This is a genomic window from Paraburkholderia sediminicola, assembly GCF_046027825.1.
Lineage (GTDB): Bacteria > Pseudomonadota > Gammaproteobacteria > Burkholderiales > Burkholderiaceae > Paraburkholderia > Paraburkholderia sediminicola_D.
In genome coordinates this window covers 1-51623 of record NZ_JAQQDU010000064.1, presented here as the reverse complement: position 1 = coordinate 51623, position 51623 = coordinate 1, and the positions used below count along the sequence as shown (strand labels likewise).

At 62.1% G+C, this 51623-nt stretch carries 46 protein-coding genes and 1 other RNA gene; 13 read left to right on the top strand and 34 right to left on the bottom strand.

Annotated features, from left to right (window positions below):
- Positions 1-177: 177 nt before the first annotated feature.
- From ruvC to PQQ96_RS28845, 4 genes are all read left to right on the top strand, one after another.
- A complete protein-coding gene (gene ruvC / locus PQQ96_RS28860; protein WP_074282234.1) occupies positions 178-720 on the top strand; it encodes a crossover junction endodeoxyribonuclease RuvC in 543 nt (180 codons plus the stop codon).
- A gap of 116 nt (positions 721-836) precedes the next feature.
- On the top strand, positions 837-1418 hold the full coding sequence (ruvA, locus tag PQQ96_RS28855) for a Holliday junction branch migration protein RuvA (protein ID WP_408298953.1): 582 nt from the start codon (positions 837-839) through the stop codon (positions 1416-1418).
- Between the two features lie 146 nt (positions 1419-1564).
- A complete protein-coding gene (gene ruvB / locus PQQ96_RS28850) occupies positions 1565-2629 on the top strand; it encodes a Holliday junction branch migration DNA helicase RuvB (protein ID WP_408298951.1) in 1065 nt (354 codons plus the stop codon).
- 33 nt (positions 2630-2662) lie between these two features.
- Entirely contained in the window at positions 2663-3601 is a 939-nt protein-coding gene (locus PQQ96_RS28845) for an oxygenase MpaB family protein (RefSeq protein WP_408298949.1), read from the top strand.
- Positions 3602-3701: 100 nt separating this feature from the next.
- Here PQQ96_RS28845 and PQQ96_RS28840 read toward each other — a convergent pair whose 3' ends face one another.
- From PQQ96_RS28840 to tyrS, 3 genes are all read right to left on the bottom strand, one after another.
- Complete coding sequence (locus PQQ96_RS28840; RefSeq protein ID WP_408298947.1) at positions 3702-4382, bottom strand: histidine phosphatase family protein; 681 nt, start codon at positions 4380-4382, stop codon at positions 3702-3704.
- 111 nt (positions 4383-4493) lie between these two features.
- Entirely contained in the window at positions 4494-4952 is a 459-nt protein-coding gene (gene dtd, locus PQQ96_RS28835; RefSeq protein WP_201076572.1) for a D-aminoacyl-tRNA deacylase, read from the bottom strand.
- A 61-nt stretch (positions 4953-5013) separates the two neighbouring features.
- Entirely contained in the window at positions 5014-6258 is a 1245-nt protein-coding gene (gene tyrS / locus PQQ96_RS28830) for a tyrosine--tRNA ligase (protein ID WP_408298945.1), read from the bottom strand.
- A gap of 206 nt (positions 6259-6464) precedes the next feature.
- Here tyrS and PQQ96_RS28825 point away from each other — a divergent pair, with 206 nt between their 5' ends.
- On the top strand, positions 6465-7595 hold the full coding sequence (locus PQQ96_RS28825; protein WP_408298943.1) for an anhydro-N-acetylmuramic acid kinase: 1131 nt from the start codon (positions 6465-6467) through the stop codon (positions 7593-7595).
- Positions 7596-7683: 88 nt separating this feature from the next.
- Here PQQ96_RS28825 and erpA read toward each other — a convergent pair whose 3' ends face one another.
- From erpA to rplM, 3 genes are all read right to left on the bottom strand, one after another.
- Positions 7684-8049 (bottom strand): iron-sulfur cluster insertion protein ErpA, encoded by a 366-nt coding sequence (erpA, locus tag PQQ96_RS28820; protein WP_007180424.1) that lies wholly within the window; start codon positions 8047-8049, stop codon positions 7684-7686.
- Positions 8050-8318: 269 nt separating this feature from the next.
- The gene (gene rpsI / locus PQQ96_RS28815) at positions 8319-8711 is read right to left on the bottom strand and encodes a 30S ribosomal protein S9 (RefSeq protein ID WP_007180423.1); all 393 of its coding nucleotides are present in this window, start codon (positions 8709-8711) and stop codon (positions 8319-8321) included.
- 11 nt (positions 8712-8722) lie between these two features.
- Complete coding sequence (rplM, locus tag PQQ96_RS28810; RefSeq protein WP_007180422.1) at positions 8723-9151, bottom strand: 50S ribosomal protein L13; 429 nt, start codon at positions 9149-9151, stop codon at positions 8723-8725.
- A 682-nt stretch (positions 9152-9833) separates the two neighbouring features.
- On the opposite strand from rplM, the gene PQQ96_RS28805 reads away from it, so the two are divergent.
- Positions 9834-10256 (top strand): OsmC family protein, encoded by a 423-nt coding sequence (locus PQQ96_RS28805; protein ID WP_074282226.1) that lies wholly within the window; start codon positions 9834-9836, stop codon positions 10254-10256.
- Between the two features lie 88 nt (positions 10257-10344).
- Here PQQ96_RS28805 and rnpB read toward each other — a convergent pair.
- From rnpB to pyrC, 3 genes are all read right to left on the bottom strand, one after another.
- An RNA gene (rnpB, locus tag PQQ96_RS28800) (RNase P RNA component class A) lies at positions 10345-10758 on the bottom strand.
- A 41-nt stretch (positions 10759-10799) separates the two neighbouring features.
- Positions 10800-11633 (bottom strand): DUF3025 domain-containing protein, encoded by an 834-nt coding sequence (locus PQQ96_RS28795; RefSeq protein ID WP_408298941.1) that lies wholly within the window; start codon positions 11631-11633, stop codon positions 10800-10802.
- A gap of 11 nt (positions 11634-11644) precedes the next feature.
- Entirely contained in the window at positions 11645-12715 is a 1071-nt protein-coding gene (gene pyrC, locus PQQ96_RS28790; protein ID WP_408298939.1) for a dihydroorotase, read from the bottom strand.
- 189 nt (positions 12716-12904) lie between these two features.
- Between pyrC and PQQ96_RS28785 the strand changes: the two genes are divergently transcribed.
- Positions 12905-13831, top strand: a complete 927-nt coding sequence (locus PQQ96_RS28785; protein WP_408298937.1) for a class II glutamine amidotransferase — start codon at positions 12905-12907, stop codon at positions 13829-13831.
- A gap of 159 nt (positions 13832-13990) precedes the next feature.
- On the opposite strand, the gene PQQ96_RS28780 is transcribed toward PQQ96_RS28785, so the two are convergent.
- The 6 genes from PQQ96_RS28780 to PQQ96_RS28755 form a co-directional block, all read right to left on the bottom strand.
- A complete protein-coding gene (locus tag PQQ96_RS28780) occupies positions 13991-14716 on the bottom strand; it encodes an amino acid ABC transporter ATP-binding protein (protein WP_074282222.1) in 726 nt (241 codons plus the stop codon).
- Positions 14713-15390 (bottom strand): glutamate/aspartate ABC transporter permease GltK, encoded by a 678-nt coding sequence (gene gltK / locus PQQ96_RS28775; protein ID WP_408298935.1) that lies wholly within the window; start codon positions 15388-15390, stop codon positions 14713-14715. The genes PQQ96_RS28780 and gltK overlap by 4 nt, the downstream gene beginning before the upstream one ends.
- The gene (locus PQQ96_RS28770; protein ID WP_408298934.1) at positions 15390-16130 is read right to left on the bottom strand and encodes an amino acid ABC transporter permease; all 741 of its coding nucleotides are present in this window, start codon (positions 16128-16130) and stop codon (positions 15390-15392) included. The genes gltK and PQQ96_RS28770 overlap by 1 nt, the downstream gene beginning before the upstream one ends.
- Before the next feature lie 82 nt (positions 16131-16212).
- Complete coding sequence (locus tag PQQ96_RS28765) at positions 16213-17106, bottom strand: glutamate/aspartate ABC transporter substrate-binding protein (RefSeq protein WP_408298932.1); 894 nt, start codon at positions 17104-17106, stop codon at positions 16213-16215.
- A 319-nt stretch (positions 17107-17425) separates the two neighbouring features.
- Positions 17426-18739, bottom strand: a complete 1314-nt coding sequence (locus PQQ96_RS28760; RefSeq protein WP_408298930.1) for a Glu/Leu/Phe/Val family dehydrogenase — start codon at positions 18737-18739, stop codon at positions 17426-17428.
- Between the two features lie 138 nt (positions 18740-18877).
- On the bottom strand, positions 18878-19840 hold the full coding sequence (locus PQQ96_RS28755) for a LysR family transcriptional regulator (RefSeq protein WP_408298928.1): 963 nt from the start codon (positions 19838-19840) through the stop codon (positions 18878-18880).
- 296 nt (positions 19841-20136) lie between these two features.
- Between PQQ96_RS28755 and PQQ96_RS28750 the strand changes: the two genes are divergently transcribed.
- Both PQQ96_RS28750 and purB read left to right on the top strand, forming a co-directional pair.
- Positions 20137-20889, top strand: coding sequence for a glycosyltransferase family 2 protein (locus tag PQQ96_RS28750; RefSeq protein ID WP_408298926.1), 753 nt, complete (start codon positions 20137-20139; stop codon positions 20887-20889).
- Positions 20890-20996: 107 nt separating this feature from the next.
- Complete coding sequence (purB, locus tag PQQ96_RS28745) at positions 20997-22385, top strand: adenylosuccinate lyase (protein WP_054034504.1); 1389 nt, start codon at positions 20997-20999, stop codon at positions 22383-22385.
- 98 nt (positions 22386-22483) lie between these two features.
- Here the strand turns inward: purB and PQQ96_RS28740 are convergent, their stop codons facing one another.
- The 4 genes from PQQ96_RS28740 to edd all read right to left on the bottom strand — a co-directional run bounded on the left by PQQ96_RS28740 (position 22484) and on the right by edd (position 27185).
- On the bottom strand, positions 22484-22987 hold the full coding sequence (locus PQQ96_RS28740) for a gluconokinase (RefSeq protein ID WP_408298924.1): 504 nt from the start codon (positions 22985-22987) through the stop codon (positions 22484-22486).
- 10 nt (positions 22988-22997) lie between these two features.
- Positions 22998-24362 (bottom strand): GntP family permease, encoded by a 1365-nt coding sequence (locus PQQ96_RS28735; RefSeq protein WP_408298923.1) that lies wholly within the window; start codon positions 24360-24362, stop codon positions 22998-23000.
- A 250-nt stretch (positions 24363-24612) separates the two neighbouring features.
- On the bottom strand, positions 24613-25254 hold the full coding sequence (gene eda / locus PQQ96_RS28730) for a bifunctional 4-hydroxy-2-oxoglutarate aldolase/2-dehydro-3-deoxy-phosphogluconate aldolase (RefSeq protein ID WP_121108664.1): 642 nt from the start codon (positions 25252-25254) through the stop codon (positions 24613-24615).
- 26 nt (positions 25255-25280) lie between these two features.
- Complete coding sequence (gene edd / locus PQQ96_RS28725; RefSeq protein ID WP_408298921.1) at positions 25281-27185, bottom strand: phosphogluconate dehydratase; 1905 nt, start codon at positions 27183-27185, stop codon at positions 25281-25283.
- A gap of 290 nt (positions 27186-27475) precedes the next feature.
- Here edd and PQQ96_RS28720 point away from each other — a divergent pair, with 290 nt between their 5' ends.
- Positions 27476-28321, top strand: a complete 846-nt coding sequence (locus tag PQQ96_RS28720; protein WP_408298919.1) for a MurR/RpiR family transcriptional regulator — start codon at positions 27476-27478, stop codon at positions 28319-28321.
- A 194-nt stretch (positions 28322-28515) separates the two neighbouring features.
- Here PQQ96_RS28720 and PQQ96_RS28715 read toward each other — a convergent pair whose 3' ends face one another.
- The 10 genes from PQQ96_RS28715 to PQQ96_RS28670 all read right to left on the bottom strand — a co-directional run bounded on the left by PQQ96_RS28715 (position 28516) and on the right by PQQ96_RS28670 (position 42847).
- Positions 28516-32595, bottom strand: a complete 4080-nt coding sequence (locus tag PQQ96_RS28715) for a YadA-like family protein (RefSeq protein WP_408298917.1) — start codon at positions 32593-32595, stop codon at positions 28516-28518.
- Between the two features lie 548 nt (positions 32596-33143).
- Complete coding sequence (locus PQQ96_RS28710) at positions 33144-33560, bottom strand: CopD family protein (protein WP_408298915.1); 417 nt, start codon at positions 33558-33560, stop codon at positions 33144-33146.
- An 84-nt stretch (positions 33561-33644) separates the two neighbouring features.
- Positions 33645-34916, bottom strand: a complete 1272-nt coding sequence (locus PQQ96_RS28705; RefSeq protein WP_408298913.1) for a glutamate-5-semialdehyde dehydrogenase — start codon at positions 34914-34916, stop codon at positions 33645-33647.
- Between the two features lie 249 nt (positions 34917-35165).
- A complete protein-coding gene (gene holA / locus PQQ96_RS28700) occupies positions 35166-36284 on the bottom strand; it encodes a DNA polymerase III subunit delta (RefSeq protein ID WP_408298911.1) in 1119 nt (372 codons plus the stop codon).
- A gap of 66 nt (positions 36285-36350) precedes the next feature.
- The gene (locus tag PQQ96_RS28695) at positions 36351-36902 is read right to left on the bottom strand and encodes an LPS-assembly lipoprotein LptE (protein ID WP_408298909.1); all 552 of its coding nucleotides are present in this window, start codon (positions 36900-36902) and stop codon (positions 36351-36353) included.
- 91 nt (positions 36903-36993) lie between these two features.
- A complete protein-coding gene (gene leuS, locus PQQ96_RS28690; protein ID WP_408298907.1) occupies positions 36994-39585 on the bottom strand; it encodes a leucine--tRNA ligase in 2592 nt (863 codons plus the stop codon).
- 184 nt (positions 39586-39769) lie between these two features.
- Complete coding sequence (locus tag PQQ96_RS28685; RefSeq protein ID WP_408298905.1) at positions 39770-40201, bottom strand: ExbD/TolR family protein; 432 nt, start codon at positions 40199-40201, stop codon at positions 39770-39772.
- 30 nt (positions 40202-40231) lie between these two features.
- Complete coding sequence (locus tag PQQ96_RS28680) at positions 40232-40954, bottom strand: MotA/TolQ/ExbB proton channel family protein (RefSeq protein ID WP_408298903.1); 723 nt, start codon at positions 40952-40954, stop codon at positions 40232-40234.
- Between the two features lie 78 nt (positions 40955-41032).
- Entirely contained in the window at positions 41033-41830 is a 798-nt protein-coding gene (gene dapB, locus PQQ96_RS28675) for a 4-hydroxy-tetrahydrodipicolinate reductase (RefSeq protein ID WP_408298901.1), read from the bottom strand.
- Positions 41831-42013: 183 nt separating this feature from the next.
- Positions 42014-42847 (bottom strand): outer membrane protein assembly factor BamE, encoded by an 834-nt coding sequence (locus PQQ96_RS28670; RefSeq protein WP_408298955.1) that lies wholly within the window; start codon positions 42845-42847, stop codon positions 42014-42016.
- 158 nt (positions 42848-43005) lie between these two features.
- Between PQQ96_RS28670 and fur the strand changes: the two genes are divergently transcribed.
- The gene (fur, locus tag PQQ96_RS28665) at positions 43006-43434 is read left to right on the top strand and encodes a ferric iron uptake transcriptional regulator (RefSeq protein WP_012434340.1); all 429 of its coding nucleotides are present in this window, start codon (positions 43006-43008) and stop codon (positions 43432-43434) included.
- A gap of 184 nt (positions 43435-43618) precedes the next feature.
- On the opposite strand, the gene PQQ96_RS28660 is transcribed toward fur, so the two are convergent.
- The 3 genes from PQQ96_RS28660 to PQQ96_RS28650 all read right to left on the bottom strand — a co-directional run bounded on the left by PQQ96_RS28660 (position 43619) and on the right by PQQ96_RS28650 (position 46616).
- Positions 43619-44131 carry an ureidoglycolate lyase gene (locus PQQ96_RS28660; protein WP_408298899.1) on the bottom strand — a complete coding sequence of 171 codons (513 nt, stop codon included), beginning with the start codon at positions 44129-44131 and terminating at the stop codon, positions 43619-43621.
- 13 nt (positions 44132-44144) lie between these two features.
- Positions 44145-45155, bottom strand: a complete 1011-nt coding sequence (gene alc / locus PQQ96_RS28655) for an allantoicase (protein ID WP_408298897.1) — start codon at positions 45153-45155, stop codon at positions 44145-44147.
- A gap of 132 nt (positions 45156-45287) precedes the next feature.
- Positions 45288-46616, bottom strand: coding sequence for a C4-dicarboxylate transporter DctA (locus tag PQQ96_RS28650; RefSeq protein WP_408298895.1), 1329 nt, complete (start codon positions 46614-46616; stop codon positions 45288-45290).
- Between the two features lie 227 nt (positions 46617-46843).
- Here PQQ96_RS28650 and PQQ96_RS28645 point away from each other — a divergent pair, with 227 nt between their 5' ends.
- Entirely contained in the window at positions 46844-47536 is a 693-nt protein-coding gene (locus PQQ96_RS28645; protein WP_408298893.1) for a FadR/GntR family transcriptional regulator, read from the top strand.
- 93 nt (positions 47537-47629) lie between these two features.
- Here the strand turns inward: PQQ96_RS28645 and gap are convergent, their stop codons facing one another.
- Positions 47630-48640, bottom strand: coding sequence for a type I glyceraldehyde-3-phosphate dehydrogenase (gap, locus tag PQQ96_RS28640; RefSeq protein ID WP_408298891.1), 1011 nt, complete (start codon positions 48638-48640; stop codon positions 47630-47632).
- Between the two features lie 94 nt (positions 48641-48734).
- Complete coding sequence (tkt, locus tag PQQ96_RS28635; RefSeq protein WP_408298889.1) at positions 48735-50756, bottom strand: transketolase; 2022 nt, start codon at positions 50754-50756, stop codon at positions 48735-48737.
- A 302-nt stretch (positions 50757-51058) separates the two neighbouring features.
- Between tkt and PQQ96_RS28630 the strand changes: the two genes are divergently transcribed.
- Positions 51059-51623 (top strand): spermine/spermidine synthase domain-containing protein (locus tag PQQ96_RS28630; protein ID WP_459252143.1); only part of this gene is annotated, 565 nt, incomplete at its 3' end.

Below are 51623 nucleotides of genomic sequence, written 5' to 3'. Positions count from 1 at the left end.
TTAAGTGAGCGGCTGGGGAGATTTCCGCCGGGCCGTTTTCTTTTGCGTGTGTGCGCGATCTCTTTTCAACGCATGCGCCAGTTTTTATTCCGCCGGTATCGCCGCACACCGACCGCCACCCCGCGCGTTCGTTGTAGTATCGCAAGCACTTAGTTTTCACCGCACATGCGGCACCTCATGAGAATTCTCGGCATCGACCCCGGCTTGCGTGTGACCGGTTTTGGCGTAATCGATCAGACCGGACACACGCTCAGCTACGTCGCAAGCGGCGTGATCAAAACCGCCGACGCCGATCTGCCGTCGCGTCTCGGCACCATTTTCGAAGGCATTTCGACGCTGGTCCGTCAGCATTCGCCGGATCAGTCGGCGATCGAAAAGGTGTTCGTCAACGTCAACCCGCAATCCACGCTGCTGCTCGGCCAGGCCCGCGGCGCGGCGATCTGTGGCCTGGTGGCGGGCGGCGTGCCGGTCGCCGAATATACGGCGCTGCAGTTGAAGCAAGCTGTGGTCGGCTACGGCCGCGCGACCAAGGAGCAGATGCAGCAGATGGTGGTGCGGCTACTCAACCTCTCCGGCGTGCCCAGCACCGACGCCGCCGACGCCCTCGGCATGGCGATTTGCCACGCACACGGCGGCACGACCCTGAGCACGCTGGGCGGCATCGCGCCTTCGTTGGCGAAGAAGGGTTTGCGGGTGCGGCGCGGGCGGCTGGTCGGATAGGCGAAAGCGGCGCTCCAGCCACCTTCGCGTTACGCGCGCACGGATCGTGATGCGCGCCACGCCCGACGCGCACTCGCTGCGCTACACTCGCCCTTTCTCTCAAGATTGAATCCGCCATGATCGGTCGCATTGCCGGCGTTCTGCTGGAAAAAAACCCGCCGCATCTGCTCGTCGACTGCAACGGCGTCGGTTACGAAGTCGATGTGCCGATGAGCACGTTCTACAACCTGCCGTCGACCGGCGAACGCGTCGTGCTGCTCACGCAAATGATCGTGCGTGAAGACGCGCATCTGCTCTATGGCTTCGGCACAGCCGAAGAGCGGTCGACCTTCCGTGAATTGCTGAAGATCACCGGTATCGGCGCGCGTATGGCGCTCGCCGTGCTCTCCGGCATGAGCGTGCACGAACTGGCGCAGACCGTCACGATGCAGGACGCAGCGCGCCTGACTCGCGTGCCGGGCATCGGCAAGAAGACGGCGGAGCGACTGCTCCTCGAACTGAAGGGCAAGATCGGCGCCGATCTGGGCGCGATGGCCGGTGCGGCGTCGGCATCCGACCACGCCTCCGATATCCTGAACGCATTGCTCGCATTGGGTTACTCCGAAAAAGAAGCGTTGACGGCCGTCAAGAACGTGCCGGCGGGCACCGGCGTTTCCGAGGGCATCAAGCTCGCGTTGAAGGCGTTGTCCAAGGGTTAAGGCACGAGCCCGTGGGGTCGCGCCGCGTGTGATGGGTAAAGCATCCCATACGGCAGCACGGCGCGCACCCTGGCCGTTCGGCCAAGTCTCGCAATGGGCGGCCCCCGAGGGGGTTTCCTGCGGGGCGCGCGCGGTACAATGACCGCATGATCGAAACCGACAAACTCGCCGCCGAGCGCATCATCGCGGCCACGCCCGTCTCGCCGAACGAAGAAGCGTTCGAGCGCGCGTTGCGCCCGCGCCAGCTCGAAGAATATGTCGGGCAGGAAAAGGTGCGCGGTCAGCTGGAAATCTTCATCGAGGCAGCCAAGCGCCGGTCGGAATCGCTCGACCACGTGCTGCTGTTCGGGCCGCCGGGTCTCGGCAAGACCACCCTCGCGCACATCATCGCGCGGGAAATGGGTGTCAATCTGCGGCAAACCTCCGGCCCGGTGCTCGAACGCGCCGGCGACCTCGCCGCACTGCTCACTAATCTCGAAGCCAACGACGTCCTGTTCATCGACGAAATCCACCGGCTCTCGCCGGTCGTCGAAGAAATTCTGTATCCGGCGTTGGAGGACTATCAGATCGACATCATGATCGGCGAAGGACCCGCCGCGCGCAGCGTGAAGCTGGATCTGCAGCCGTTCACGCTGGTCGGCGCAACCACCCGCGCGGGCATGCTGACCAATCCGCTGCGCGATCGCTTCGGGATCGTCGCGCGGCTCGAGTTTTATAACGCCGAAGAACTGGCGCGCATCGTCACGCGTTCGGCGTCGTTGCTGCATGCGCAGATCCATCCGGACGGCGCCTTCGAAATCGCCAAGCGCGCACGTGGCACGCCGCGTATCGCGAACCGGCTTCTGCGCCGTGTGCGCGATTTCGCCGAAGTGAAAGCGGACGGCAACATCACCGCGCAAGTGGCCGACGCCGCGCTCAAAATGCTCGACGTGGACGCGGTCGGCTTCGACCTGATGGACCGCAAACTGCTCGAAGCGATTCTGCACAAGTTCGACGGCGGCCCGGTCGGCGTCGACAATCTGGCGGCGGCAATCGGCGAAGAGCGCGACACGATCGAAGACGTGCTCGAACCGTATCTGATCCAGCAAGGCTTCCTGCAACGCACGCCGCGCGGTCGCGTCGCCACGCTGCTCACGTACCGGCATTTCGGTCTCGCCGCGCCGGACACTTCGAGTCCCATATCCGGCCTGTGGGATGCGGCCGCGACCTGAACCGGATACACGCCGCGTGAGACCGATTTAAGGATGTCCGATCAAGTCAAGCAGCCCACTTCACGCGGCGGCCTCGCGCAGTTACTCGCGGGCAGAATCCGCTCGAAACTGGCGGCCGGCGTCACACATCTGACAACCGGCAGCGGCCCAACACTCGACTACTCATCGCCGCCGGGAGACCCCGGCCTCTTCGGTCCCGACTCCGTATGCTGGAAAGTCCACGCCGACTTCACGTCGATGATGACGGGCGGCATCAGCGCACTACTGCTCCAGGCTCTGCATCCGCTGGCACTCGCTGGCGTATGGGACCATTCGACGTTTCGCACCGATATTCTGGGACGCCTGCGCCGAACCGCAACGTTCATCTCTGGCACGACTTACGGCAGCCAGCACGACGCTTTAGCGCTAATTGAGCGCGTGAAGCGCATTCACCTCGGCGTCACCGGCGTTGGGCCCGATGGCCAGCCGTATCGCGCGAGCGACCCTGCCCTGCTGACGTGGGTGCACGTGGCCGAAGTGTCGAGTTTCATGGCTGCGCACCTGCGGTACGTGGACCCGTTGCTGCCCGTCGCCGCGCAGGATCAATACTTCGCGGAAACCGCGCGCATCGCCGAGATGCTCGGCGCGTCGAACATTCCGCGCTCACGCGCCGAGATTGACGCTTACCTGCTCGCCATGCAGCCTGAGTTGGTGGCCAGCGAGCGCACAAGCGAAGTCGTGAGAGTTCTGATGAACGCGCCCGCACCTAGCCCTGCAATGCGGCCCGCGGGAGCATTGATGTTGAATGCAGGTGTCGATCTGCTGCCCGATTGGGCGCAAACGATGCTGGGGTTCGAACGATTTTCCGGCATTCGTCGTGCGGTCACGAGGCCCGGCGTGAGGCTGGTCGCACCGGTAATCCGCTGGGCACTGGTGAACGGTGTATCGAAACGGGCGCGCCGACGTGTGGCGGCTACGCGCGAGTCGAAGTAGTCCGCGTATGCGAGAGCGCCTTCTGTGAGACGGCACCCTGCGGGATAGCTCCCACCGCGAAACAGTCCCCCTGCGCGATCGACTCGTGTCGCCTTACCACTTAACGCGTCGGTTCCGGCACCCGCTTCTTGAAGCTATCGTCGTCGCTCGGCGCATCGAGATGCGACACGTCCGCCCACGACACGATCGTCGCCTTGCTGGCGTCGTCGGTGTAATCCACCACGTTGACACTCGTGTTCAGCAACGCGTAATCACGCGGCGCATCGAGTGACAAGCCGCATGCGAACCGGCGCACGCAGTCCAGCACGCCACCGTGCGCGACACAGGCGATTCGTCCGCCCGGATGCGCGGCGACCAGAGGCTCGATCGCGTGCAGCACGCGGTGATAGAGCGTGCGTTGCGATTCACCTTCAGGCGGCGCGAAACCCGGATCGCGGGTTTGCCAGTGCGCGTATTCATCGGGGAAACGGACGGCGATCTCATCGCTGTCATGCCCCTGGAACGCGCCGTATGAACGCTCGCGCAAACCTTCGCGCAATTGCAACGGCAGGCCGAGCGCGTCGGCGATCGGCTGCGCGGTTTGCTGAGCGCGTTGCAGATCGCTTGAATAGATTGCGTCGAGCCGCACGCCCTCCTTCACTTCATTCGCGATGCGGCGTGCAAGGCGCTGAGCCTGCGCGAGGCCAGTCGTCGCGAGCGGAATGTCGATGTGACCTTGAATGCGTTTGATGCGGTTCCAGTCGGTCTCGCCGTGGCGGATAAACAGAATCTGCGTGGTCATGGGATGAGAGTGGGCGCCAGTAGCCGGTTATGCCGAGCCGCTATTGTCGCAAAAAGCGGCTGGAGGAGTGGATGCGTGCCCCCGCCTATACGCGCCGGCGGCCGTCGAAACTCAAGCGTTGGTCTGCAGCCAGAACGTGACCGGCCCGTCATTGACGAGCGACACCTGCATATCGGCGCCGAACTCGCCCGTCTCGACGATCGGGTGCTTTGCGCGCGCGGCCGAGACGAAGTAATCGAACAGGCGCTTGCCTTCGTCCGGCGGTGCGGCGGGCGTGAAGCTCGGGCGCAGGCCGCTGTTGGTGTCAGCCGCCAACGTGAACTGCGAAACGAGCAGCAAGCCGCCTGCGCGCCCGGCACCGTCGAGATTCTGCACGGAGAGATTCATCTTGCCGGCCGCATCGCTGAAGACGCGGTAGCCGAGCACCTTGGCAAGCAGCCGGTCAGCCGCGCCTTCCGTGTCGCCGCGTTCGGCGCAGACGAGCGCAAGCAGGCCCGCCTCGATCGCGCCGGTCACTCGCTCGCCCACGCGCACCTCCGCGCGCCGCACGCGCTGGATCAGCGCGATCATCGGCTCGACTCCGAATGCAACGCTCGCTTCATCATCGCGTTATCGCTGGGCCAACAAGCCATCAAGCCGTCAGCGTAACGCGCGCAAAACGACGCTTGCCGACCTGCACGACATACTCGCCGGCTTCAACTTTCAAGCCCTTGTCTGACACGGTCGTACCGTCGATCTTCACGCCGCCCTGCTCGATGTTGCGCAGCGCCTCGCTGGTCGACGGCACAAGGTTGGCCTGCTTGAGCAACTGGCCGATCGCGAGCGGTGCGCCCGCGAGCGTGACCGCCGGAATATCGTCCGGCACGCCGCCCTTCGCGCGATGATTGAAGTCTTCGAGCGCGCGCTCGGCATCGGCTTGCGAGTGGAAGCGCGCGACGATTTCCTGACCGAGCATCACCTTGAAATCGCGCGGATTGCGGCCCGCTTCGATCTCTTTCTTAAAGCCGGCGATCTCGTCCATCGGACGGAACGACAACAGTTCAAAATAACGCCACATCAGCACGTCGGAGATGCTCATCAGCTTGCCGAACATGTCCGTCGGCTTTTCGCTGATGCCGATGTAGTTGTTCTTCGATTTCGACATCTTCTCGACGCCGTCCAGGCCTTCGAGCAGCGGCATGGTCAAGATGCACTGCTGTTCCTGACCGTACTGCTTCTGCAGTTCACGGCCCACCAGCAGGTTGAACTTCTGATCCGTGCCGCCGAGTTCGAGGTCGGCATTCAGCGCGACCGAGTCGTAGCCTTGCATCAGCGGGTACAGGAATTCGTGGATCGAGATCGGCACGCCGCCCTGGAAACGCTTGGTGAAGTCTTCGCGCTCGAGAATACGCGCCACCGTGTAGCGCGAGGCGAGCTTGATCATGCCGTCGGCGCCGAGCGGCATCGACCATTCGCTGTTGTAGCGGATTTCGGTCTTGTCGCGGTCGAGCACCAGCGCGGCCTGCTCGAAATACGTTTTCGCGTTCGATTCGATCTGCTCGCGCGTGAGCGGCGGGCGCGTGGCGTTGCGGCCCGACGGATCGCCAATCAGCGACGTGAAGTCACCGATCAGGAAAATCACCGTGTGACCGAGGTCCTGCAACTGGCGCATCTTGTTCAGCACGACCGTGTGGCCGATATGGATGTCAGGCGCGGTCGGATCGAGGCCGAGCTTGATGCGCAGGGGCACACCGGTGGCCGCGCTCTTCGCGAGCTTTTGCGCGAATTCGTCCTCGATCAGCAGTTCGTCGACGCCGCGTTTAGTGACGGCGAGTGCGTGACGAACTTCGTCAGTGATCGGGAAGGCGGGGCTAGGTTTGGTGGACTCGGTGCTCATGCTGGAAACTTGAAGTCGCGAAAAAAGGAGATTGTCCCATAGATGCGCGCCGCCGCGCCCACTGACTCAGCCACAAGCGTGCTGCCCGTGCACGATTTCGGCGTGCCGGGCCGCGCCATTGGCTTTGTAGGGCTTTATATTCGACCGCGCTTGCGCCGATAATCTGCTAAAACAGATCGCAACGAATCATCGAGAGGAGCAGCAACGTGGCGCAAGACCCCGCAGACGGCGTCTACTTTGGATTGATGTCCGGCACGAGCATGGACGGCGTGGACGGTATCGCCGTCAGATTTGCCCAAGGTAAGCCGCCGGCGGTGCTGGCTGAGGCGTTTGTCGGCTTCGCGGCAGGCTTGCGCGAGGCGCTGTTCGCGCTTCAACAGCCGGGGGACAACGAGATCGAACGCGAAGCGCTGGCCGCGAATGCGCTCGCCACGCGCTATACCGTGTGCTGCCACGAATTGCTGAATTGCAGCCGCGTGCCGGCCTCGGAAGTCCGTGCAATCGGCGTCCACGGCCAGACGGTACGGCATCGGCCGGAAAAGGGCTACACGCGGCAGATCAACAACCCCGCGCTGCTCGCGGAAATGATGCACATCGACGTGGTCGCCGATTTCCGCAGCCGCGACGTCGCGGCCGGTGGCCAGGGCGCACCGCTCGTGCCGGCGTTTCATGCCACGGTGTTCGGCGCGAAAGACGAAACGCGGGTGGTCTGCAATCTGGGCGGCATCAGCAATATCACGATCCTGAACGCGACCGGCGGCGTGCGCGGCTTCGACTGCGGGCCAGCGAACGCGCTGCTCGACGAATGGGCGCAACGCCATCTCGGCAAGCCTTTTGACGAAAACGGCCATTTCGCCGCGGGCGGACAGGTCGATCGCACGTTGCTGAACGCGCTGCTCGACGAGCCCTTTTTCACGCAGCAACCGCCGAAAAGCACCGGCCGCGACTTGTTCAACCCGCAATGGCTGGATGCAAAGCTCCAACCGTTCGCCGCGCTCGCCCCCGCCGACGTGCAAGCCACACTGGTCGCGCTGACCGCAGTAACGGTTGCTCGCGAAATCGAACGGCACGCATCGGATGCCAAGGCGGTCTATGTGTGTGGCGGCGGTGCGCGCAATCCGGAGATCATGAAGGCCCTGCAACAGGCGCTGGAGGACAGCGGCGTAAGCGGCGTACCCGTGATGACCACCGACGCCCTTGGCGTACCGCCGAGCCAGGTCGAGCCGCTGGCGTTCGCATGGCTGGCGATGCGCTGCATGGCACGCTTGCCAGGCAATTTGCCGGCAGTCACTGGCGCCGCTGCGGAGCGCGTGCTGGGGGCGATCTACCCGCGCTAATCGACGAGCCCGGGTTTTCGTTCAGGCAATAAAAAACGGGGCCGAAGCCCCGTTTCCTTTTACAACCTGTCGGCCAACCGGCCAGCCATCAAACCGAGAACGACGAGCCGCAACCACAGGTGGTCGTAGCGTTCGGGTTCTTGATGACGAACTGCGCGCCGTTGATGTCGTCCTTGTAGTCGATCTCAGCGCCAACCAGATACTGGTAGCTCATCGAATCGATCAGCAGCTGGACGCCGCTCTTGTTCATGACGGTGTCGTCTTCGTTGACGGCTTCGTCGAACGTAAAACCGTACTGAAAGCCCGAGCAGCCGCCGCCCTGCACGAAAACGCGCAGTTTGAGGTCCGCATTGCCTTCTTCTTCGATCAGTTGCTTGACCTTGTCAGCCGCTGCGTCGGTAAAAACGAAGGGGGCGGGCATCTCGGTCACGGGTGTATCGGTGACTGCGTTCATTCGAACTCTCCAAAAAGCTTCTAACCGCTATTGTAGGGCTGATCTCAATATCGTGCTGAAGCCCACAAAATCAATGGGTTCTTCCAGGAAACACGATCGATTGGCGCGCTAGCCGCCATCAGCCTGCCTGAGCGGATCGAACCACCGCCCCAGCGAGAAAACCGTTGTCGCAAACCCAACGCAAAAAACCATTAAAAAAGCCGCCTTCGCGAAAGCGTTGGCGGCTTTTGCAGCGTTCCAGCCCGAAAGCTGGATCGCACACGAAGCGATTAACGCTTCGAGAATTGCTTCCGGCGACGTGCCTTGTGGAAGCCGACCTTCTTACGTTCGACTTCACGAGCATCACGCGTCACGAAGCCAGCCTTCGACAGTTCCGGCTTCAGCGTTGCGTCGTAGTCCATCAGCGCGCGGGTGATGCCGTGGCGAACCGCACCGGCTTGACCCGTTTCACCGCCACCGTTCACGTTGACTTTGATGTCGAACGTGACGCCGTGGTTCGTGAGTTCCAGCGGCTGACGCACGATCATCAGCGACGTTTCGCGCGAGAAGTAATCGGCGATAGGCTTGCCGTTTACAATGATCTCGCCCTTGCCAGCCTTGATGAAGACGCGTGCGACGGCGCTCTTGCGGCGGCCCGTGCCGTAATTCCAGTTACCGATCATGTGGGCTCCCCTTAGATCTCGAGCGCTTTCGGCTGTTGTGCCGAATGCGGATGCGTTGCTTCAGCGTAGACCTTCAGCTTCTTGATCATCGCGTAGCCGAGCGGGCCCTTCGGCAGCATGCCCTTGACCGCTTTCTCGAGCGCACGGCCCGGGAAGCGTTCCTGCATCTTGCCGAACGTCGTTTCATAAATACCGCCCGGGTAACCCGAGTGACGGTAGTACTTCTTGTCAGTAGCCTTGTTGCCCGTGACACGCAGCTTGCCGGCGTTGATAACGATGATGAAATCACCGGTGTCGACGTGCGGAGTGAATTCAGGCTTGTGCTTGCCGCGAAGACGGTGTGCCACTTCGCTGGCGACACGCCCGAGAACCTTATCCGTCGCGTCAATCACGTACCATTCACGCGTAACCTCATGGGCTTTTGCGGAAAACGTCTTCATGATCGATCCAAAAAAATTGCTGCGCCCAATGTATTTTTTCCTGCTTGTAGTGTGCGCATCGAGGCGCGTGCAGGCTCTCCCTGGTTCTTCCTCCGCGGGCGCGGATGCGGAAAAGCCCTGAATTATAAAGGAATTTGCTACACCGAGTCAAAACTTGTGGGATTTGGGGCGAGAAGCCGTAGCCGGCGACGGCCTGGCAGCGCCATATGACCATCCCCATGGTCCACCGAAAGGCATCGGCGACCGGAATGCGCGGGCGAAAAAAAACCCGAACTAGTGGTTCGGGTTTAATCCACCAAAGGAGGAGGTGGAGGAGACAGCGGAGGTTGCAGAACTGCTGCAACCGATGGGGCTGATTATATGAGGCGGCCTTGTGCGACGCAAGAACATTTGCATTGCGAAATGTAATCTCATAATGCGGGATTGTAGTTTGCAAGGCAAAAAACGATGAATTTCCTTTTAAATCAATCACAAAGGCATTTTTAAGCAGCCGCCTAAGCAGACATCACCTAGAGTAAAACCCCTAAATCCGCCAGGGCATTCCCGAATTGGCGGAACATGCCGCACCGCAACACGCAAGCCATCATCGTGCATAAGTTCCGTCGAAAGTCCCTTCGGGCGGACGCGCAAACACCGGGCTACAATGCGTTTTCAATATAAGCACAGCGCGGTGGAGCACAGCATGGAATGCAAAGTTAGCTGGATGGGGCAAGACGGGATGGCGTTTGCGGCCGAGACAGGCAGCGGTCATCTGGTCACGATGGATGGCGCGCCGGAGGGCGGCGGCCGCAATCTCGCGCCGCGTCCGATGGAAATGGTTCTGCTCGGCACGGGCGGCTGCACGGCGTACGACGTCGTGATGATCCTGAAGAAAAGCCGCCAGGAAATCGCCGGCTGCTCGGTGACGCTGAAGGCCGAACGCGCCAGCGAAGATCCGAAAGTGTTCACCAAGATCCACTTCCACTTCACCGTGACGGGCAAGAACCTGAACCCGGCTACCGTGGAACGCGCGATCAATCTGTCGCACGACAAATACTGCTCGGCGTCGATCATGATCGCGAAGACCGCTGAGCTCACGCACTCGTTCGAGATCGTCGCGGGTTGAGCGCGATGCGTCGGCGCGCATTTGAGCAAATCAGCGGGGAAAATAAAAATGCCGGCATCCACCAGGACGCCGGCATTTTTTTGTTGGGTGGCAAAGCAGGCCGATAAGCCGGATTCTGTGCACGCGCCACGTCCGAAAACGCGACGCGCGTAGCAGTCATTCCTCTAGGCGCGCCATTACTGACGCGCTCAAGCTTCCTACCCGCAGACGTGACGGGGGCCCCGTCCTGCATCTCGAAGATGCTAGCCTGCCTACTTGGAATTGCTCCGGGTGGAGGTTACCGTGCCGGTCTGCCTTGCAGCAGCCGCGGTGCGCTCTTACCGCACCGTTTCACCCTTACCTGATCCCGGCTTGCGCCGGGCCATCGGCGGTTTGCTTTCTGTTGCCCTGTTCCGCGTGTCACCACGGATGGCCGTTAGCCATCACCCTGCCCTATGGAGTCCGGACTTTCCTCGCCCTCTTTGGCCGAAACCGCAGAGGCCGCGACTGCCTGGCCTGCTTTGCTGGCGCGCATTTTAACACTGTGGCGGAGAGGGTGCGGCTTTAGCGCGAACGTCGCCCCGTGCGAAAGACGGACGTGTCGTCGTAAAACACGGGCGATTCGTTCCCGGCACACCAGCCCGGAATCCCCAGCACGGGCAGCGGTGCGAACATGCGGCTCGTCAACGCGTCGGTGTTCAGGAGTGCCGTGCTGACCGACTCGTCGAGCCATGCGTCGCGCGCCGCTGCGTTCCACCCGAAGTATTTGGACGGCACGTCAACGATCCACGCGTGGCCCGTGCAGGCCTTGAACGGCGCGATCAGCTTTTCCAGTAGCGCGTGACCGAAGCAGCGCACTTCGCAGCGCGCCCCCCAGGCATCACGGTGCGCAACGAGCAGCGTTTGCCAGTCGAAACCGCGCAATGCCGCGCTCAACACCGGGTCGGCACAGGCGAACAGCAACGCGTTCTCGTCGAACAAGGTCAACGTGTCGCGTACGCCACCGCGGGTCGGACCGACGCCTAACACGTCGATTGCCGCCGACTGCCGTGCGTTCAGCGCCGCCTTGATACGCGGAAACGCGAACCACATCGACCCGTTGAAGAAATCATGGAGGTTGTGGCGCGTCGGCACGCAGCCCGTCGACGCGATGTGCGCCTCGTAAGCCGCGCCCGGTGGCAGATCGTCCTGCGCAATGAAAGCGAGGCGCTGCCCGCGCCCCGTGACCTGCCGCATCTCGCCGGCATCGGCGTTCATTTCCGCAAGCAAGGCCGCGTAGCTCGTTAGCGCGCCCTGCTGCCAGCGTTCGCCGCGCGCCGCGAACTGCGCGAACCACGGCTTCGACCAGTCGATATCGGCGAAACCGAAGCCCACGCGCGCCGCCTCTTGCACCTGCATTTAACGCAACCTCAGACGAGGCGCCAGCCAATCGTCTCACCGCCACGCAGCGGCACAACAGGCGTGTCGCCAACCGGCAATTCAGCCGGCAGCGTCCATTCTTCGCGACGAAGCGTGACCTTCTCTTCGCTGCGCGGCAGACCGTAGAAATCCGCGCCGAAGAAGCTGGCGAAGCCCTCGAGCTTGTCCAGTGCGCCGGCCTTATCGAACGCTTCCGTGTAGAGCTCGAGTGCATGCAGCGCCGTGTAGCACCCCGCGCAGCCGCAGGCGTGCTCTTTCAAGCCCTTCGGATGCGGCGCGCTATCGGTGCCGAGGAAGAAACGCGGATTGCCCGAGGTCGCCGCCTCGACCAGCGCCACGCGATGCGTCTCGCGCTTCAACACCGGCAGGCAGTAGTAATGCGGGCGAATGCCGCCCTGGAAGATCGCGTTACGGTTGTACAGCAGATGGTGCGCGGTAATCGTCGCGCCCAGCAGCCCCGGCGCCACGCCGGCGTCACGGATGTAGTCGACGGCATCTTTCGTGGTGATGTGCTCGAACACCACCTTCAGCGCCGGAAATTCGCGGCGCAGCGGCGTCATCACGCGGTCGATGAACACTTTCTCGCGGTCGAACAGGTCGATCGACGAATCGGTCACTTCGCCGTGCACCAGCAGCGGCATACCGGTTTCCTGCATCACCTCGAGCGTTTTGGCGCACTTCATGATGTCCGTGACGCCCGCGTCCGAGTTGGTCGTCGCACCCGCCGGGTATAGCTTCACGCCATGCACGAAGCCGCTTTCGCGCGCGCGGCGGATTTCGTCGGGCGGCGTGTTGTCGGTGAGGTACAGCGTCATCAGCGGCTCGAACTTCGCCCCGGCCGGGGTCGCGGCGACGATGCGCTCGCGGTACGCCTCTGCCATCGCGGTCGTGGTGACCGGCGGCTTCAGGTTAGGCATGATGATCGCGCGGCCGAACTGGCGCGCGGTGTCCGGCAACACGGCAGCGAGCATCTCGCCGTCGCGAACGTGCAGGTGCCAGTCGTCCGGGCGGGCGAGCGTAACGGTGTCGATGGAAGCGAGGGAGGCGTTGGAAGCGGTCATGGCGAGAGGGGAACGAGATTCGGCGGCAAAAAAGCAAATCGGCATGCTCAAAGCGGTACAAATCACAGCAAATCGCAACGCTAAGGCCTAAACATACGTCAATTTTGCTATTTGGCGCTTATGGCTCGGTGATATGCTTGGAAAATCATCATTGTAACGGCTCGCCCCGTTCACAGGCTTACCCGCAACATGTGCCAACTTCTCGGAATGAACTGCGCCGCGCCGACGGACGTCACGTTCTCGTTCACCGGCTTTGCGGCGCGCGGCGGCGTCACCGATCACCACGCAGACGGCTGGGGCATCGCCTTCTTCGAAGACAAAGCCTGCCGCCTGTTCATCGACCATCAATCGTCGGCCACCTCGCCGATCGCCGAGATGGTCAAGCGCTACCCGATCAAATCGAAAAACACGATCGCGCATATCCGCAAGGCGACCCAAGGGCACATCCTGCTCGAAAACTGCCATCCGTTCATGCGCGAACTGTGGGGGCGCCACTGGATCTTCGCGCATAACGGCGACCTGAAAGACTATTCGCCGGCGCTAAACGGCGTCTATCAACCTGTCGGCACGACCGATAGCGAACTCGCGTTCTGCGCGCTGCTGCAAGGTTTGCGCAAGGCGTTCCCGGGCTGCCAACCGCCGCTGGAAGAACTGTTCCAGGCACTCGAAGCCCTCACGCGCGAGATCACGCAATTCGGCGTGTTCAATTTCCTGATGTCGAACGGCCAGGCGCAGTTTGCGCATTGCTCGACGCATCTGTACTACATCGTGCGGCGCTGGCCGTTCTCGACCGCCCATCTGGTCGATGCGGACGTGTCGATCGATTTCGCCAAATACACGACGCCGGAAGACCGCGTCGCCGTGATCGCAACCAAGCCGCTCACCGATAACGAAGTGTGGACCGCTTTCAAACCGGGCGATCTGATGATGTTCCAGCACGGCGAAGTGATCGGCCGGGTCAACGTCCCGGTGCCGGCTTCGGTGCTGGAAAAGCTGCGCAATCCGGCTTTGGACGCATCGGCTTCGGCAACGACGATCGCGGCTTCGGTTGAGCCGGTGGCGACAGCCGAGGTCGACCTCGAAGCGGCCGACGACACCGCCGCTTTCGAATCCTGAGCTGCGAACGCGCTCGCTAACGGCGGAACGACCAACCCTCGCTTGCCTCGCGAACCTTGGAAAGGTCGACGTCAGAAACAAAAAAGCCGCTTCTTCCGATGAAGCGGCTTTTTTTCTGCATGAGCCACGCCAACTAACCGACGCAGCCCAGCGACAAATTTAGTGCAGGATCTTCGCTAGAAAATCCTTCGCACGATCCGACTTCGGATTCGCGAAGAAGTCTTCCTTGCGGTCGTCTTCGACGATCAAGCCCTTGTCCATGAAGATCACGCGGTGCGCGACCTTCTTGGCAAAGCCCATTTCGTGCGTGACGCACATCATCGTCATCCCTTCCTGCGCGAGTTCGACCATCACGTCGAGCACTTCGTTGATCATTTCCGGATCGAGCGCCGAGGTCGGTTCGTCGAACAGCATGGCGATCGGGTCCATCGACAGTGCGCGCGCAATCGCCACACGCTGCTGCTGACCACCCGACAATTGCCCCGGAAACTTATCCGCATGCGCACGCAGACCGACGCGATCGAGCAGCTTGTAGCCCTTGGTGGTGGCTTCGTCCTTCGAGCGGCCGAGCACCTTGATCTGTGCGAGCGTCAGGTTCTGCACGATCGACAGATGCGGAAACAGCTCGAAGTGCTGGAACACCATGCCGACCTTGGCACGCAGCTTCGACAGATTGGTTTTCTTGTCGGTCAGCGATTGGCCGTTGATGACGATCTCGCCCTTCTGGAACGGCTCGAGGCCGTTAACGGTTTTGATCAGCGTGGACTTGCCCGAGCCCGACGGCCCGCACACCACCACCACTTCACCTTTTTTGACTTCCGTCGTGCAGTCGGTCAGTACTTGAAACTGACCGTACCACTTCGAAACATTCTTGATAGAGATCATCTTGCGACCTTTTTCTGAAGACCTTTGACGAGGCTCGACGCGATCACGCAGATCACGAAATAACACGCGCCCGCGAACAGTACCATTTCGACATTCGTACCGTCACGGTCGCCAATATTCGTGGCGGTGCGGAAGAAGTCGGCGAGGCTGATCACGTAGACGAGCGACGTATCCTGAAACAGCACGATACCTTGGGTAAGCAGCAGAGGCACCATCGCACGAAACGCCTGTGGCAGCACGATGAGGCGCATGGCCTGCGGGTAGCTCATGCCGAGCGCGAACGCGGCATTGACCTGCCCGCGCGGCACCGCCTGAATACCGGCGCGGATGATCTCCGAATAGTACGCAGCCTCGAACAGCGAGAAAGCGACCATCGCCGACGCCAGCCGAATGTCGATATCCGGTGACAGGCCCAGCACGTTTTGCAGGACCTGCGGCACGATCAGGAAGAACCACAGCAGCACCATCACGAGCGGGATCGAACGGAAGATCGTGACATAACCCTTCGCGAACCATTCGAACGGCTTGAATGGCGACAGCCGCATCATCGCGAGAATGGTGCCCCAGACGATGCCAATCACGATCGCGATGAGCGTGATCTGGATGGTGACGATGGCGCCGGTCCACAGCGTAGGCAGTGCGCCCGGAATACCGCTCCAGTCGAAATGATGCATCACTTACCTCCGATATAGCCGGGCAACCGGGTCTTGTGTTCGACCCAGCGCATCAGTTGCATCACGACCAGATTGATCAGCACATAGGCCAGCGTGACCGCGATGAACGACTCATACGTCTGCGACGTGTAATCGACCAGTTGACGCGCCTGGGCGGACAGATCCAGCAGACCGATCGTCGACGCGACTGCCGAGTTCTTGAAGATGTTCAGAAACTCGGACGTGAGCGGCGGCACGATGATCCGGTACGCCACCGGCAGTAGCACGTAGCGATACGTCTGCCATTGCGTGAAACCCATGGCCAGACCCGCGGCGCGCTGGCCGCGCGGCAACGCGTTGATGCCCGAGCGCACCTGCTCGCACACGCGTGCGGCAGTGAAGAGCCCAAGACAGATGATCGACGACGAGAAGAACTGCGCGCCCGGCGGCAGTTGCTTGAACCAGTTGCCCATCGACGGCGGCAGCAACTCCGGTATCACCAGATACCAGATGAAGAACTGCACGATCAGTGGGATGTTGCGAAAGATCGCGACATAGAGCGTACCGATACCCGACGCCCATTTGTTCGGCAGGGTGCGCAGCACACCGAAAAACGAACCGACGATCAGCGCGATCACCCATGCCGACAGCGACACGGTAATCGTCACCCAGAAGCCGGACATCAGCCAGCCCAGATAGGTGGTCGGCTCGCCGGTGGAGACCGGACTCAGCAGAATGCCCCAGTTCCAGTGATATGACATGACCAAGACTCCAGCAAAAAGAAACGGAAGAAGCGCACGGCCCCTTCCGTCTCGTTTAGCGTTTCAAAAAAACAGCTAAGGTTTAATCGATTGCCTTGTCATTCGGGCTCTTGTAGAGCGCCTTGATGTCATCGCTTTCCGGAAAGTTCAGGTTCAGGCCCTTCGGCGGAATCGGCGATTCGAACCACTTCTTGTAGATCGCATCGGCTTCACCCGAGGTTTCGACCTTCGCGATCGCGTCGTCCACAACCTTCTTGAATTCCGGATCGTTCTTGCGAATCATGCAGCCGTACGCTTCATGCGATTGCGGCGTGCCGACGATCACGAAGTCACCCGGGTTGTTCGACTTGGCGCGCTCACCTGCCAACAGCGCATCGTCCATCATGAACGCAGCAGCACGGCCGGTGGAGAGCGTCAGGAACGACTCGCCATGGTCCTTCGCGCTGATGATGTTCATGCCCATGCTCTTGTCCTGGTTCATCTTGCGAAGCAGGCGCTCGGAGGTGGTGCCGGCCGTCGTGACGACGGTCTTGCCCTTCAGGTCCGCGAAGTCCTTGATGCCGGAGTCTTTCTTGGTCATCAGGCGCGTGCCGATCACGAAGATCGTGTTCGAGAAGGCAGCTTGTTGCTGGCGCTCGGCGTTATTCGTGGTCGAGCCGCATTCCATGTCGACGGTGCCGTTCTGCACCAGCGGAATACGGTTTTGCGACGTGACCGGCGTCAGCTTGACCTTCAGGTTAGGCATGTTCAGCTTCTGCTTAACCGCCTCCACCACCTTCAGCGCGAATTCCTGCGAGTAGCCGATGACATTCTGCTTGTCGTCGTAATACGAAAACGGGATCGACGATTCGCGGTGCCCCAGCGAAATGACGCCTGTGTCCTTGATCTTTTTCAGCGTACCGGCGTCTTGCGCATGCGCGCCAACCGTAAACAGGCCGAGAGTCGCGAGCAGCAGCGCAGCTTTTTTAATCTTCATGTGTGATCTCCTTGGCAAGAACCGGCGCCAGTTTAGCAAAGTAATTATTCTGAAAGTATTGCTATAAACCATGTTTTTTTGCGTGTCTCCCAAATGCCGAAAAGGACTTCCTTCGGCGCGGGGGACTTCTTTCGGAGCGCGCGCCGCCACTGGACGACGGCGCCTTAACCCGGCAAGCCAAACCCGGCGGACATACGAACGCGGGCGGCATCGATAAGATGCCGCCCGCAAGGTGATGCACGGAGTCTTGTGGACCGCGTCGAAGCATGTTTTGGCAGCGGCCCGCGAGGTAGCGGACCGGCTGTTTCAGACTGACAAATCAGGGGTACAGACCGCGCAATTCACGCGCTTCCAGAATCCGCTTACACGCGACGATAAACGCCGCGGTCCGCACGGACACCTTCTGTTCGCTCGACACTTGCCACACGGCGGCAAAGGCTTCGCGCATCACGCGCTCGAGACGCTGGTTGATCTCGTCTTCCGTCCAGAAGAAGCTCGAGAAGTCCTGCACCCATTCGAAGTACGACACCGTCACGCCACCGGCATTCGCCACCACGTCCGGAATCACGAGGATGCCGCGGTCGTGCAGAATGTCGTCCGCTGCCGTGGTGGTCGGGCCGTTGGCGCCTTCCACGACGATCTTCGTCTTGATCTTCGCTGCGTTCTTTTCGGTGATCTGGTTTTCCAGCGCAGCCGGAATCAGGATGTCGGATTCGACCGTCCAGAAATCTTCGTTCGCGATCGCATCGGCTTCCGGGAAACCGCCCACGCCGCCCGTCTTCGCCACGTGAGCCAGCAGCGCGACAGCATCGATACCGGTCGACTTGTACAACGTGCCGGTGTGATCCTGCACCGCGACCAACTTCGAACCCGCTTCCTGGAACAGACGCGCCGCGATGCCGCCCACGTTACCGAAGCCCTGCACGGCGATACGCGCGCCTTCGATGTCGACACCAATGCGGCGTGCGGCTTCGGAGGCAACCACGAACACGCCACGGCCCGTCGCTTCACGACGGCCCAGCGAACCACCCAGCGTGATCGGCTTGCCCGTCACGACGCCCGTAGCCGTTTGGCCCTGGTTCATCGAGTACGTGTCCATCATCCACGCCATGATCTGCTCGTTCGTGTTCACGTCCGGCGCGGGAATGTCGGTATTCGGCCCGATGATGATGCCGATTTCGCTCGTGTAGCGGCGCGTCATGCGCTCCAGCTCGCCACGCGACAAGGTGCGCGGGTCGACACGAATACCGCCCTTCGCGCCGCCGTACGGCACGTTCACAGCAGCATTCTTCACCGACATCCACGCCGACAGCGCCATCACTTCCGACAGCGTCACGTCCTGGTGGTAACGCACGCCGCCCTTACCCGGACCGCGCGACACGTTGTGCTGCACGCGATAGCCTTCGAAGTGCGCGACCGTACCGTTATCGAGTTCGATAGGCACATCGACAATCAGAATGCGCTTCGGGCGCTTCAGGGTTTCGAGCCAGCGGGACAGCGAGCCGAGATACGGCGCGACGCGGTCGACCTGACGCAGGTAGTTACCCCACGGGCCGAGGTCTTCGCTATTGAGGTAGGAGGGAACGGACTGCAACGATGATGCGGATTGTGCGGCTTGTTGCTGGGAAGACATGAACGCTCCGGCGTTGATCGAATAGCAGCATTGTCGAAAAACGCCGTTTTGAAATCCAATGCCGTTTCCTTATCCGATTATGTTTTTTTTGCATAACCATCAAGAAGCCGCAAATCCGCGTCGTAGGGACGCAGGTTTTCAGACAGCGCCCGTGCTTTGGGCCAGCTCCTCCGAGACGACGTCCCACAGTTGCCGCACGAGTATCTGCCGCGCATCGTCGCTCTTTGCCGCGAGCTTGTCGCGATAGAGGCGGATCTCCATGCTCAGTGTGAGCTGCCCCTCGGGCGTGCCGCGCGTTGCGCGGTCCAGGCGGATCAGCTTGCCGTCGGCGACCGCCTCATCCACCGCGCTATAGGGCAGGAAGGCGATGCCGTGGCCGGCCAGCGCCATCGCCTTGAGCCCCTCGGCCATGTCGGTTTCGTACAGGCGATCGAGATAAAGACGCTCCGGCGCGTTGGCGAGGATCACTTCGGTCATGCGGCCCAGATACGCGTTCGGCGTGTAGGTCAGATAGGGCGTGGGTGTCTCTGCCGTGCCCGGCAGCGTGTGCCGCGGGCGCCCTGCGCGACCCGGCGCCGAGAACGGGCTGATCGGCTCGTTGCCGAGCGTGAGCATGTCGTAGCGCGCCGGATCGAGTGCGATTGGATGGCTCGGATGGTGATAGGCCATCATCAGATCGCAGCCGCCTTCCACCAGCGCCAACGCCGCGTCGTGCACGTTCAACGCCCGCAGCCGGGTATGGATCGGGCCCATTTGCGCTTCGATGCGCTGCAGCCAGCGCGGGAAGTACGTAAGCGACAGCGTGTGCGGCACCGCGAACTCGATGGTCGCCTGCGGCGTCGCCGTGTGCCCGCGCAGCAGGGCACGCGCCTCGTGGAACTGCGACAGCATGGCGAGCGCCTGCTCGTAGAACACCTGGCCTGCCGCCGTCAGCCGCGTCGGGTAAACCGAACGATCGATCAGTTCCGTGCCCAGCCACGCCTCCAGCGCCTGAATCCGCCGCGAAAAAGCCGGCTGCGTGACGTGACGCGATTCGGCCGAGCGGCTGAAACTACGCGTTTCCGCGAGCGAAACGAAGTCTTCGAGCCATTTCAGTTCCATGCGGAGCCTGCTGCCAGCGGGAGAGAGGAAGTCAGCATTCTAGATCGTGTCGCGATGCAGACCGTCTCAAGCGAGTTCAGCTCCAGCTATGCCGCCACACAAAATCGGATTCCGCCGATAGCCCCGCTCCCGGCGTGCCTATATCTTGCCGGACGCAAGGCGCGAGGCGCGATGCCCGCTCCGCCATGAACAGCGGCTGTCACAGCGGACGCAGTCGGTTGCCGTGCTGAATCACAGCACGCCGCGGCACCCCAACACCAGTTATCGACAACGCCCCTTCGGGCGACACCCTGCCCATGCCCCCACTCGTCTCCATCATCACGCCCACAGCCAATCGCGAACGTCTGCTGCCGGCCGTTTCACGCTGCGTGCGCAACCAGCAGGTCGACTGGGAATGGTTGATTCTCGACGACAGCCCCGAGCCCAGCCTCTACATGCAGGCGCTGGCTGCGAGCGACGCACGCGTTCACTACTATCATTCGGGCACGCGCATGTCGATCGGTGCGAAACGGAACTACCTGATCGGTGAGGCACGAGGTTCGGTCATCGCGCATTTCGATGACGACGACTACTATGCGCCGCACTACCTGTCGGGCATGGTCAGCATGTTGGAGGACAACGGCGCCGATCTGATCAAACTGTCGGCATTTTTCATGTACGCGCCGCATACCCAGTTCTTCGGCTACATGGACCTGAACGCCAAGGTCGGTCACCACTACCAGCTCACCGGCCGTTCAGTGGAACAGATCGAGTTCCACGACAAGATGCAGATTGGCGCGAATTTCATTCTGTTCTATGGTTTCTCGTACGTGTACAAAAAGACGCTTGCCGCGGTGTCCGGCTTTGACGACATCAACCTGTGCGACGACGAGAGCTTCATCAAGCGTGTGGTCGAGGCAGACCACATGGTGATCGCGGCCGACGATCCGCGGCAAAGCTGTCTGCATCTAGTGCATCCCGCGTCCACCTCGCGCTGCTTCTCGCGTTACTCGATACCGCCGTTTATTCTGCCCACCCTCTTTCCCGGCTACGAAGGCTACCCGGACTGACCGCCCCCGAGGCAAACCGGTGGAATAAGGGGCGCCATCGTCCAGTGGTAAAATGCGCGGTTCCCGCAGTTTTCCCCGCGTTTTCACCCTTGCGTCCCGCCCCCATCATGTCCGACACCCGCCCCGACACCCTGTTCGCGCTGAACGCGCTCTCCCCGCTCGATGGCCGTTACGCCTCGAAGACCGAAGCCCTGCGCGACTGGCTCTCGGAAGCCGCCTTCATGCGCAATCGCGTGACGGTTGAAATCCACTGGCTGATCGCGCTCTCGCACGCCGGTTTCGCCGAGGTACCGCGCTTTTCCGAAGCGGCCGAACAGTTCCTGCTGCAACTGGCTGAGCGCTTCACCGCGCACGACGCCGCGCGCATCAAGGACATCGAACGCGTGACGAATCACGACGTGAAAGCGGTCGAGTACTGGCTGAAGGAATCGGTGAAGGGTCAGGAAGAACTGGAACGCGCGAGCGAGTTCATCCACTTCGCTTGCACGTCGGAAGACATCAACAACACCTCGCACGGCCTGATGCTCGCCGGCGCACGTGAACACGTGATCCTGCCGGCACTGCGCTCGGTGCATCAGCGCCTCGTTGCGCTCGCTCATGCGCAAGCCGAACAGCCGATGCTGTCGCGCACGCACGGTCAGCCCGCCAGCCCCACCACGCTCGGCAAGGAAATCGCCAACGTCGCCGCGCGTCTGGAACGCGCGATCGACCGTATCGCGAAGGTCGAACTGCTGGGCAAGATGAACGGCGCGGTCGGTAACTTCAATGCGCATCTGTCCGCGTATCCGGAATTCGACTGGGAAGCGTTCTCGCGCGAAGTGGTCGAACAGCGCCTGAAGCTCACGTTCAATCCGTACACGATCCAGATCGAACCGCACGACTACATGGCCGAACTGTTCGACGCCGTGTCGCGCGCCAACACGATCCTGCTGGATCTGGACCGCGACGTGTGGGGCTACATCTCGGTCGGTTACTTCAAGCAACGCACGAAGGCCGGCGAAATCGGTTCGTCGACGATGCCGCACAAGGTCAACCCGATCGACTTCGAAAACTCTGAAGGCAATCTCGGTCTGGCGAACGCAACCCTGCGCCACCTCGCCGACAAGCTGCCGATTTCGCGCTGGCAGCGCGACCTCACCGACTCGACGGTACTGCGCAATATGGGTGTCGCGTTCGGCTACTCGCTGCTTGCGTACGACTCGCTGATCCGCGGTCTGGACAAGCTCGAAGTGAATGCTCAGCGTCTGAACGAAGACCTCGACAACTGCTGGGAAGTGCTGGCCGAGCCGGTGCAAACGGTGATGCGCCGCTACGGCATCGAGAACCCGTACGAGCAATTGAAGGAACTGACGCGCGGCAAGGGCATCACGCGCGAAGCGCTGCAAACGTTCGTGACCGGCCTCGCGATTCCGCAAGATGCGAAGGATCGTTTGCTCGCCATGACGCCGGGTTCGTATATCGGCAAGGCAGTCGAACTGGCGAAGCGGATCGCTTAAGCTTCAGTCATCGCTTCGCGGCTTCGGCCATAAAAAAGGCGCTCACAAACGTGAGCGCCTTTTTTCATCCCGCGACGTCAGCGAGCTTTATTAAATCCTCACCGCGCCGTCATCTGCTTCAACACCTCGTCGACGATCTCTTCCGGCGACAATTCGATGCTCACCGTGATCGCTTCATCCGGGCCCGGTTCCTCGAGCGTATCGAGTTGGCTTTGCAGCAGCGACGGATCGAAGAAGTGGCCGGTGCGCGTGGTCAGCCGCTCGCGCAGCACCTCAAACGAACCCTTCAGATAGACGAAGCATACGTCCTTGTCACCGTTGCTACCGCCGCGCAGAACGTCGCGATACGAACGCTTCAGCGACGAACAGGTGAACACCGCCTTCTCGCCCGCCCTCTGCTTCTCTTCGATCGCCACACGGATGGTTTGCAACCACGGCCAACGGTCTTCGTCGGTGAGCGGAATGCCGTGGTGCATTTTCTCCTTGTTGGCGGCGCTGTGAAACGCGTCGCCGTCGGTGAATGCGCAGTGCAGGCGTTCCGCCAGCATTTCGCCAATTCTCGTTTTGCCGGCGCCCGACACGCCCATTGCGATCAGAATCATCAAAAACTCCTTACACGACCGTCGCGAGCGCGAAAGTCAAACCCAAGCCCATCAATGAAATGATGGTTTCGAGGAGCGACCATGTCTTGAAGGTCTGCCCCACCGTCATACCGAAGTATTCCTTGACCAGCCAGAAGCCGCCGTCGTTGACATGCGAGAAGATCAGCGAGCCCGAGCCGGTGGCGAGCACCAGCAATTCGGGCGTGACCTGCACGCCGCTCGCCGAGGCGATCGGCGCGACGATGCCGCAGGCGGTCGTCATCGCAACGGTCGCCGAACCCGTGGCCAGACGAATCAGCGCGGCCACCAGCCAGCCGAATAGCAGCGGCGACAGATGCATGGCCGTCGCCACGCTGACGATTTCCTTGGAGATGCCGCTGTCCATCAGCACGCGCCCGAAACCGCCGCCCGCGCCCACGATCAGCGTGATGCCCGCGATCGGCGCCAGACAGTCGCCGCAGAACTTCTGGATCTGCTCACGATTGAAACCGCGGCTCGCGCCGAAGGTCCAGAAGCTGACCAGCACCGCGATCAACAGCGCGACGTCCGAATTGCCGACGAAACGCAGCAGGTCGTTCGCCAGGGTCTTCGGCGTGAACACGAGGTCGGCCCAACTGCCGACCAGCATCAGAATCACCGGCAGCAGGATCGTGAACAGCGTAATGCCGAAGCTCGGCAATTCGCGTTTTTCCGTTTGCTTGTCAGCGGCGCCGAGAAACTGTGCAGCGAGCGGATTGTTCTCCGGCAGCTTGATATAACGGCTGATCAGCAGCGCGAACAACGGACCAGCGACGATCGCCGTCGGCACGCCCACGATCAGCCCGTACGCAATCGTCTTGCCGATGTCGGCGTGATACGCCTGCACCGCAAGCATCGCGGCCGGGTGAGGCGGAATCAAACCATGCACGACAGACAGACCCGCGATCATCGGCAAGCCGACCAGCAGCAACGACTTGTTGGTGCGTTTGGCGACGTTGAACGCGATCGGAATCAGCAGCACGAAACCGACTTCAAAAAACACCGGCAAGCCGACGATGATCGCCACGACCATCATCGCCCAGTGAATGTGTTTCTCGCCGAACTTGTCGATCAGCGTGGTCGCGATACGCTCCGCGCCGCCCGATTCGGCCATCATCTTGCCGAGCATGGTGCCGAGGCCGACCACGATCGCAATGTGGCCGAGCGTATTGCCGTTACCGGTTTCGAACGATTTGACGATCGTGCCGATCGGCATGCCGGAGACGAGACCCAGCAGCAGCGACACGATGATCAGGACGAGGAACGGATAAACCTTGTAGCGGGTGATCAGCAGGATCAGAAGTGCGATGGCGATCACCGCGAAGACCAGCAGCGTGCTGCCGTGGACAGCTTCCATGAAGCTCCTCCTTTGCGTTATTGATGTCGGTGCGGAACACGGCTGGCACCTGTCTCACGGCGACCTGCAGCGGTGCCAGAAATCCCGGCAAGCCGCGCGGACGCTGAATTTTACTGTTTGTTGTCTCTAAAAGCGCGCGAATCCGGCACGCATATCGAAAAGGAGCCTCGCCGTGACAGCCTGACAGGCTGTTTCGACGAGGCTCCTTTGCGTAGAACCTGGTTAGCGGAATAAGGCGCGCCGATGCGGCTTAGTGAGCAGACGGGACCAGTTCGCTGGCGGCACGCGCGAGGCGCGTCACTTCATCCCAATTCTGCGCGGCAAGCGCGGCCTTCGGCGTCAACCACGATCCGCCGACGCACACGACGTTCGGTTGTGCGAGGAAATTGATCGCGCTTTCGGCCGTGATGCCGCCGGTCGGGCAGAACTTCAGCGTCGGGAACGGGCCGTAGAACGCCTGCAGCATCGGGATGCCACCGGCTTGCTGCGCCGGGAAAAACTTGACGATCTCGTAGCCCAGTTCCAGCGCCGTGATGATGTCGGTCGGCGTCATCACGCCCGGCAGCAGCGGCAAGCCCGCGTCTTGCGCGGCCTTGTGCATGTCTTTCGTCAGACCCGGCGAGACGCCGAACTGCGCGCCCGCTTTCTTCGCCTGGGCGCAATGCTCAGGCTTCGTGATCGTGCCGACGCCGACCACGATGTCTTCGGCCAGTTGGCTCGCGCGCTCGATCGCTGCCAGACCGGCTGCAGTGCGCAGCGTGATTTCCAGCACCTTCACGCCACCGGCATGCAGCGCGCGCGACACGTTTTCACCCTGTTCGACCGAGTCGAACGCGAGCACCGGAATCACCGGGCCGAGGCGCACGATATCGCTTACTGTTTTCGCCGTCATAGTCAGACTCCTTGTTTCTGCAGCGTTTAGCTGGCTTGAGTGGTGCTTGTGTGTTTTTCGGCGTGCGCTTTGGCCCGCTCACCGTGCTGCGCCGGGCGCTCGCCGACCATCGGCCCGAACACCGAGGCGCCCTGCTCCGCCGGCGCGGCCGCCGCACGGAACACGCCGTACAGTTCACGGCCGAAGCCGACTTCGTTCTCAGCCTGATGCTTCGGCAACGCTTCCGGCCGCGCCGCCCATTCGGCGGCGTCGATTTCGATGTCGAGCACGCCTGCGTCCGCATCGATCACCAGCATGTCACCGGTGCGAACCTTGCCGATCGGGCCTTGCAGCAAGGCTTCCGGCGACAGGTGAATCACCGCCGGCACCTTGCCTGAGGCGCCCGACATGCGGCCGTCGGTCACCAGTGCAACGTGGAAACCTTGATCCTGCAACACACCGAGCAACGGCGTCAAACGATGCAATTCGGGCATGCCATTTGCACGTGCGCCCTGGAAGCGCACGACAGCAATGAAGTCGCGCTTCAATTCGCCATTGTCGAACGCGGCCTGCACCGCTTCCTGCGAATCGAACACGATGGCCGGCGCCTTCACCTTCCGATGCTGCGCCGCCACCGCGGAAATCTTGATCACGCCGCGGCCGAGCTTGCCTTGCATCAGACGCAAACCGCCGTCCGGCTGGAACGGCTCCTTGATGCCGCGCAGCACCGCCGTGTCTTCGCTCTTGTCCGCACCCGGCACCCATTGCAGCTTGCCGTCGATCAGCTTCGGCTCTTCCGTGTAGTGATGCAGACCCTTGCCGGCGACGGTGTTCACGTCTTCGTGCAGCAAGCCGCCTTCCAGCAGATTGCGGACCAGGAATGCCACACCGCCCGCAGCGTGGAAGTGGTTCACGTCGGCCTTGCCATTCGGGTAAATCTTCGCGAGCAGCGGCACGGCTTGCGACAGCGTGTCGAAATCGTCCCAGTCGATCACGATGCCAGCCGCGCGCGCAATCGCGACCAGGTGCAGCGTGTGATTGGTCGAGCCGCCCGTTGCGAGCAATGCGACGATGCCGTTGACGATCGCCTTCTCGTCGACCACGTGGCCGATCGGCATGTAGTTGCCGCGCTCCACCGTCAGATCGAGCACGCGACGCGCGGCCTGCGCGGTCAACGCGTCGCGCAGCGGCGTATGCGGATGAACGAAAGCAGAGCTCGGCAGATGCAGGCCCATGACTTCCATCAGCATCTGGTTGCTGTTCGCGGTGCCGTAGAAGGTGCAGGTGCCCTGGCTGTGGTACGCGGCGGCTTCCGCTTCGAGCAGCGCGTCGCGGCCGCACTGGCCGGTGGCGAAGAGTTGGCGCGTCTTGGCTTTGTCGTCGTTCGACAGGCCGCTTCCCATCGGGCCGGCCGGCACGAAAATCGTCGGCAGATGGCCGAATTGCAGCGCGCCGATCAAGAGGCCCGGCACGATCTTGTCGCAGATGCCGAGGCACAGCGCCGCGTCGAACATGTTGTGCGTCAGGGCAACCGCTGTGCTCATCGCGATCACTTCGCGCGAGAACAGCGACAGTTCCATACCGGCGTTGCCTTGCGTGACGCCGTCGCACATGGCCGGCACGCCGCCCGCGAATTGCGCGACCCCGCCGTTTTCGCGAGCGGCTTCCTTGATGATGTCCGGGTAGTTTTTGTACGGCGCGTGCGCCGACAGCATTTCGTTATACGACGACACGATGCCGATGTTCGGCTGACGGATCTGCTTGATGACAAGCTTGTCGTTGCCCTCGAGGCCGGCAAAACCGTGAGCCAGATTGGCGCAGGAGAGCGCGCCACGGGCCGGGAATTTGCCTTGCGCGTGTTGGATGCGGGCCAGATACGCCTCGCGAGTGGGCTTGCTGCGCTCGACCACGCGTTGCGTGACCTTCAACAATTGCGAATGTGGGGAAACCATCGGAGCTCCTTCGTCGCTGGCTTGAGGCGCGCGCGCACTATGCCAGGCAGGTATCGCGGGGATGTCGATTCAGTCGACGTCGCAATCTTAGTAGAAAAACTACACGATCGCAACGACGTCCGCTGCTGCACCGCCACATCCTCAAACCGCGCGCATCGCCTTACTGGCGGCCAATCAGAACTGAAAGCGCGGAACCTAGGGAATACACCTAGCATCTGAAATGTAGTTTTTGTACCTATTCAACAATCAGATATAGTCCACGCATTCTTCAGCATAGTGCGAGTTTCCCGATGATGCTGTCCCAGGTGGAAGAGATGCGCGACCAGTTGCGGCCGTCCGAGCGCAAGCTGGCTGATTACGTGATCGAAGCGCCGCGCGAGGTGCTCGACCTCTCGATGACCGAAGTGGCCGCGCGCGCGGGCGTCAGTCAGCCGACTATCGCGCGGTTTTGTCACGCACTCGGGTTTTCAGGTTTTCGCGAGTTCAAGATCCGGCTGGCGCAAGGCATTGCCGCGGAAGTGCCGGCCGTCTATCGCGACGTGCGGCCGGATGAGCCGACGCCGGGCGTCGCCGCGAAAGTGCTCGACCGGACCATCGGCGCGCTGATCCAGGTGCGCAACAATCTATCGTCGGATAGCGTGGCGGCGGCGATCGCGCTGCTCGCTCAGGCACGGCGCATTGAGTTTTATGGCGCAGGCGGTTCGGGTATTGCCGCGCTGGATGTGCAACACAAGTTTTTTCGGTTGGGCATGCCGAGCGTCGCGTATTCGGACCCGCATACGTTTCTGATGTCGGCGGCGCTGCTCGGTGAGGGCGACGTGGTAGTGGCGATCTCGAATACGGGCCGCACGCGCGATATCGTCGATGCGGTGAAATCGGCGCTGGCAGCCGGTGCGAAAGTGATCGCCATTACGCACGGCAATTCGCCGTTGGCACGGCTCGCGACGGTGGGCCTGTTCGCCAACGTGGATGAGGATACGGATATCTTTTCGCCGATGACCTCGCGCGTCTCGCATCTCGCGATTGGCGACATTCTGGCGGTGGGCGTGGCGCTGAGCCGGGGGCCGGAACTGGTCGAGAAACTGGCGCAGGCGAAAGAAGTGATTACGCGCCGGCGTATCGATCCGCGGGCGTGACGAATCATGGTTCGACACCTGACGCCTGGACAGCGCGCGCTCGCTTGCGGAGTCTGTCCATCGTGACGCATAAAAAACGGGCTCCAAAAGCGGAGCCCGTTCCATTTGCACTACTGCCGACTTAAACCCGGTCGACTTGAATCCGGCTCACGAAAAGCACCCTGACCGCAGCGCTTTTCGCAACCATCACACGCTTACCACTGATACGACGCACGCGCACCCACTGTCGTTTCGCTTCCGCTGATGCCGGCACCGACCTTTACCTTCACGTTCGCCGTAATACGCGCCGACGCGCCCACGGCCGCAGCCTGATAGCCCTTGTACGTCGCCGCAGCGACGCCGACTGCCAGCGTCTTGCCCGGATCGACTTCTGGAATCATCGTCAGTGCGGTGGCGGCTGCAACACCGCTGTACGCGCTGCGGGCGACGTCGTTGATACCCGACTGGAACTGGCGCATGTTCACGGCATCCGTTGCTGCGTGGCCGTCCGCGACGTTCGTGATGCGACGCTCGTTACCTTGAGAGCCAACGGACACCGTGTTCGCCTGGTCAGCCACCGAGCCCGAGCCAATGGCGACAGAGTTATCGCCGCTTGCCTGCGCACCGCCACCAAGCGCCATCGCGTTGTTGCCCGTTGCCGCTGCTGCAGGCGCGCCGCCCGCGTTGAGCGACATCGCCTGGCTGCCGGTCTGCTGCTGGTTCTGCACTGACTGGGTGAGATCGGAAAGTTGCTGGTTGGTGTTCCACAACTGCGCGCCGGTCACCGCATCCGTGCTCGTCGCCGACAGCTCACCATCCTGAAGGTTGGTCAGCTTCACCTTCGGTGCGTCGGAGGAACCACCCAACGTCACCTGATTGTGTGCCGACGTGTCGTACTGCAGCGCGTTCGCCACGGAACCGCTCATTGCGCCAACCGTCGTCTGCAGGTTCGCGATGTCGGACGTGTTCTGAGTCACACGGCCGTCGACATTCGCAATCGCAGCGCCAACGCTGTTCACGGTCGTCCCGCCCACGCTGTAAGCCGGGGCCGAGATGGTGCCGTCCTCGTTGACGGTCGAGCCGCCACCCAGCGCCGCAGCCGTGCTCGCCGCATTCGCGTACAGTTGCGAGCCGTTCACCGCATCGCTACTCAATGCATTGACGGAACCGCCTGCCACGCCCGTCACGACACGATTGCCCTCGGTGCCGGCCATGTTGACCCGCAGACCACCCGTCGCCGCGCCGACAAGAATGTCACGCGAGGTCGGGTCCTGGGTGACAACGCCGATGCTGCCGTTATTGATCTGCGTCTCCAACGAGGACAGATTGGTGTCGAGCGTATCGAGCGCATCGCCGACCGTAGTCTGCGTGCCGCCTTGCATGTGGTACGCCGGGCTGGTGATCGATCCGTCTTCGTTGATCTGCGCGCCGCCGCCCAGTGCTGCAACGAATGGGCTCAACTGACCCACATTGACCGCCGAGGTGCTTGTGGTGCCAGCTGCGACACCACGCAACTCGCGAACGCCCGCGGTACCCGTTAAGTCGACGCTCGTGCCGCCGGTGGTACTCGCGACCGTCAGCGCGTGCGAAGTCTGATCCTGCTGCACGAGGCCCACTGCACCCGTGTTGATCTGGTTGGTCAGGTCGCTCACCGAGCCTTCGACCGTCGTGACGCGGGTATCGAGGTCCGCGATGTCGCTGGTGTTTTGCGCGATGTCTCCCGTGTTTTGTGCGATATGGGCGGCGTTCGCCGCAATGTCGGTCGTGTTCTGAGCGATTGCGTCGGCGTTCTCCGCAACCGTCTGGTTGGTCGCATAGAGCTGCGAGCCGTTCACCGCTTCCGTGCTCGACTCCGACAGCGTGCCCGATGCAACATTCGCCAGCGTCGTACCTGCCTTGCCATCGAGCGTGACCTTGTCGTGTGCCGACGTGTCGTAGACCACCGCTCCGGCGACGCCGCCACCCAGAGCGGCGATCTGGTTGTTGATCGTGCTGATGTCGCTCGTGTTCTGTGCAACGTTCTGGTTCGTCGTATAGAGCTGCGAACCGTTCACCGCCTCCGTGCTCGACTCCGACAGCGTGCCCGCTACCACGTTCGAAAGCGTCGTGCCTGCCGTGCCCGCCAGCGTCACCGTGTCATGCGCCGATGTGTCGTACTTCACTACATCCGTCATTGCACCGTTGATCGCTCCGACCTGCGTGCTCAGCGTGCTGATATCAGTGGTGTTCTGCTCAATTTTGCTAGCGTTCGTTGCAATGTCAGTCGTGTTTTGCGCAATGTTGCCGGCGTTCGTCGAGATGTCGCTCGCGTTCTGTGCGATGTCGGTTGTGTTTTGCGCAATCGCATTGGCGTTCTGCTCAACGTTCTGGTTCGTCGCATACAACTGCGAGCCGTTCACCGCCTCCGCGCTCGACGCCGACAACTCACCTGCCGCCACATTCGCGAGCTTCGTGCCCTTGGTATCACCGCCGAACGTGACCGTACCTTGCGTCGTATCGTCATAGGCAACGAACGAATTGGTCGCGTTGCCGCTGGTGTCGGTCTTCAGACCTGCCGCCTGCAATTGGCCGTAATTGACCACGTCGGTAGCTTGGCGACCTGCCGCCACGTTCACGATCTGACGCTGCAGCGTGCTGCAGCCTACAGAAACCGTGTTGGCAACATCGGCCACGGAATTTCTACCCAGCGCGACGCTGCCTTCTTTTGCATATGCGTCACCGCCTAGTGCCACCGAGCTGACATCTTCTGCCTTCGCACTACGGCCCAAAGCGATGGAATACCCGCCTGAAGCGCTCGAGGTGTACCCGATCGCCATGCCTGAAGCTGCGGTGGCTCCGGCACCCAGCACCATGCTCCCGTAGTAGCTAGCAGCTGTCGTTGACGCACCTGCACCGATCGCGATGGAGCCTGGATAATCATCCTTGACTATGGCGTTCGAACCAATCGCTATGGCATTACTGACGGTCGATACCGAAGCATTATCTTTACCGTTATCGGCGCCAGCCACCTTTACGTACGCCGAGTTGGCCACACCTGACCCATTGGATATGTTGGTCACCGTGGTCTGCAGGCTGCCAATGCTCGTCGCGTTCGCCGTCACGCGGCCGTCGAGATTGGTGATTGCCGCGCCGACGCTGTTCACCGTCGAGCCACCGACGCTATACGCCGGCGCCGAAACCGTGCCGTCCGCCGACACGCTCGACCCGCCGCCGAGCGCCGCGGCCATGCTTGCGGCGCTCTTATACAACTGCGCGCCGTTCACTGCGTCCGTGCTCGATGCCGAGACGGCACCTGCCGCCACGTTCGTGAGCTTCGTACCCGTGGTACCGCCGCCGAGCGTGACCGTACCTTTTGTCGTATCGTCGTAGGCAACGAACGAATTGGTTGCGTTGCCGTCCGTGTCAACCGTCAGACCCGCTGCCTGCAACTGCGCGTAATTAACCACGTCGGTGCCGTGCGTACCGGCCGCCACGTTCACGATCTGGCGTTTCGTCTCGTCGTTGCCCACGGAAACGGTGTTGTCGAGGGTGGCTTGCGATCCATAACCTAGCGCTGTGGAGTTGGCTCCCGAGGCCGTGGCTTCCGCGCCGAGGGCCGTCGCGTTCTTTCCTGAACCCGCCGAAATGATCCCGAGTGATACCGAATTAGTCCCCGAGCCGTTGTAGCCTGCCCGAAACCCGATGGAAGTCGCCATAGTTTGGGCCAAAGCGGTATCACCGACCGCCGTTCCAGAACCGTTGGCCACAGTTTGCACACCTAACGCGATGCTATAACCACCTTTCGTCACCGCCCCACCTCCAATTGCAATGGAAGCGAGGGTTGAGCCTGTGGTGTTGCCGGTCGCGTCAAGGTTAACAGGCGCTGCATCCTGGTACGTGCCACTATTTGTGTTGCAGGTGTTACTAAGGGTACCCATTGCCATATACGACGTGGGTGTAACCCCCAGTAGCGTGGCACCTAACAGTCCGCGCTGTCCCGACGGCGCCGCACTCGTTGTCTGCGTCTGACCGATGCTCACCGGTGCCGTATCTTGCGAAGCAATCGTGCAGACCTTGGAATTGGAAGGGTCCTGAGTTCCATCCGCGGAGGGGACACACGTCGAACTATTTGCCTGATTGAGGTTATCTACCGCCTCTGCTTTCACCGCCGTGCCAAAGCCGACCCCAGCAGCCAGCATCGCAGCCACCAGCGCGTTCTGATTCCGGCTCTTCTTGCCGCGGCTCTTCGCGACTTCCGAGGCGGCCACATACGTTCCGGTGGTTTCATTCCATACGGTCTTGTACGACTTGTTCATGATTTCGTGTCCTTCTGAACTGCGCGGCAAGAGGCGCCTCAATGGCGTGCTATGCGCATTAGTGGGTAGCAGAAGGATTGAAAACGAAGGTCGCCGCAATACGGTTTTTCGGACCATCCCATTAATCCTTCCGGGGATGGCACCACTATAGAATTAGGAATTTCGTCGATTAATAGGACGGTTCTTAAATAATCCTACTAACATCAGATTTTTCCTGACAAGAATCCGACGAAGAAGAGACACCGACGCCGCACGCGCCCCACTCGCAAAAGCGATGATGAGCGACAAGACAAGAGCCGCAACGCGCAGGAATTGCGACCCAATCAACCTACAGACAAGGAAAATTCAGAACGCTCAGGTCGGCAGAACAGGAAGATCAATGAAAACGAGCCGCAGCACAGACAAACGCCAAATTTGAATCGACGATGCCTCGCGCGTGCCACGCAATAGCGGTGAGATTATTGAATCGCATATCGCGCAATATTGAACATCACGCGATATGGATTGAAAAGCAGATTAACGAAAGTAAATAGGAATATTCCTATTTACTAAAACGGCTTGATCACCACCAGCGCAACCGCCGCCAACATCCCCAACACCGGCAGTTCATTGAACATCCGATACCACTTGTCCGTGCGCCGGTTCTCGCCGCGTTCGAAGGTCCGCAGCAGTACGCCACAGTAAGCGTGATAGATGATCAACAGCACCACGACGCCGACCTTCGCGTGAATCCAGCCCTGCCCGCGGCCGATGCCCACCGCCAGCCACAGCCATAGGCCGCACGCGAGCGCCGGCACCGCGATGAACGTCATGAAGCGAAACAGCTTGCGCGCCATGATCAACAGGCGCGCCGTAGCGGCGGGCTCCGTTTCCATCGCCAGATTGACGAAGATGCGCGGCAGGTAGAACAGGCCGGCAAACCATGAAGCAATCAGAACGATGTGAAACGTCTTTACCCAAAGCATCGGCTGTCCTTGTGCGACTTGTTAGCGTGGTTCGGCGTGCTGTATCGGCGTGCCTCGTTGTTATCGTGCGAGCGGCGCAACGGTTTATTGCCGGCCTTCGCCATGCCCCAGCACGACGTATTTCAACGACGTCAGGCCTTCCAGCCCGACCGGTCCACGTGCGTGCAACTTGTCGTTCGAGATGCCGATCTCGGCGCCCAGGCCGAACTCGAAACCATCGGCAAAACGGGTCGATGCGTTGACCATGACGCTTGCCGAATCGACTTCACGCAGGAAGCGCATCGCGCGGTCGTGGTCTTCGGTGACGATTGCGTCAGTGTGCTGCGAGCTGTACGTGTTGATGTGGTCGATCGCGGCGTCGAGGTTATCGACCACCTTGATCGCCAGCACCGGCGCGAGATACTCGGTGCGCCAGTCTTCTTCCGTGGCATCGACGAGCGGACCGACACCGGCATCCGACAACACAGCGCGCGCCGCGGCGTCCACCCGCAACTCGACTTCCTTGTTGCGATAGAGCTTGCCCAAAGGCGGCAGCACCTCGGCCGCGATACCGCGCGCCACCAGCAGCGTTTCCATCGTGTTGCAGGTGCCGTAGCGGTGCGTCTTCGCGTTATCGCAGACGGTCAACGCCTTGGTCAGATCCGCGCGATCGTCGACATACACGTGGCAGATGCCGTCGAGATGCTTGATCATCGGCACGCGCGCGTCTTCCATCAGACGCGCAATCAGGCTCTTGCCGCCGCGCGGCACGATCACGTCGACGAATTCGGTCATCGTAATCAGCGCGCCGACCGCGGCGCGATCCGACGTCGCCACCACTTGCACGGCGTCCGGCGGCAAACCCGCTGCATCCAGCCCTTCGCCGATCAGCTTCGCCAACGCGGTGTTGCATTCCAGCGCCTCCGAACCGCCGCGCAGAATCGTCGCGTTGCCCGACTTCAGGCACAACGCGGCGGCGTCGATCGTCACGTTCGGACGCGATTCATAGATGATGCCGATCACGCCGAGCGGCACGCGCATCTGGCCCACCTGAATCCCGCTCGGGCGGTACTTCAGGTTGCTGATTTCGCCGATCGGGTCGGCCAGCGCGGCGACTTGCCGCAAGCCGTCAACCATCGTGTTGAGCGCCTTGTCCGACAGCGTCAGACGGTCGATAAACGCTGCGTCGAGACCTTTTTCGCGAGCACGGGCAACGTCGCGCGCGTTGGCTTCTTTCAGCAGCGCGGCATCGCGTTCGATCGCGTGAGCGACAGCGGCCAATGCCGCGTTCTTCGCCGCCGTCGACGCGCGCGCCATGGCACGCGAAGCGTGGCGGGCGCGGCGACCGAGGTCGGTCATGTACTGGTCGATATCCATGGTGATTCTCGTGGTGCCGCTGCACGTTCACGTGCAGCGGACAGGCAGAATTAGCGAAAGATGGAACGATTGTAAGTCGGGTGGCGGTGCTTTGCTTGACGCGGCGGCGGCTGAGGGGCTCGAAGAGCCCGAAGCCTGGCAGCCTTAACGCCGGTGATACGAGACGTTATCGAGACTCAGACGGTGAGGCTCAGGTCCTGGCGATCCCGCGCATCGAGCCACGTCAGGCCGCTGCGTCAGTCACGCCAATCAGATTGGCCTTCGCGCCGGCGCAGCCGTCGCGGGGCGAGGTCGCGGCGGCGGCACGGGCGCTGCTTTCGGCGACGCCACCGTCATTGCCAGTTCGAACAAGCCGTTCCACGGATCGGGCGGCGGATCGTTGCGATGATTGCCCGGCGTGCCGCCCGACAATCCCTTCACCTGCCGATCCAGGCGCGCCGCCAAAGCGAGCGCCTTTTCAAGTGTGCTTTCCGTGACGCGCGACAGCGCCGGTCCGATCAGCCGCTCGCGCGGCCCCCAGACACGGTTCTCACGCACCAGCATCGCGAGCGGCTTGCCGGCCGCGACGCCACGCTTGATCCGCAACAAGGTCCGCACTTCTTCGACGACCGCCCACAGCACCAGCACCGCAGCCTCGCCTTCGCCGCGCAGGCCGTCGAGCATGCGCGACAAACGACCGACATCGCCCGCCAGCATCGCCTCGTTCAGCTTGAAAACGTCGTAACGGGCGACATTGAGCACAGCGTCCTGGACCTGTTCGAAGCTCAACGAACCCGCCGGATACAGCAGCCCGAGCTTCTGGATTTCCTGATGCGCGGCAAGCAGATTACCTTCCACCCGTTCGGCGATGAACGCCAACGCCCGGCGCCCTTCCTCGCCGGCAGCAACTCGCTGGCCTTGTGCCGCGAGCCGTTGACCGACCCAGTTCGGCAACTGCGCGCGCTCCACCGGATCGATTTTCAGCGCGACGCCGGCATCGGACAGCGCGGTGAACCACGCGGACTTTTGCGTGGCTGCATCGAGCCGCGGCAGCGTGATCATCGTCAGCACGTCGTCATTTACGGCGGCGGCGAGCGCCTTCAACGCATCCGCGCCTTCCTTGCCAGGCTTGCCCGATGGAATGCGCAATTCGACCAGTTGACGGTCACCGAACAGCGACATCGATTGACTCGCGCCAAGCAGCGAACTCCAGTCGAAACCGCGCTCGACGGTGAACACCGAGCGGTCGGTAAAACCGGCTGCACGCGCCGTCGCACGAATCCGGTCGCACGCTTCCTGCGCGAGCAGGTGCTCGTCGCCGTACACGACGTACAGTCCGGCGAGTCCCTTCGCGAGATGCGCTTCGAGCGCGTCAAGTCGCAGTTGCATGGCTACCGATCGATGAGGTTAAACACGTGCATGTGCAGCAGGCTAAACAAGGACACAGCGCGACGCTCACAGCGGCGGCGGCGGCAACGGCGCGCGCGGCGCGACCGACGGCACCTGCTCACCCGGCGCCGGATGCAGCGAACGCACCAACGACAGCCGGCGCGTCAGCTGGTCGATCGCGTCGTTTTCCATGTCCGCGAACAGAATGTCGGCTTCAGCCGACTTGGCCTGCGAGTACTGGTCGCTATAGGTCATCGCGCGGTTCAGCGCGATCGCGCTCGGCGGAATCAGCACCGTGCCGTCCTTGCCGACCAGCGTGTAGCTCATCGACAAATTTATCGCATACTCTTCGACGGCACCCAGCGAGTTCAGCGTGAGCGTACTGACGCCGCGGCCTTCTGTAATCTGCAGCGTTGCGTCGGCGTTCGCGACGGAAGTGACCACTACCGTGTCGCTGCCACCCTGCACAAGGCGGGTCAGCCGCGCGCCGGCCGCTGCCGAACCACCGGCGATATAGAGTCGTTTGAATGCGTAGTCCTGCTGGCCGCGCAGCTGGAAGCCGCAGGCGGACAACATCAGCACGCTGCACACCAGCGTCAATAACGATCTGCGAGTCACATTGGCTCCTGGTTCGCAGTAAATTCCGCGGCGAGAGACAAGCGCCGCCATGAGTGATGGCGCTTGTCTGCTGTCATGTTTCGGTGGGCTGTCAAACGACCACGTTCACGAGACGGCCCGGCACCACGATAATCTTCTTCGGTGCATTGCCTTCGCTGAACTTCTCGACCGCTTCATGCGCGGCGGCGAGCTGTTCGATCGCTTCACGTGTCGCGTCTTTCGCCACCGTGAGCGCGCCGCGCACCTTGCCGTTCACCTGCAGCACGAGTTCGATCTCGGCCTGTTCCAGCGCCTGTTCATCGACCTTCGGCCATGCGGCGTCGAGCAGCGAGCCGAATTCGTCGGCGTAACCGAGTTCCTGCCACAACTGGAATGTCTGGTGCGGCACGACCGGATACAGCACGCGCAGCAGCACGCTGTAGGTCTCGCGCAGGACGGCCGGTTGTGCGCCCTTCGCGCTGTCGAGCGCGTTGAGCATCTTCATCGCCGCCGACACCACCGTGTTGTACTGCAAACGCTGGTAGTCGAAGTCGGCCTGCTTCAGCACGCTGTAGATCTCGCGGCGCAGCACCTTGTCGACTTCGCCGAGTTGCGCGGCGTCGAACTTGCCGCCTGCGCGCAGCGCTGCTTCATTCGCGTGACCGAAGCTCCACACGCGGCGCAGGAAACGGCTCGCGCCTTCCACGCCCGAACCGGACCACTCGAGCTGCTGCTCCGGCGGTGCGGCGAACATCACGAACAGACGCGCTGTGTCCGCGCCGTGTTGATCGATCAGCAATTGCGGATCGACACCGTTGTTCTTCGACTTCGACATCTTCTCGACGCCGCCGAGCACCACCGGCTGGCCGTCCGAGTTCAACACCGCGCCGACCGGGCGGCCCTTGTCATCGAACGAAACGGTGACGTCAGCCGGGTTGTACCAGGTCTTCTTACCCGCGTCGCTTTCACGGTAATAGGTTTCGTTGAGCACCATGCCCTGCGTCAGCAGGTTTTTGGCCGGCTCGCCGAACTTGATCAAGCCCATGTCGCGCATCACCTTCGCCCAGAAGCGCGAGTACAAAAGGTGCAGAATCGCGTGCTCGATACCGCCGATGTACTGGTCCATCGGCGCCCAGTAATCGGTGCGCTCGTCGACCATGGTCGAAGCATTCGGCGCCGCGTAGCGGTAGAAGTACCAGGACGAATCGACGAAGGTATCCATCGTGTCGGTTTCGCGCTTCGCCGCGCCACCGCAGGTCGGGCAGGTGCAATTCACGAATGCTTCCGACTTCGCGAGCGGATTGCCCGTGCCGTCCGGCACGAGGTCTTCCGGCAGCACCACCGGCAGATCTTTTTCCGGCACCGGCACGTCGCCGCAGGTCGGGCAGTGGATGATCGGAATCGGCGTGCCCCAGTAACGCTGGCGCGACACGCCCCAGTCACGCAGACGCCATGTGATCTGCTTGTCGCCGAGGCCGAGTTCTTTCAGGTCAGCGGCGATCTGGTCGACTGCTTCCGTGTAGTTGAGGCCGTCGTATTTGCCGCTGTTGACCAGCGTGCCGTCCTTGTCGCCGTACCATTCCTGCCAGGCGTCGGTCGAGTATTCCTTGCCTTCAAGGGCGACCACCTGCTTGATCGGCAGACCGTATTTCTTCGCGAACGCAAAGTCGCGTTCGTCGTGTGAAGGCACGCCCATCACCGCGCCTTCGCCGTAGCTCATCAGCACGTAGTTGCCGATCCACACTTCGACCTGTTCCTGCGTCAGCGGATGCGTGACGTAGAAGCCGGTGGCCAAGCCCTTCTTCTCCATCGTCGCAACGTCGGCTTCAGCGACGCCGCCGCGCTTGCATTCCTCGATGAAGGCCTGCAGTTCCGGCTTGTCTTGCGCGAGACGCGTGGCGAGCGGATGCTCGGCGGCGACCGCGCAGAAGGTCACGCCCATGATCGTGTCGGCACGCGTGGTGAACACGCGCAACAGCTTCTGTTCGCCGTCGATTTCATACGGGAAACCGAAGTTCACGCCGAAGCTCTTGCCGATCCAGTTCTGCTGCATGATCTTGACGCGCTCGGGCCAGCCGAGGCCTTCGAGGTCGTTCAGCAGTTCATCCGCGTACTGCGTGATGCGCATGTAGTACATCGGGATTTCGCGCTTTTCGATCAGCGCGCCCGAACGCCAGCCGCGGCCGTCGATCACCTGCTCGTTGGCGAGCACGGTCTGATCGACCGGGTCCCAGTTGACGGTGCCGGTTTTCTTGTACGCGATGCCCTTTTCGAGCATCTTCAGGAACAGCCACTGGTTCCACTTGTAGTAATCCGGGCTGCAGGTCGCGACTTCGCGCGACCAGTCGATCGCGAGGCCCATCGACTGCATCTGCTTCTTCATGTAAGCGATGTTGTCGTAGGTCCACTGCGCGGGCGGCACGTTGTTGGCCATCGCGGCGTTTTCCGCCGGCATGCCGAACGCGTCCCACCCCATCGGCATCAGCACGTTGTAGCCGTTCATCCGCAGATAGCGGTACATCACGTCGTTGATCGTGTAGTTCCGCACGTGCCCCATGTGCAGCTTGCCCGACGGGTACGGCAGCATCGAGACGCAATAGAACTTGGGCTTATCAGTGGTTTCCGAGGTCTTGTACGCGTCGATGGCGCGCCATTGCCCTTGCGCGGCGGCTTCGACGTCGGAGGGAACGTATTTTTCGTGCATGGTGTGATGGGATCGCTGGGTTCGGTGCTTTCGCACCGGACCTGGTGCTCTGCTGGATGAAATGGCGTCGTTTCCCCTTCGGCGGGGGAAAGGGCTGATTATACCGTTCGCGGACGGGTGCGCCGCGTGGCGTGGTGCGCGGGGGCGACGGGTGGCGTCGGAGGGTGCGGTGTCGCCAGCGCCGCTATGGCTTCACGCCCGGCGGCGGCGGATCGGTGACGAAACCAAGCCGCTCGAGCCCGGCCTGTTGTGCCGCGCCCATCACCTGCGCAATCACCTCGTAACGCGTAGAGCGCTCGGCGCTTAGCTGTATCTCTGGCTGGTCGGCCTGTTTGCCCGCTTCCACGAATTGCGTGCGCATCTGCTGCAGCGTGATGACCTTGCCGTTCCAGTACAGCTTGCCGGCGGCATCGATTGAAAGAGAAATGGTTTGGGGCGTTTGCCGCGCGGGCGCGGCCGCGACTTTAGGCAAATCGAGCCGGATCGCGTGCGTGAATAAAGGCGCTGTAATGATAAAAATTACCAGCAGCACGAGCATCACGTCGATCAACGGCGTCATGTTGATCTCGGCCGTCGGCGCGGCCGCCTGCCTTTTCTCGAGTCCGCCGAATGCCATGTCGCCTCCTTGTGTCTTCCTGACTCAGCGCTACGCCTGGTGGGTCCGGGCCTGGACTTGCTGAGACTGGGGCTGAGGCCGGGGCTGATCCGCCGGCGCACACACGTAGGCATGCAGATCGTGCGCGAAACCGTCGAGTTCTTCGGACAACTGCCGCACGAGACGCCCGAGCACGTTATAGGCGAGCACCGCCGGGATCGCCACCACGAGGCCGAAGGCCGTCATGATCAACGCCTCACCGACCGGACCCGCGACGTTCTCGATCTGCGCCTGACCGCTCGCCGCGATACTGCCGAGCGCGTGATAGATGCCCCAAACCGTGCCGAGCAGGCCGACGAACGGCGCCGTGCTGCCCACCGAGGCCAGCAGCACCTGGCCGAACTCGAGCCGCCGCTGCGAGGCGTTGAGCGCCTGCCGCAGCGCCCGCAACACCCGCTCGCTGCGCTCGACGCGCGCGAGCAGCACGCCGGGAATATCCACTTCGGCTGCATGCAGCGCGGCCTCGGCGAGCGGCGTGAAGACGCGTTCGCGGTCCACGCGCTTCAATGCCGCGACGCCGTCCGACAACGTCGACGCCTGCCAGAACTGCGTCATGGCCGGCGTGGCCTGACGTTTGGCGCGCGTGAGGATCCAGCTTTTGACGATCAGAAAGCACCAGCTCGCAATCGACATCGCCAGCAGCACATACGCGACGCCATGCGTGATCGCGTCGCTGGTTTCCAGGTAATGGATGATGCCGCTGCTGCCTGCCATCTGACCTCGCCGTTGAAAAATGACTACAGGGGCGCCACAGGGGAGCAAAACGGGGCCGCAACCGGCCCCGTGACGCGCTCAACGCAGGCCGAGCACGTCCTGCATGTCGAAGAAACCGTTCTTGTGGCCTTCGAGGAAACGGACAGCACGAAGCGCGCCTTGCGCATACGATAGGCGGCTCGCCGATTTGTGCGTAATTTCGATACGCTCGCCAATGCCGGCAAACAGCACCGTATGGTCGCCAACGATGTCCCCGCCGCGAATCGCCGAGAAGCCGATCGTGGACGGATCGCGTTCGCCGGTCACGCCTTCGCGGCTGTAGACCGCGCAGTCGTCCAGATTGCGGCCGAGCGCGTGGGCGATCACTTCGCCCATGGTCAGCGCGGTACCGGACGGCGCATCGACCTTGTGACGGTGATGCGCCTCGATGATTTCGATGTCGTAGCCGGTCGCGAAATGTTTCGCGGCGTATTCGAGCAGCTTCAGCGTCACATTGACGCCCACGCTCATGTTCGACGAGAACATGATGGCGACCTTGTCCGCCGCGGCGCGCAGTTGCGCTTTCTGCTCGTTGTCGAAACCGGTCGTGCCGATCACCATTTTGACGTTGTGGCGCTGCGCGGCTTCCAGATGCATCAACGTGCCCTCGGGGCGCGTGAAGTCGATCAGGTAGTCGGATTCGGCGAACACGCGCTCGACGTCGTCCGTCAGCAGCACGCCTGTCTGTTTGCCGAGAAACGCGCCGGCATCCTGACCGAGTTGCGGGGAACCCGCGCGGTCGAGCGCGCCGGACAGTGTGGCGTCGGGATCATTGAGGACGGTTTCGATGAGCATCCGGCCCATACGGCCCGATGCGCCAGCAATGGCAATTTTCATGGCTACGAGGGTTCGAAAGGGGTAAAACGCGGGCAAAAGCGGCGTCGGGCAGCACACCCGGCGCCACACATACAGGAACAGCAAACGACCAGCACGGGCACAGCGGAAAAGCTGACGGGCGCTGGGCACGGTGCATTCCGTCGCAGCGCCCGTCTTACCTGCCCTAAGACACGGACAGCGCGATTAGCCGCCCGTTCCCGAAGATGCAGGAGCCGCGGTCAGCGGCGCGTTGAGCGTCGGGCCGCCATTGCTGCTTTGCGGGCCTGTCGGTCCCACCGGATTGTCCTGCGTGCCCGGAACTTGCGGCGGCGGCGGACGGTGGAACTGGAACTGCGGCTGCCCGGCGGCCGTTGGGCCTGCCGACGGAATACCGCCACCGTTGGCGGTCGGCACGGCAGAGCGCACCGACGGCTGCGCGTTGGACGGCGTTTGCACCGCGTTGGTCAGCCGGTTCGCGGCCTGGGCGGCTTCGGCGTTGGCGTCTGTTGACGGCGCGGCCACTGCGGCGGCGCCATCGACGGACGGCGAACGCGTGGTGTCTACGGCAGCCGGCGCGGTGGCCACTGCTGCGCTGGCGCCCGTTGCCGCGCTTGCTACGTTCGGCACGGCGGCCTTCTTCTTGCCGAGCTTGTCACCGTCGATTTCCGCCAGCAACTCGAGGTTGGACGGCAGATCATCGCCACCCGACCAGCTCGCAACGCGGTCGCCCGCGAACAGGATCACGAAGTCGCGCTGCTGCACGACGTTAGTCGAGCCGCGTTTGAAATAGAACACGTAGTCCCAGCGATCCGCGTGGAACATGTCGGTCAGAAGCGGCGTGCCGAGCAACTGCTTGACCTGCGCGCGCGACATACCGACCTGCATCTGCGAAGCCGCTTCTTTCGAGACGAAATTGCCTTGCACCACCGTAATACGGTACGGCGTGATGCTTTGGGCAATACGCTGCGTCAGGCTGTCGTAAGTGGAACATCCGGCAAGAACCGCGACAGTCGCAACAGCGATCAAGGTACCCCGCATGCGGCTCCCCCGGTAGATCAATTGAGATTTTGAAATCATTTCACTCACCGTGCGGGCCCGCTGACGAGCCGCGCGAGTTTCATTCCATCGAAGATGACCAGAACAGCAAAAACACATTACTATGAGAGCCCAGCATTGTACTCTAGGGATCCCTTGTCATGACCAATCCAACCGATCTCAAGAATATCGGGCTCAAGGCGACCCTTCCGCGCCTCAAAATCCTTGAGATTTTTCAGCACAGCCCGGTGCGCCACCTGACCGCTGAAGACGTCTACCGCAACCTGTTGCACGAAGAACTCGATATCGGCCTCGCAACCGTGTATCGCGTGCTGACGCAGTTCGAGCAGGCCGGCCTGCTGTCGCGCAGCAACTTCGAATCAGGCAAGGCGGTGTTCGAATTGAACGAAGGGTCGCATCACGACCACCTCGTGTGCCTCGATTGCGGGCTCGTCGAAGAGTTTTTCGACTCCGAAATCGAAAGCCGTCAGCAATCCATCGCGAAGGAACGCGGCTTCAAGCTGCAGGAACACGCGCTGGCGCTGTATGGCGCATGTACCAAAGAGAATTGCCCGCATCGCAAGCACTAGTTTTTGAGTGGGTGTGATACCGGCCGCGTCGGGGTGCGCGGTTCGGTGGGCAACGAAAAAAACCGGCCGATTTTCATCGGCCGGTTTTTTTTTACGTGTGCGGCGCCGCGGGCGCGCTGAGACGCCGGCGCCGCTTTGCATGGGCAGCGCTGCCGCCGGGTTGTCGTCGCCTCGTCAGGCCGGCCTATTCCACCAACGCGACGCTCGCTTCGAACAATAGCCGCCACGGCTCGGCCAATGACAATTCGTCGCAGTTGGGCTGCTCGCCGCCACGATCCACCACCACAAAATCGCTCACCTCATCGAGCGCGAGCAGCGGATGGTGCCAGACACCTTTCGCGTAGTTCACGCCCTGCCAGCCCTCGCTCCAGAAGGCTCGCATCTGCGCCGGGTCGAACTCGCCCGCAGGCGCGACAACCACCAGATACCGGCGCGCCGTTAAGGGAATGAAAGCCTGACTGCCCAGCGGATGCCGTTCCATCATCGTGATTTCGATCGGCAGCGCGCGCGGTTGCGCCCGAAACAGGTTGATCAGCGGCCGGCCGCCATTCTCCGTCACGTCGACGTTCGCGAGGTCGTGATAGCGCTCGGTCGTGCCGCCGTTGATCGGGAAATGACGCGCACCGGCCAGTTCGATGACGTCGCCGAACGGCGCGAAGGCCGCGCGCGTCAGACATTCCACATGCAAGGTCTTCATCGAAGCGACTCCGTTATGCGATCTCGCCCCACAAACGCAGGCGTGACACGCCTCCGTCCGGGATGATGTTGAAACGCACGTGCGTCACCGGCCCGAGCGACGCGATGTCGTCCGCGAACGTGTGCACGTGGTCCATCTGCAGCTTCTGTTCGCCGAGCAACACCGGCCAGAACATCGCCTGCGTGATGAGCGAATCGTCCGTGCCGCCCGTCACCGAGGCCGCCTGCAGCGAACAACGATCGGGATAATTGCCCTTGAAGTGCGCCGTATCCACTTCGATCTTGCGAATGACACCCGGCCGCGCGAGCGCGACGATCGCCCAGTCGTTGCCCGGCTCGCGGCGACGGCGCGTCTCCCAGCCGTCGCCCATGTTGACGCCGCGGCCCGGCATCAGCATCTGCGAGGCCGGCCCGAAATGCTGGTTGTTCGCGGCGACAAGGTAGGCGCCGTTTTCGATCGCGGCGAGATCCAACAGCGTGCCGCGTTCGACGCGCTCCCAGTCGCGCTTCGGCTGACCGTACACACGCAGACGCGCGAGACCGCCGTCCGGATACAGATTCACGCGCAGATGCGTGAAGGCGCGGGCGTCGTTCACTTCGACGTAATGGTGTTGATTGCCCTGCAGCGTGGTAGCCGGAACGAGCGGCTGCCAGTCGGCGTCGTCGGACGGAGCGTCGCCGTCTACATTGCACGCGTCGATCGATGCGGCCGGCGGAAAGTTACCGGTGAAATGGCTCGTGTCCAGATCGACGCCATACACGACGCCCGGACGGGCGAGCCGGATCACGCAATAGTCGTGGCCCGTGGTGCGCTTGCGGCGCGTCTCCCAGCCGTCCATCCACTTGCCGTGGTCGTCGTACTTGCCGGGAATGAACACCGCCGGCTGCGGCTCAAGCATGCGCTCTTTCGGTGCGAAGAATTCGTCGCTCGCGTAGAGCGCCTGCGCGCCCAGACGCGGGTCGGCGAGGTTCATGTAGCGACGGGTGAAAGCAGGAGCGTTGGGATCGAGGATCGGATTAGCCATAGTCTCAGTCAGGCGACGAAAAGCGAGGGAGAGCCGGCGGAGTCAGCCCATCCGCCGGGACAGAACGCGCGCTGCGTTGGCGCGCTGATGAATAGCAATGGATGCGGCCACCGTGCCTCGTGGCCGCGCCGGTCAGACCGCCGGAACGTGTTCGCCGGCGGTGGGCTCGACGCCTTCGTCTTCGCCGGCCGGCACGTAGCGCAGCGCTTCGTCACGGTTCAACACGCGATGGGCACGCACCCGGTCGATATCGTTTTCCCACACGGCGACCACCACCGTCGCGACGCAATTGCCGATCAGGTTGGTCAGCGCGCGGGCAATACCGACGAACCAATCGACTGGCAGAATCAGCACGAGGCCGAGCACGGGGATCGCCGGAATCGCGGACAGCGTCGCGGCCAGAATCACGATCGCGGAGCCGGGAATGCCGTGCGCGCCCTTCGACGTCACCAGCGACACCAGCACCACCACGATCAGGTCATGGATCGACAACGGCGTATTGGTGGCCTGCGCGATGAAAATCACCGCGAGCGTCAGATAGATGGAGAAGCCGTCGAGATTGAAGGAGTAGCCGGTCGGAATGACCAGACCGACAGTCGAATCCTTGACGCCCATCCATTCGAGCTTACGCATGATTTGCGGCAGCACGGCATCGGACGAAGCGGTACCCAGCACGATCGACAGTTCTTCGCGCAGATAGCGGATCAGCTTGAAGATGCTGAAACCGGCGAGGCGCATCACGATACCCAGCACGACCACCACGAATACGAAGCAGCTCGCGTAGAACACCAGCACCAGCATGCCGAGTTGCTTGAGCGACTCGACGCCATAGGTGCCGGTCGTGAACGCGATCGCACCGAGCACGCCGAGCGGCGCGAGCTTGATGATGAAACCCATCACGCGGAAAAACACCTGCGAAAGTTCGTCGATCAGGCTGCTAACACGTTGCGCCTTATTGCCCAGCAGCGATAGCGCCGAGCCGAACAACACCGAAAACACGAGAATTTGCAGGATATCGCCCGTCGCGAATGCGTTGATCGCCGTGTCGGGGATGATCTTCAGAAGAAAGCCGGCCGTATCCTTGAGGCTCTTTGCGTTCTCCGTGTAGGTCGACAGAGAAGCGGGATCGAGCGAATGCAAGTTGATGTTCATGCCGACGCCAGGCCGCGTTGCGTAAGCCAGCACCGCGCCGATCACGAGCGCAATCGTCGTCATGATCTCGAAGTAGATCACCGACTTCAGCCCAACCCGGCCGACTTTGCGCAGATCACCGGCATGCGCCATGCCGCTCACCACTACGCAGAACACGATCGGGCCGATCACCATCTTGATCAGCTTGAGAAAGCCGTCGCCGAGGGGGCGCAGCGATTGGGCGAAATGCGGGAACACGGCGCCGATCACGATACCCGCGACCAGCGCTATGACGACCCGGCCAAACAGCGAATTGAAGAACTTCAACACGGCTATCTCCTGGTTACGATTCACATCTGTTCAGACTGGTCCGACCAGTGCTGTTATCTCGAATAGTAGGAAGCCGATATACTGGCGTCAAGGATTCATTAAATAGCGTTTACCCGCTGTTTTATCAGTGTTTCCGGGCCGGATTACGCATGCTGAACGGCCCACCGTACGAGCGTACAGAACGCGTATTACAATACTGGTCAGACCGCCCACCTAAGTGAGTCACGATGAAAAACGTTCCGCATACCGTCACTGATGCCGCCATCGCGACCATCCGCGAACGGATCGAAGCGGGCGTCTATCCGGTGGGCAGTTTGCTGCCGGCGCAGCGTCAGCTCTCCGAAGAGCTGGCAATCAGCCGAGCATCACTGCGCGAGGCGCTCTCGACGCTTGAAGCGCTCGGCCTGCTGATGATCCGTGCCGGTAAGGGCGTCTATGTGGAAAGCGCGGAGGCGACGGCGGCCCAATCGTGGCGCTTCGCGGAGCAGTCGTCGCTGCCGGATACCTACCAGATGCGTTTCGCACTGGAAGGCTTTATCGCGCGCATGGCGGCGCTGGCGGTCAGCGATTCCGACCTCGCCTGGTTCGAAGACAACATCGCGGCCATGCAGACGGCGCTCGCCTGCGACGAACTCGACGAAGCCGCCCGTCTCGACTACGACTTTCACATGCGGATCGTGAGCATTGCCGGCAATGCGGCGATCGAATCGATTCTGAGCAGCGCCGCGGAAATCATGAAGGAGAGCCAGCGGATGCCGTTTTACCGGCGCGAGCTGGTGCTGTCCACGTACACCGAGCATCGGGCGATTCTCGATGCACTCAAGGCGCGGGATTCCGCCGCGGCCGGCAAGGCGATCGAAACCCATATCTCGAACGCCGCGCAGCGCGCCGGCGTTTATTTCCCGACGCCGCAGACGTAAAAACGCAGGCGTAAAAAAAGCCGCTCCGAAGAGCGGCTTTTGCCGTCGCCCTGCCGGCCAAACCAGGCCGCAGGGCAAGCGAAGCGAAACAGCTTACTTCGCGTTGGCCAGCGCCACAGCGGTGTCCAGCATGCGGTTCGAGAAGCCCCACTCGTTGTCGTACCAGCTCGACACCTTCACCAGACGGCCCGAGACCTTGGTCAACGTGGAATCGAACGTCGACGAAGCCGGGTTGTGGTTGAAGTCGATCGAAACCAGCGGTGCCGTGTTGTAGCCGAGGATGCCCTTGAGCGCGCCTTCCGATGCTTCCTTCATGATCGCGTTGACTTCCTCAACCGTCGTGTCGCGCGCGGCGATGAACGACAGGTCGACGATCGACACGTTGATCGTCGGGACGCGAATCGCGTAGCCGTCCAGCTTGCCGTTCAATTCCGGCATCACCAGGCCGACCGCCGACGCAGCGCCGGTCTTGGCCGGGATCTGGCTGTGCGTGGCCGAGCGCGCGCGGCGCAGGTCCTCGTGATACACGTCCGTCAGGACCTGGTCGTTCGTGTAAGCGTGGATCGTGGTCATCAGACCATTCACGAGGCCGATCTTGTCGTTCAGCGGCTTGACGAGCGGTGCCAGGCAGTTGGTCGTGCACGATGCGTTCGAAATCACCGTGTCCGATGCCTTCAGCACGTGGTGGTTCACGCCGTAGACGATGGTTGCGTCGACGTCTTTACCGCCCGGCGCCGAGATGATCACCTTCTTTGCGCCGCCCTTGATGTGCGCGCTTGCCTTTTCCTTGGTCGTGAAAAAGCCCGTGCATTCCAGCACGATGTCGACGTTCAGCTCGCCCCACGGCAGTTCTGCCGGATTGCGGTTCGCCAGCACGCGGATCTTGTCGCCATTGACGACCAGGTAGTCGCCGTCCACCGACACTTCGCCCGGGAACTTGCCGTGCGCCGTGTCGTATTGCGTCAGGTGAGCGTTGGTCTTGGCATCGCCAAGATCGTTGATGGCGACGATTTCGATATCGTGCTTCTTGCCGTTTTCATAGAAGGCGCGCAGCGTGTTGCGGCCGATCCGGCCGTAGCCGTTGATTGCGACGCGAATCGTCATGGTTTATCTCCTGATGGCTGAAAAAAATCGTCCATGTGGGTCTGATCTGCCGGGATTGCCGCGCGTGGGGTCGCGCGGCAGCCTCGCACGCAGTTCAGCCGAGTGCGGCTTTGGCCGTCTCTACGACGTGCTCGACGGTGAAGCCGAAATGCTTGAACAGAACACCCGCCGGGGCCGATTCGCCGAACGTGTCGATACCGACCACGCCGCCTTCCAGACCCACGTACTTGCGCCAGAAATCCGTCACGCCCGCTTCGATCGCGACACGGCGCACGCCGTGCGGCAGCACGCGTTCACGGTATTCGGCGTCCTGCTTGTCGAACACGGTCGTTGACGGCATCGACACGACACGTGCAGCGATGCCTTCGCGAGCCAGCGGCTCGACCGCGTTCAACGCCAGTTCGACTTCCGAACCGGTGGCGATCAGGATGATCTTGCGCGCGACGATTTCGTCATTCCAGTCGCGCAGCACGTAACCACCCTTCTCGATGTTGGCAATCTGCGCGTCCGTGCGCGTCGAGAACGGCAGGTTCTGACGGCTGAAAATCAGGCACGACGGGCCGTGATGCTCGACCGCGTGGGTCCAGGCCACCGCCGTTTCGACCGTATCGGCCGGGCGCCACACTTGCAGATTCGGAATCAGACGCAGGCTTGCGACGTGTTCGATCGACTGGTGGGTCGGGCCATCTTCGCCCAGACCGATCGAGTCGTGCGTGAACACGAAGATCGACGGCGCTTTCATCAGCGCGGCGACGCGCAGCGCGTTGCGGCTGTAGTCCGAGAACGTCAGGAACGTGCCGCCGAAGGCCTTGAAGCCGCCATGCAGCGCGATGCCGTTGATCGCAGCGCTCATGCCGAATTCGCGCACGCCGTAGTTCACGTAGTTGCCGGCAGCCTTACCTTCGGCGTTCACCCGCACCGGCTTGGCGGCCTTCCAGTTGGTCAGGTTCGAACCGGTCAGGTCGGCGGAACCGCCGAGCAATTCCGGCAAGACAGCCGACAAACCTTCGATAGCCTGCTGCGATGCCTTGCGCGTCGCGACGGTTTCCGCGCGCTCGTTCGCGCCGGCGATGATGGCCTTGGCCTTTTCCTTCCAGTCGGCGGGCAATTGCTTCGCGTCGCGGCGCTTGAATTCAGCGGCTTCCTGCGGGTACTTGGCTGCGTATGCTGCAAACGCCTTGTCCCAATCGGATTCGATGCGTGCGCCGGCTTCCTTCGCGTCCCATGCTGCGTAGACTTCCTGCGGAATCACGAACGGCTCCCACTTCCAGCCGATCGCTTCGCGCGTGGCCGCGATTTCCTTGTCGCCGAGCGGCGAGCCATGCGAATCGTGGCTGCCGGCCTTGGTCGGCGCGCCTTCGCCGATCACTGTCTTGCAGCAGATCAGCGTCGGCTTGTCCGACAGCTTGGCTTGCTTGATCGCCGCGTCCACTGCGTCGACGTCATGGCCGACCACGTTCGGGATCACGTTCCAGCCGTACGCTTCGAAGCGCTTCGGCGTGTCGTCGTGGAACCAGTGGACCACTTCGCCGTCGATCGAGATGCCGTTGTCGTCGTAGAAGGCGATCAGCTTGTTCAGCTTCAGCACGCCCGCGAGCGAGCAGGCTTCGTGCGAGATGCCCTCCATCAGGCAGCCGTCGCCGACGAACACGTACGTGTGGTGGTCGACGATCTTCGCGTCAGGCTTGTTGAATTCGGTGGCGAGCAGCGATTCGGCGAGCGCCATGCCGACTGCGTTGGCCAAACCCTGGCCGAGCGGGCCGGTGGTGGTCTCGACGCCCGGCGTAATGCCGTATTCCGGGTGGCCCGGCGTCTTCGAGTGCATCTGGCGGAAGTTCTTCAACTCTTCCATCGGCAGGTCATAGCCGGTCAGATGCAGCAGCGAGTACAGCAGCATCGAGCCGTGGCCATTCGACAGAACGAAACGGTCGCGATCGGCCCACTGCGGGTTCGTCGGATTGTGGCGCAGATGGCGCGACCACAAAGCCACGCCGATTTCGGCCATGCCCATCGGCATGCCGGGGTGGCCGGAATTCGCTTTTTGAACAGCGTCCATGGACAACGCGCGGATTGCGTTGGCCATCAGGGAGGTGGGTGCGGGAGACGGGGTCGTCATGTCGAGTCCGGAGACAGAGTCAGAAAGCGGTGCGCGCTTGAGGCCCGGATGCTCGAATGCCAGTCCACTTCGGCGCACGGTGCGGCGCCAGGAGACGCGAGACGGGCAGAGCAAACGGACAAGGCTGAAAGCGTGACATTCTAACAGAACGTTGAGCGGCCCCCCGCGCGCAAAGCCGCCTGGCGGCCTGGTTCGAGGCTGGCTCCGCGTCGGCTCTGCATGCGGGCTAGGCCAGTGCCACGCTTGCGCCTTTACAATTGAGCGACATCAACCCACCGCGCTCCCGACGGAGCCCGCCATCCGTGAGCGCTCCGCTGCTGTTCCAACCGACCGCCGACGCAGTCTACGGATTTCCGAACGCCCGGCGGCTTGCGCGCGTCGATTCGGCTTACCAGCGTATCGAGGTATGGGACACGCCGCAGCTCGGCCGGCTGTTTACGCTCGATGGCCGCCCGATGACCGCCACCGGCGACGAATTCATCTACCACGAGTGCATGGTGCATCCGGCCGCGCTGGCACATCCCTCGCCGAAAGCAGCACTGGTGCTGGGCGGCGGGGATGGTGGCGCCGCGCGGCAACTGCTGAAGCACCTGGGCATCGAGCGGATCGTGGTGGCAGAGCTCGATGCGGAAGTCGTGCGCCTGACACGAGAATATTTGCCCGAAGTCCATGGCGGCGCTTTCGACGATCCGCGCGTCGAGCTGGTGATCGGCGACGCCGCGGATTACGTCGCGCGGGCTGGCCACGGCGCGACGGCGCGGGAGGCCGCCGAAGCGGGACGGGCAACCGCACCGGCAACGGCTGGAGGTCGGGCTGGGGCTGGGGCTGGGGCTGGGGCTGGGGCTGGGGCTGGGGCTGGGGCTGGGG

Excerpts from the sequence above, each read along its gene's own strand:
- ruvC (WP_074282234.1), top strand. The coding sequence starts at position 178 with ATGAGAATTCTCGGCATCGACCCCGGCTTGCGTGTGACCGGTTTTGGC.
- ruvA (WP_408298953.1), top strand. The coding sequence starts at position 837 with ATGATCGGTCGCATTGCCGGCGTTCTGCTGGAAAAAAACCCGCCGCAT.
- ruvB (WP_408298951.1), top strand. The coding sequence starts at position 1,565 with ATGATCGAAACCGACAAACTCGCCGCCGAGCGCATCATCGCGGCCACG.
- PQQ96_RS28845 (WP_408298949.1), top strand. The coding sequence starts at position 2,663 with ATGTCCGATCAAGTCAAGCAGCCCACTTCACGCGGCGGCCTCGCGCAG.
- PQQ96_RS28840 (WP_408298947.1), bottom strand. The coding sequence starts at position 4,382 with ATGACCACGCAGATTCTGTTTATCCGCCACGGCGAGACCGACTGGAAC.
- dtd (WP_201076572.1), bottom strand. The coding sequence starts at position 4,952 with ATGATCGCGCTGATCCAGCGCGTGCGGCGCGCGGAGGTGCGCGTGGGC.
- tyrS (WP_408298945.1), bottom strand. The coding sequence starts at position 6,258 with ATGAGCACCGAGTCCACCAAACCTAGCCCCGCCTTCCCGATCACTGAC.
- erpA (WP_007180424.1), bottom strand. The coding sequence starts at position 8,049 with ATGAACGCAGTCACCGATACACCCGTGACCGAGATGCCCGCCCCCTTC.
- rpsI (WP_007180423.1), bottom strand. The coding sequence starts at position 8,711 with ATGATCGGTAACTGGAATTACGGCACGGGCCGCCGCAAGAGCGCCGTC.
- rplM (WP_007180422.1), bottom strand. The coding sequence starts at position 9,151 with ATGAAGACGTTTTCCGCAAAAGCCCATGAGGTTACGCGTGAATGGTAC.
- PQQ96_RS28805 (WP_074282226.1), top strand. The coding sequence starts at position 9,834 with ATGGAATGCAAAGTTAGCTGGATGGGGCAAGACGGGATGGCGTTTGCG.
- PQQ96_RS28795 (WP_408298941.1), bottom strand. The coding sequence starts at position 11,633 with ATGCAGGTGCAAGAGGCGGCGCGCGTGGGCTTCGGTTTCGCCGATATC.
- pyrC (WP_408298939.1), bottom strand. The coding sequence starts at position 12,715 with ATGACCGCTTCCAACGCCTCCCTCGCTTCCATCGACACCGTTACGCTC.
- PQQ96_RS28785 (WP_408298937.1), top strand. The coding sequence starts at position 12,905 with ATGTGCCAACTTCTCGGAATGAACTGCGCCGCGCCGACGGACGTCACG.
- PQQ96_RS28780 (WP_074282222.1), bottom strand. The coding sequence starts at position 14,716 with ATGATCTCTATCAAGAATGTTTCGAAGTGGTACGGTCAGTTTCAAGTA.
- gltK (WP_408298935.1), bottom strand. The coding sequence starts at position 15,390 with ATGCATCATTTCGACTGGAGCGGTATTCCGGGCGCACTGCCTACGCTG.
- PQQ96_RS28770 (WP_408298934.1), bottom strand. The coding sequence starts at position 16,130 with ATGTCATATCACTGGAACTGGGGCATTCTGCTGAGTCCGGTCTCCACC.
- PQQ96_RS28765 (WP_408298932.1), bottom strand. The coding sequence starts at position 17,106 with ATGAAGATTAAAAAAGCTGCGCTGCTGCTCGCGACTCTCGGCCTGTTT.
- PQQ96_RS28760 (WP_408298930.1), bottom strand. The coding sequence starts at position 18,739 with ATGTCTTCCCAGCAACAAGCCGCACAATCCGCATCATCGTTGCAGTCC.
- PQQ96_RS28755 (WP_408298928.1), bottom strand. The coding sequence starts at position 19,840 with ATGGAACTGAAATGGCTCGAAGACTTCGTTTCGCTCGCGGAAACGCGT.
- PQQ96_RS28750 (WP_408298926.1), top strand. The coding sequence starts at position 20,137 with ATGCCCCCACTCGTCTCCATCATCACGCCCACAGCCAATCGCGAACGT.
- purB (WP_054034504.1), top strand. The coding sequence starts at position 20,997 with ATGTCCGACACCCGCCCCGACACCCTGTTCGCGCTGAACGCGCTCTCC.
- PQQ96_RS28740 (WP_408298924.1), bottom strand. The coding sequence starts at position 22,987 with ATGATTCTGATCGCAATGGGCGTGTCGGGCGCCGGCAAAACGAGAATT.
- PQQ96_RS28735 (WP_408298923.1), bottom strand. The coding sequence starts at position 24,362 with ATGGAAGCTGTCCACGGCAGCACGCTGCTGGTCTTCGCGGTGATCGCC.
- eda (WP_121108664.1), bottom strand. The coding sequence starts at position 25,254 with ATGACGGCGAAAACAGTAAGCGATATCGTGCGCCTCGGCCCGGTGATT.
- edd (WP_408298921.1), bottom strand. The coding sequence starts at position 27,185 with ATGGTTTCCCCACATTCGCAATTGTTGAAGGTCACGCAACGCGTGGTC.
- PQQ96_RS28720 (WP_408298919.1), top strand. The coding sequence starts at position 27,476 with ATGATGCTGTCCCAGGTGGAAGAGATGCGCGACCAGTTGCGGCCGTCC.
- PQQ96_RS28715 (WP_408298917.1), bottom strand. The coding sequence starts at position 32,595 with ATGAACAAGTCGTACAAGACCGTATGGAATGAAACCACCGGAACGTAT.
- PQQ96_RS28710 (WP_408298915.1), bottom strand. The coding sequence starts at position 33,560 with ATGCTTTGGGTAAAGACGTTTCACATCGTTCTGATTGCTTCATGGTTT.
- PQQ96_RS28705 (WP_408298913.1), bottom strand. The coding sequence starts at position 34,916 with ATGGATATCGACCAGTACATGACCGACCTCGGTCGCCGCGCCCGCCAC.
- holA (WP_408298911.1), bottom strand. The coding sequence starts at position 36,284 with ATGCAACTGCGACTTGACGCGCTCGAAGCGCATCTCGCGAAGGGACTC.
- leuS (WP_408298907.1), bottom strand. The coding sequence starts at position 39,585 with ATGCACGAAAAATACGTTCCCTCCGACGTCGAAGCCGCCGCGCAAGGG.
- PQQ96_RS28685 (WP_408298905.1), bottom strand. The coding sequence starts at position 40,201 with ATGGCATTCGGCGGACTCGAGAAAAGGCAGGCGGCCGCGCCGACGGCC.
- PQQ96_RS28680 (WP_408298903.1), bottom strand. The coding sequence starts at position 40,954 with ATGGCAGGCAGCAGCGGCATCATCCATTACCTGGAAACCAGCGACGCG.
- dapB (WP_408298901.1), bottom strand. The coding sequence starts at position 41,830 with ATGAAAATTGCCATTGCTGGCGCATCGGGCCGTATGGGCCGGATGCTC.
- PQQ96_RS28670 (WP_408298955.1), bottom strand. The coding sequence starts at position 42,847 with ATGCGGGGTACCTTGATCGCTGTTGCGACTGTCGCGGTTCTTGCCGGA.
- fur (WP_012434340.1), top strand. The coding sequence starts at position 43,006 with ATGACCAATCCAACCGATCTCAAGAATATCGGGCTCAAGGCGACCCTT.
- PQQ96_RS28660 (WP_408298899.1), bottom strand. The coding sequence starts at position 44,131 with ATGAAGACCTTGCATGTGGAATGTCTGACGCGCGCGGCCTTCGCGCCG.
- alc (WP_408298897.1), bottom strand. The coding sequence starts at position 45,155 with ATGGCTAATCCGATCCTCGATCCCAACGCTCCTGCTTTCACCCGTCGC.
- PQQ96_RS28645 (WP_408298893.1), top strand. The coding sequence starts at position 46,844 with ATGAAAAACGTTCCGCATACCGTCACTGATGCCGCCATCGCGACCATC.
- gap (WP_408298891.1), bottom strand. The coding sequence starts at position 48,640 with ATGACGATTCGCGTCGCAATCAACGGCTACGGCCGGATCGGCCGCAAC.
- tkt (WP_408298889.1), bottom strand. The coding sequence starts at position 50,756 with ATGACGACCCCGTCTCCCGCACCCACCTCCCTGATGGCCAACGCAATC.